The sequence below is a fragment of the Pseudofrankia asymbiotica genome, assembly GCF_001983105.1.
GTDB classification, from domain to species: Bacteria; Actinomycetota; Actinomycetes; order Frankiales; family Frankiaceae; genus Pseudofrankia; species Pseudofrankia asymbiotica.
Genome location: NZ_MOMC01000084.1, coordinates 1 through 40929, shown reverse-complemented (window position 1 = coordinate 40929; position 40929 = coordinate 1). Strand labels below are relative to the sequence as shown.

43 protein-coding genes and 3 tRNA genes are annotated in these 40929 nt (G+C 69.5%); 29 read left to right on the top strand and 17 right to left on the bottom strand.

From position 1 onward, the window contains the following. From BL253_RS41985 to BL253_RS41975, 4 genes are all read right to left on the bottom strand, one after another. Nucleotides 1–884: DUF5677 domain-containing protein (locus tag BL253_RS41985; protein ID WP_131831639.1), on the bottom strand; the 884-nt coding region annotated here is incomplete at its 3' end. A 293-nt stretch (nt 885–1177) separates the two neighbouring features. Further along, on the bottom strand, nt 1178–2044 hold the full coding sequence (locus BL253_RS33355; protein ID WP_241835365.1) for a DDE-type integrase/transposase/recombinase: 867 nt from the start codon (nt 2042–2044) through the stop codon (nt 1178–1180). A 164-nt stretch (nt 2045–2208) separates the two neighbouring features. Continuing rightward, nucleotides 2209–2640 carry a transposase gene (locus BL253_RS41980; RefSeq protein WP_076821493.1) on the bottom strand — a complete coding sequence of 144 codons (432 nt, stop codon included), beginning with the start codon at nt 2638–2640 and terminating at the stop codon, nt 2209–2211. Between the two features lie 367 nt (nt 2641–3007). Beyond that, entirely contained in the window at nt 3008–3820 is an 813-nt protein-coding gene (locus tag BL253_RS41975; RefSeq protein ID WP_131831638.1) for a hypothetical protein, read from the bottom strand. Between the two features lie 368 nt (nt 3821–4188). Here BL253_RS41975 and BL253_RS33340 point away from each other — a divergent pair, with 368 nt between their 5' ends. The 12 genes from BL253_RS33340 to BL253_RS33285 all read left to right on the top strand — a co-directional run bounded on the left by BL253_RS33340 (nt 4189) and on the right by BL253_RS33285 (nt 14675). Next, nucleotides 4189–4662: a hypothetical protein gene (locus BL253_RS33340; protein WP_131831637.1), complete on the top strand. Its 474-nt coding sequence runs from the start codon at nt 4189–4191 to the stop codon at nt 4660–4662. Further along, a complete protein-coding gene (locus BL253_RS33335) occupies nt 4659–4925 on the top strand; it encodes a hypothetical protein (RefSeq protein ID WP_076821487.1) in 267 nt (88 codons plus the stop codon). Before BL253_RS33340 ends, BL253_RS33335 begins: the two co-directional genes overlap by 4 nt. Before the next feature lie 111 nt (nt 4926–5036). After that, nucleotides 5037–5354 carry a putative quinol monooxygenase gene (locus tag BL253_RS33330; RefSeq protein ID WP_076821485.1) on the top strand — a complete coding sequence of 106 codons (318 nt, stop codon included), beginning with the start codon at nt 5037–5039 and terminating at the stop codon, nt 5352–5354. Then, nucleotides 5351–6565, top strand: coding sequence for a helix-turn-helix domain-containing protein (locus tag BL253_RS33325; protein ID WP_076821483.1), 1215 nt, complete (start codon nt 5351–5353; stop codon nt 6563–6565). The genes BL253_RS33330 and BL253_RS33325 overlap by 4 nt, the downstream gene beginning before the upstream one ends. Before the next feature lie 298 nt (nt 6566–6863). Beyond that, on the top strand, nt 6864–7172 hold the full coding sequence (locus tag BL253_RS39815; protein ID WP_131831636.1) for a DUF6284 family protein: 309 nt from the start codon (nt 6864–6866) through the stop codon (nt 7170–7172). Between the two features lie 69 nt (nt 7173–7241). Next, complete coding sequence (locus BL253_RS33315) at nt 7242–8009, top strand: hypothetical protein (protein WP_131831635.1); 768 nt, start codon at nt 7242–7244, stop codon at nt 8007–8009. A 99-nt stretch (nt 8010–8108) separates the two neighbouring features. Then, a complete protein-coding gene (locus tag BL253_RS33310) occupies nt 8109–10352 on the top strand; it encodes an FtsK/SpoIIIE domain-containing protein (protein WP_076821481.1) in 2244 nt (747 codons plus the stop codon). A gap of 144 nt (nt 10353–10496) precedes the next feature. Further along, nucleotides 10497–10733 (top strand): hypothetical protein, encoded by a 237-nt coding sequence (locus tag BL253_RS33305; protein ID WP_076821479.1) that lies wholly within the window; start codon nt 10497–10499, stop codon nt 10731–10733. A gap of 68 nt (nt 10734–10801) precedes the next feature. Beyond that, complete coding sequence (locus BL253_RS33300) at nt 10802–11764, top strand: bifunctional DNA primase/polymerase (RefSeq protein ID WP_081438945.1); 963 nt, start codon at nt 10802–10804, stop codon at nt 11762–11764. A 103-nt stretch (nt 11765–11867) separates the two neighbouring features. Beyond that, on the top strand, nt 11868–13157 hold the full coding sequence (locus BL253_RS33295; RefSeq protein WP_198946502.1) for a DUF3631 domain-containing protein: 1290 nt from the start codon (nt 11868–11870) through the stop codon (nt 13155–13157). Between the two features lie 26 nt (nt 13158–13183). After that, complete coding sequence (locus tag BL253_RS33290) at nt 13184–13381, top strand: helix-turn-helix domain-containing protein (RefSeq protein WP_076821477.1); 198 nt, start codon at nt 13184–13186, stop codon at nt 13379–13381. A gap of 106 nt (nt 13382–13487) precedes the next feature. Continuing rightward, entirely contained in the window at nt 13488–14675 is a 1188-nt protein-coding gene (locus BL253_RS33285) for a tyrosine-type recombinase/integrase (RefSeq protein ID WP_241835364.1), read from the top strand. Nucleotides 14676–14756: 81 nt separating this feature from the next. On the opposite strand, the gene BL253_RS33280 is transcribed toward BL253_RS33285, so the two are convergent. The 3 genes from BL253_RS33280 to xylA all read right to left on the bottom strand — a co-directional run bounded on the left by BL253_RS33280 (nt 14757) and on the right by xylA (nt 16498). After that, nucleotides 14757–14830 (bottom strand) — tRNA-Phe (locus BL253_RS33280). Nucleotides 14831–14880: 50 nt separating this feature from the next. Then, nucleotides 14881–14955 (bottom strand) — tRNA-Asp (locus BL253_RS33275). Between the two features lie 367 nt (nt 14956–15322). Then, nucleotides 15323–16498, bottom strand: a complete 1176-nt coding sequence (gene xylA / locus BL253_RS33270; RefSeq protein WP_076821475.1) for a xylose isomerase — start codon at nt 16496–16498, stop codon at nt 15323–15325. 244 nt (nt 16499–16742) lie between these two features. Here xylA and BL253_RS33265 point away from each other — a divergent pair, with 244 nt between their 5' ends. After that, complete coding sequence (locus BL253_RS33265; protein ID WP_076821474.1) at nt 16743–18224, top strand: xylulokinase; 1482 nt, start codon at nt 16743–16745, stop codon at nt 18222–18224. Nucleotides 18225–18280: 56 nt separating this feature from the next. On the opposite strand, the gene BL253_RS33260 is transcribed toward BL253_RS33265, so the two are convergent. Continuing rightward, the gene (locus BL253_RS33260; protein WP_076821472.1) at nt 18281–19537 is read right to left on the bottom strand and encodes an ROK family protein; all 1257 of its coding nucleotides are present in this window, start codon (nt 19535–19537) and stop codon (nt 18281–18283) included. A 94-nt stretch (nt 19538–19631) separates the two neighbouring features. Here BL253_RS33260 and BL253_RS33255 point away from each other — a divergent pair, with 94 nt between their 5' ends. From BL253_RS33255 to BL253_RS33235, 5 genes are all read left to right on the top strand, one after another. After that, entirely contained in the window at nt 19632–20834 is a 1203-nt protein-coding gene (locus tag BL253_RS33255) for a sugar ABC transporter substrate-binding protein (RefSeq protein ID WP_241835363.1), read from the top strand. A 446-nt stretch (nt 20835–21280) separates the two neighbouring features. After that, on the top strand, nt 21281–22132 hold the full coding sequence (locus BL253_RS33250) for an ATP-binding cassette domain-containing protein (RefSeq protein WP_076821469.1): 852 nt from the start codon (nt 21281–21283) through the stop codon (nt 22130–22132). Continuing rightward, nucleotides 22129–23433: a sugar ABC transporter permease gene (locus tag BL253_RS33245; RefSeq protein ID WP_076821467.1), complete on the top strand. Its 1305-nt coding sequence runs from the start codon at nt 22129–22131 to the stop codon at nt 23431–23433. The genes BL253_RS33250 and BL253_RS33245 overlap by 4 nt, the downstream gene beginning before the upstream one ends. A gap of 185 nt (nt 23434–23618) precedes the next feature. Continuing rightward, nucleotides 23619–24173 carry a Uma2 family endonuclease gene (locus BL253_RS33240; protein ID WP_076821465.1) on the top strand — a complete coding sequence of 185 codons (555 nt, stop codon included), beginning with the start codon at nt 23619–23621 and terminating at the stop codon, nt 24171–24173. A gap of 143 nt (nt 24174–24316) precedes the next feature. Further along, nucleotides 24317–24389: transfer RNA gene (locus BL253_RS33235), tRNA-Glu, on the top strand. A 207-nt stretch (nt 24390–24596) separates the two neighbouring features. On the opposite strand, the gene BL253_RS44930 is transcribed toward BL253_RS33235, so the two are convergent. Both BL253_RS44930 and BL253_RS33225 read right to left on the bottom strand, forming a co-directional pair. After that, the gene (locus BL253_RS44930; protein ID WP_274535287.1) at nt 24597–24722 is read right to left on the bottom strand and encodes a hypothetical protein; all 126 of its coding nucleotides are present in this window, start codon (nt 24720–24722) and stop codon (nt 24597–24599) included. A gap of 30 nt (nt 24723–24752) precedes the next feature. Further along, the gene (locus tag BL253_RS33225; RefSeq protein WP_241835362.1) at nt 24753–24953 is read right to left on the bottom strand and encodes a hypothetical protein; all 201 of its coding nucleotides are present in this window, start codon (nt 24951–24953) and stop codon (nt 24753–24755) included. Between BL253_RS33225 and BL253_RS33220 the strand changes: the two genes are divergently transcribed. From BL253_RS33220 to BL253_RS33205, 4 genes are all read left to right on the top strand, one after another. Next, nucleotides 24914–25159: a TetR/AcrR family transcriptional regulator C-terminal ligand-binding domain-containing protein gene (locus tag BL253_RS33220; protein WP_081438944.1), complete on the top strand. Its 246-nt coding sequence runs from the start codon at nt 24914–24916 to the stop codon at nt 25157–25159. The genes BL253_RS33225 and BL253_RS33220 overlap by 40 nt on opposite strands. A 451-nt stretch (nt 25160–25610) precedes the next feature. Further along, on the top strand, nt 25611–26075 hold the full coding sequence (locus tag BL253_RS33215) for a hypothetical protein (protein ID WP_131831634.1): 465 nt from the start codon (nt 25611–25613) through the stop codon (nt 26073–26075). A 455-nt stretch (nt 26076–26530) separates the two neighbouring features. Continuing rightward, the gene (locus tag BL253_RS33210) at nt 26531–27214 is read left to right on the top strand and encodes a SigE family RNA polymerase sigma factor (protein ID WP_076821462.1); all 684 of its coding nucleotides are present in this window, start codon (nt 26531–26533) and stop codon (nt 27212–27214) included. Next, entirely contained in the window at nt 27211–28458 is a 1248-nt protein-coding gene (locus BL253_RS33205) for an MTB12 C-terminal domain-containing protein (RefSeq protein WP_076821460.1), read from the top strand. The genes BL253_RS33210 and BL253_RS33205 overlap by 4 nt, the downstream gene beginning before the upstream one ends. 79 nt (nt 28459–28537) lie before the next feature. Here the strand turns inward: BL253_RS33205 and BL253_RS33200 are convergent, their stop codons facing one another. Then, on the bottom strand, nt 28538–29035 hold the full coding sequence (locus BL253_RS33200; protein WP_076821458.1) for a YncE family protein: 498 nt from the start codon (nt 29033–29035) through the stop codon (nt 28538–28540). 45 nt (nt 29036–29080) lie between these two features. Further along, on the bottom strand, nt 29081–29863 hold the full coding sequence (locus BL253_RS33195) for a hypothetical protein (RefSeq protein ID WP_076821456.1): 783 nt from the start codon (nt 29861–29863) through the stop codon (nt 29081–29083). Between the two features lie 482 nt (nt 29864–30345). Between BL253_RS33195 and BL253_RS33190 the strand changes: the two genes are divergently transcribed. From BL253_RS33190 to BL253_RS33180, 4 genes are read left to right on the top strand one after another with little or no spacing between them, the layout of a single operon-like run. After that, on the top strand, nt 30346–31218 hold the full coding sequence (locus tag BL253_RS33190; protein WP_076821454.1) for an SDR family oxidoreductase: 873 nt from the start codon (nt 30346–30348) through the stop codon (nt 31216–31218). Nucleotides 31219–31246: 28 nt separating this feature from the next. Beyond that, on the top strand, nt 31247–31723 hold the full coding sequence (locus tag BL253_RS33185; RefSeq protein WP_241835360.1) for a MerR family transcriptional regulator: 477 nt from the start codon (nt 31247–31249) through the stop codon (nt 31721–31723). Continuing rightward, nucleotides 31720–31995, top strand: a complete 276-nt coding sequence (locus tag BL253_RS44255) for an MDR/zinc-dependent alcohol dehydrogenase-like family protein (protein WP_241835359.1) — start codon at nt 31720–31722, stop codon at nt 31993–31995. The genes BL253_RS33185 and BL253_RS44255 overlap by 4 nt, the downstream gene beginning before the upstream one ends. Before the next feature lie 9 nt (nt 31996–32004). Next, complete coding sequence (locus BL253_RS33180; protein WP_241835358.1) at nt 32005–32640, top strand: zinc-binding dehydrogenase; 636 nt, start codon at nt 32005–32007, stop codon at nt 32638–32640. A gap of 323 nt (nt 32641–32963) precedes the next feature. Here the strand turns inward: BL253_RS33180 and BL253_RS33175 are convergent, their stop codons facing one another. The 3 genes from BL253_RS33175 to BL253_RS33165 form a co-directional block, all read right to left on the bottom strand. After that, a complete protein-coding gene (locus BL253_RS33175; RefSeq protein WP_076821450.1) occupies nt 32964–33653 on the bottom strand; it encodes a nuclear transport factor 2 family protein in 690 nt (229 codons plus the stop codon). A gap of 594 nt (nt 33654–34247) precedes the next feature. Further along, nucleotides 34248–34994 carry a hypothetical protein gene (locus BL253_RS33170; RefSeq protein WP_076821449.1) on the bottom strand — a complete coding sequence of 249 codons (747 nt, stop codon included), beginning with the start codon at nt 34992–34994 and terminating at the stop codon, nt 34248–34250. A gap of 174 nt (nt 34995–35168) precedes the next feature. Further along, complete coding sequence (locus BL253_RS33165) at nt 35169–36626, bottom strand: carboxylesterase/lipase family protein (protein ID WP_241835357.1); 1458 nt, start codon at nt 36624–36626, stop codon at nt 35169–35171. 13 nt (nt 36627–36639) lie between these two features. Between BL253_RS33165 and BL253_RS44250 the strand changes: the two genes are divergently transcribed. Beyond that, nucleotides 36640–36993, top strand: a complete 354-nt coding sequence (locus BL253_RS44250; RefSeq protein ID WP_241835356.1) for a hypothetical protein — start codon at nt 36640–36642, stop codon at nt 36991–36993. A 583-nt stretch (nt 36994–37576) separates the two neighbouring features. Then, the gene (locus BL253_RS33160; RefSeq protein WP_076821447.1) at nt 37577–37762 is read left to right on the top strand and encodes a hypothetical protein; all 186 of its coding nucleotides are present in this window, start codon (nt 37577–37579) and stop codon (nt 37760–37762) included. Between the two features lie 27 nt (nt 37763–37789). On the opposite strand, the gene BL253_RS33155 is transcribed toward BL253_RS33160, so the two are convergent. Together BL253_RS33155 and BL253_RS33150 are read right to left on the bottom strand one after the other, a co-directional pair. Continuing rightward, nucleotides 37790–39082: a PP2C family protein-serine/threonine phosphatase gene (locus tag BL253_RS33155; protein WP_076821445.1), complete on the bottom strand. Its 1293-nt coding sequence runs from the start codon at nt 39080–39082 to the stop codon at nt 37790–37792. 247 nt (nt 39083–39329) lie between these two features. Continuing rightward, nucleotides 39330–40139: a ribonuclease E domain-containing protein gene (locus BL253_RS33150; RefSeq protein WP_076821443.1), complete on the bottom strand. Its 810-nt coding sequence runs from the start codon at nt 40137–40139 to the stop codon at nt 39330–39332. Between the two features lie 426 nt (nt 40140–40565). Here BL253_RS33150 and BL253_RS33145 point away from each other — a divergent pair. Beyond that, on the top strand, nt 40566–40929 hold a 364-nt coding region (locus tag BL253_RS33145; protein WP_241835355.1), incomplete at its 3' end, for an IS110 family transposase.

Below are 40929 nucleotides of genomic sequence, written 5' to 3'. Positions count from 1 at the left end.
TGATTCTCTCGCAGATTAAATTCTTCCGGAATAACCATCGGAATTCTACCGATTTTGCCGAATCGACCTATAGTCTCCATGACGGACTCTTCGCTCACGGCACTGTATAGTGGTAGCTCAAAAATTGCGTATGCGGTTTCGTATGTCTCAATAATCATACGGATGAGGCAGTCTAGTGCGAATACATACTGATGCGTACGTCGTATATCTCCTAGGTGCAGGGGTATGTCATCGTCAAACCAGGAGTTGCGGAATATCTCGCCGACGGAGAAATGGACCGCGCGACTCGATGCGCTAAAGAGATACCTGTAAGTTTTGTAGTCGTCGACTTCCTTAGCGATCCAGTCGGTAGATGGCAGCACTTTATTTCCTTTGGGCCATCCTAGCTCTCTTGCTAGTTCACCGAGATCTTTCTTGGCGACCTTTAGTGACGACTCACCTTGCAGCAAAAATGAAAGAGGAAATCCGAATCGGATGGTCTCCTTAAGATCGGCGAACTCCACGAAAGCGCGGAGCCCGCGCATCGCATCATAAAGCGCCATGGATTTAAGCAGCTTGTTCACGAGGTTTGCGGGTACGGTCGTCAGGTACTTCAGCCACACCTTTTCTTCGTATATTTGACGAATGAAGGAGGCCGCCAATTGGCCATTTCCACTCTCGCCAAGAATGATAGAGGAGCCGAGCGTTTTTGTCTGTCGATCAAAGACCGATTTTCCGGCGATTTTAAGAAGCGGTGTTTCTGTAGAGTACTCCAACTCGATGAAATTGCACAGAGCTTCGAATAAGCCATGAAACTCGCGAGCAGATTTGTCTATCATTGCGTCCAGGGTTTCGGTGTTCCCTGTGTCGTCGTCATGAGACGAAGAATGGTTCGTCACGGCCATCACTCTCCCCGGTTGGCCGGCAGTGTAGGACATGCCACGCAAGACAGCGACTCGATACCTCACGACGCGCTGGTGAGCACGGCCCCGTCAGGGCGCCGCCGAGTTGTTGGGTGTGACAGATCGGCCATCGCGGAGCGCCACGCCGCGGCGCGGCCCGCGGTCCAGGGGCACCACGCCAAGCCGGCGGCTACCGTGCGCAACAGTGCTCGCCCGTCGCTTGCAGGAGCAGACGAGATAGGACACCCGAGCCTGCCGGCGCTGCAACTGAGACCAGTGAGGCCATCCGGTAGGTGTCAAGTCAAATGAGACAGTTGATCTTCGGTTGGTTGGCTTGGTACTGGCTGGTTGATCCACACGGTCTCGGGTAGCCGGGGCGGCCGTGGCCGGCGGGCGAACCGCTCGGGGTGCGCCGCGTGGGCGCGGTCGAGGGTGGCCTGGCGGTGGTCCTGGACCTGGTGGGCGGTGTCGAAGTGGACCGAGGCGGGGGTGTGGAACCCGATCCCGGAATGACGGTGGTCGTGGTTGTAGGAGGTGAAGAACCCCTCACAGAAAGCGCGGGCATCGGCCAGTGACCCGAACCGGTCCGGGAAGTCGTAGCTGTACTTGAGGGTCTTGAACTGCGCCTCGGAATACGGGTTGTCATTCGACGTGCGGGGTCGGGAATGCGACCGGGCAACGCCCAAGTCGACGAGGAGCTCGGAGACGGGTTTCGAGACCATCGCCCCGCCGCGGTCCGCGTGGATCGCCCGCGGTGCGGCGCCGTTGCGGTGGATGGCGTCGGCGAGGAAGTCCTTGGCGATGACGGCGTCCTCGGCGGCGGCGACGAGCCAGCCAGTCACATAGCGGGAGTAGATATCGAGGATGACGTAGAGCTTGTACCAGACGCCTTTGACGGGTCCTTTCAACGCGGTGATGTCCCACGACCAGATCTCGCCGGGTCCGGTCGCACACAGCTCCGGGCGGACCCGTGGCGGGTGGGTCGCCTGGGCGCGGCGCTCGCGGGTCTGCCCGGCCGTGCGGGCGATCCGGTACATCGTCGACAGTGAGCACCAGTACCGGCCCGCGTCCAGCTCACGGGCCCAGACCTGCGGGATCGACAGATCCGCGTAGTCGGCCTGGGCCAGCAGCGCCAGCACCTGCGCGCGCTCGACGTCGCTCAACGCCGCCGGCGGCGGCCGCCGCGCCAGCCACGGCCCGTGCCGACGGCCACCCGGCGCCGTGTGACGGTAATGCGTCGCCCGCGACCGGCCCGTATACGCGCAGGCCCGCTTCACCGACACCCCCGCGGCACGCAGCTCATCGAAAGCACCGCCCAGAACCTGGTCTACGGCTTCTCGGTGTCCGTGCTCTCGGAGATCTGTTCCAAGAGCACGCGCGCTTTTCCCATGATATCGAGCGCCGTCTCCGTGGTCGCGAGCCGCGTTTTCAGCCGCTCGTTCTCCCGACGCAGCTTCTCCAACTCGACCTGCTCCGCCGACCTCCCCGGCTTCTTCTCCGGATTATCCGTCACGGCACGGGTTCCTCCCAGAGCACCCGCGTCACGAGCCCGTGTCCATTCCACAATATGAGAAGAGAACAATCCCTCCCGACGCAGGATCGCACCCTTCTCCCCATGCGGCGCGTTCTCGTACTCGGCGACGATCCGCAGCTTGTACGCCGTACTGAACACCCGCCGCGACGGACGCGGCGCCGGATCACGCCCCGACGACGGCGAGGACCCGCCCGGCCGCTCCTGCGACTCTGACTCCACGAACACAAGGATCTCCGATCACACCCCCTGTAGCCAACCCGCACTCAGCAGGTGTCTCACCCAAGACTGGCACAGAGGGATCAGCGTCGCCGGTGGCCTCTGTCTTGCCTGCATATGGTGGCGGCGTCGAACCGCCGACCTTCCGCTTTCAGTGCCACGGTGGTCTGTCTACGGAGGTTCCAGGAGTTTCGGCGCCCTGGCTAGGGCGCCGATCGTGCCCGTCGTGACCGGGGCTGAACGACTGTGAACGAGACCAGGACTTGAGACCGGCTTCTCCCGATAGTCCCTCAGAACCGCCAGCAGACTCGGGCGCTGTTCGAAGCCAGCTCGCCGATCCGGCGCTCCATGGATTGCGCTATGTAGCTCTGGCAGACTAGCTCTCAATTGTAGGAGTCAGGGGTGAAATAACTTGCCAACCGTCTTTAGCGCTTAGGTATAGTGACACCACGCCCGGATAGTTGCACACAATCCAGCAGTGCGTGACTTCCGACGGCAAACGCGGAATCGTTGCGGGCGGCTCACGTCTTCCCATCCCTATTGCCATCAGCGCCCAAAAGGTGTCGCGCGCTGACGCTGGAGTGAACGGGATTACTACTGCGAGATGACGCTCCGAAAATCCGCTTGCCGCAAGCTTCGCCCGCTCCCCAGCACACCGTGCGGAGGCGACGAAATCTTCGAGCCACTTGCTTGGGTAGTTCCGATCTTTCGACTCGGACCACCAGCCAAACTCAAGAAAAGCTTCTCCGCTTGGAACAATGTTTTGAGTAACCTGGGCGGAAACGAATCCGAGATCGCGAAGCGACGGTGGAATCTTCACCCACACTGGAGAGCTTGGGTAGATAGTCGTCTTTGCGATGTTCCTCTTCTCTAGCTCAAGAAGGAAGGGTTCAAGTTCTTTCTTCGCCCATTTTCTAGGCTTTTCTGGCGGATGATCCATTTCTACTCGCCAACCATGGTGGCATTGCGTTACTGGAACGCGGGGAGTATTTTGACTGGCCCATTGGGCAAAGGCGTTGTCGAGGTCTTCTGTGACTTCCACCGCCGCATATGGACCATCGTGAGCATCGATTTCAATGTCGTGTTTTGCCTGGCCAGAATTAAGGTCTACATGCCTGACGTTGACTGGCTGTAGATGTGCAAAGATTGCTTGCTTTACAAGCGCTTCGCTGGGTTTCGGGTMTTTCATACTTGCAACCTAGCAAATCCCACGTTGGAGAATATGGCTGCGCGGCTCACTCCTGGCGGTGTCGGTGCAGCCGGCGCGCCCGCGGCCGTGCCGGCGGCCACTCCTCTGACGGGACAATGGAGTCGCACAAATAGTACTAGATAGTCAAATATATGCGATCGGTACTACCGTGACGGTGGGTTGCGGAGCGATAGGGCCCGCCGAGCAGGTGGGCGCGGGCGGGCCGCCGTGGACCCCTGGATGACATGGGAGGGGATCGTTCGATGGATGAGGGTTCCGCAGGGAGTCCGGCACACGCCTCTCGATTGGTGATCCCGGTGGCGATCCACGCATCGGGTCAAGAGGAGACAGGCKGTGGTGGACAGGTGGTGACAGTCGAGTTGGACGGCAACGGGTTGGGACCCGTACCGGTGGACTGGCAGCCGCAGCAGCTCCCCGCACGCGCGGGAGTGCTCGTGGACGCGTCACCGGTGCCGACCTTCGTCGCAGCCAAGCGGTTCTGGCCGGACAGCGTGGCGCGGTCGCTGGCGGCCCGGGGCGAAGGGCGCGCATTGACGGTTTGCCCGACGTTGGTCTCTCCCGTCGGGTGCGCGCTGGCGCTGGAAGTCGCGCGACTCCTCGTCGACGAGCGCGGACTGTGGGACGGCCCGGGAGCCGTGATCACGTGCGCGGTGCGGCCTCCGTGCGCGCGGGACGCCGGTGTGGTGATCGTCCCGCATCCCGTGATCGTCACCGTGGACGGGACATCGCGGTCCTGGGTGGTCTGGGAGATCACCGACCGGCTTCGGGTCCCCGCACTGCTCGCGGGTCTGAGTCGGGTCCGGCCGGCGGTGGCCGCGTGAGCGCCCACGGCCCGGTTGCCACCGTCACGGTGGCTCCCGGATCCACGGCCGCCGAACTCGCCGCGCAGGTCGTCGCGCTTCCCGAGGGGGCGATGCTCGTCGGCATCTTCGGCGACACCACGATCATCCTTGCCTACGGACCGGCAGACGACGTCGCGTCGGACCGAGACGTGCTCGCGGCGGTGGTCGCCGCTCTCGTACCAGACACCTGGAACGGACGGAGGGGCACACCCGCGCCCCCTGACACCGTCGCGCCCCGTTGATCTACCAACTCGGCGTGGCCGGGCCGTACCAAAAGTGCGGGATAGTCGAGGGAATGCGACCTGTGAAAGGATCGTTGGACTCGGGACGTCCATCCACAGGGAAGAGGATCTATGTTCGGCTTGGTGGTCCGGTTCAGTCTGCGGCCCGGTGCGGCGGAAGGGTTCGACGGGCTGGTGGCTCGGACGCTGCCGCTCATCGTGTCATCCGAGCCGGGAACGTTGCTGTACCTCACGCACACCGTGGACGGCGATCCTGACGCCCGGATTTTCTACGAGGTGTACCGGGACCGAGCAGCGTTCGACGAGCACGAGCGCCAGGACCACGTTCGGGCCTTCCTCTCGGCACGTGGGGAGTTCCTTTCCGGCCCGCCGCGGGTTGAGTTCGTGACTGTTGCCGATGGCAAGGGCACGCCGGCCGGTGCGCCATGACAGATCCTCTCCCTTCGCTCGGCGAAAGGGTTGCTTTCTACCGCAAACGGCGCGGATTGTCCCRAGTCGAGCTGGGTCGGCTGATCGGCCGATCGGAGAGCTGGGTTTCGCAGGTCGAGCGGAACACTCGCAAGGTCGACCGACTGTCGGTGCTCGCTCAGGTCGCCGATGTGCTCGGCGTTCCCGTGCCGGATCTCGCGCCAGACGCGCCGGCTCAGCCAATCGAGCCTGACGCCGAGTCGTGGCGAACCTCGCTTCGCCTTGCGCTCACCGGTCATCCAGCGTTGCCGCTTCTGTTCGCGGAGACGGCCACCGAGGTCCCCTCTGCCCAGGACGCCCAGGACCGAGCAGATGACGCCTGGTMGCTGGTTCATGCGTCCCGTTACGCGGACGCCGGTCCGGCGCTCGTGCCGCTGATCAGTGAGCTGGAGTCCGCGGTTCGCTCTGCGGCGCCTGATCAGCGCCAGGCGGTCGCTAGGGCCTTGGCCGGCGTCTACCAGGCCGTCACGGAACTGTTCGTCAAGGTCGGTGACATCGAAGTCGCGTGGCTTGCCGCGGATCGTGCGTTGTTCGCGGCCGAGCGCGCCGGGAACTTGGGGCTGGTGGCCGCCGGCCACCACCGCCTCGCGCACACGTTCCTTAGTGCCGGCCGCTACCAGCAGGCCCGGCATGCCGCGACGGTGGCCGCGGACGCGCTGCGCTCCGGCCCGCCGGGGCTGGGGGTCGAGGCGCAGTCGGCGCTAGGTGCGCTGTGCCTGGTTCAGTCGATCATCTCTGCCCGCTCCGGTGACCGGCGCGCGGCCTGGCAGGCGATCGGGGAGGCTGAAACACTTGCCGAGGCCGTTGGCGCGGGTCGGAACGACTTCAATCTTGAGTTCGGCCCGGCGAACGTCGCGCTGCACGCGGTCGCGGTCGCCGTGGAGCTGGGTGACGCTGGCGATGCGCTCGACCGCGCTGGCCGTGTGGACACTGCCGAACTGTCGGCCGAGCGGCGTTCGCGCTTCCTGGTGGACGTGGCACGCGCGCACGCTCAGCGCCGCGACCGCGGGGACGCCATCGCCGCGCTTCTGGAGGCCGAGCGCATCGCGCCCGAGCAGATCCGAGACCACCCAAAAGTCGGCGTCCTGGTCCGAGACCTACTCCAGGACCCTGGATGGCGCTCTGACCAGGACCTACGTGGCTTGGCCGACCGATGCGGGGTAGTCGCGTAGAAGACCCGCACAGAAAGTACTAGACAGCACTTGCAGTGCGACCCATACTAAAGGTGCGGGTTGGCGGCGCCACCGGCGCCGCCTTCTCCGTTTCTGGGGCGACTCCACCGCCCCGGAACGAGCGGACCCCGACGCGGTGACTCCACCACCGGCCGGGGTCCTTGATCCGACCTGCTTGGAGGTCAGACCCGGTATGAAGCATGCCCTCAACCGGACTGGTACGGCCGTCGACCCCGTGATCGAGTCCGTGTCTGTCGAGCAGACGGACGGACTTCGGCCCGGCGCTGGGCCGCGTCGAATGGCCAACAGGCGTGCCGGCGTCCGTTCTCGGTTCCCGGACGACGCGGAGCAGGCCGACACGTTCGACCGGGAGCCCACCGACCGCGATCTGGCCGCGATCGATGCGGAATGGCCGTTGATCGCGGCCGAAATCGCCGTTGTCGATGCTGAAGCCGCGGTCGCCCTCGACCTCACCGACGGGCTGGCCGCCCGTCGACTCTCGGTTGCCCGCCACCGGCTGTCCGCCGTGGGCGCGGCGTTCGAGGCCGCCGACGCGGGCTCGACCCGCCCGGCTCCTGCTCCGTCGATCCGTCGCCGTTCGGCCTGAAGGGAGCGGACTTCGATGACTACGACGAGCGGGCCGCGGCGGCGGTGGGCAGGCCGGTTTGAGCCTGCGGTGTCCACGTGCCTGCCAGTGGCGCTGGGCGCGGGAGTGTTCGCGGTCGCGTTCGCCCACGTGCATGACGTCGCGCACTGGGCGCACCAACCGGACTGGGCGGCCTGGCTGATCGCCTCGACCGGCGAGTTGATGGCGATCGTGTCCATCCTGGAGATCCGCCACCGTTCCCGCCACGTCCCGGCGACCGGTCGCCGCTGGTGGACGATGCTCCCGCCGGTCCTGACGCTGATCGCGGCCATCGGGATATCCGGCGCGGCGAACCTGGCCGCCGCGACCGGGCTGGCGGCCAACCCTGGTCCGTGGGTGCAGATCATGGCCGTGTGGCCGGTGGTCGCGTTCGCGCTGGTCGCGTTCACCAAGGCCACCCGACCCCACGCCCCGGCAGCCAACGAACCCGCCGCTGGGACTCCAGCGGATGGTTCGGTGCCGGCCGCCGTGGCGGCATCGGGTGGCCGTGCGTCGCTACCGACCGTTACTGGCGCGGTACCGGTGGCCCGTACCGGTAGGGGTACCGGTCGAGGTGGACAGCTGTCCACCAGTAGAACGGCCAAGCCAGGGACGAAGCGGCGTACCGACGCCGAGTTGATTGCCGCGCTGGCGGGCGTTCCGCGGAACGCGGACGGGACGGTGCCCATCGGTCGGATGGTGTCGGCGCTCTCGTGCGGTCCGGACCGCGCTCGCCGGCTACTGGCTGCRCAGGGCCTCTTGCGTACCCCGACCGTCCCGCCGGCTGCGGCTGATGCTGCTGCGCCGGTGGCTGCCTGACCTGCACTCCCCTTTGGTTCCGGGGCGCGGCGGTACAGCCCGCCAAGACTTGCCCGTCGCGCCCCGGCCTGCCCCTCCGGATGGAAGGACGTCCCCATCATGACGACATCGGACCCGTTCGACCCGGGCGCTTCGCCCGAGCCTGACGGGTGGACCCCTGACCTCGAATCGCTCGACGTCCCCCCGACCGAAACCGCCGAGTCGAGCGCGGACGTCGTCGACCTGGGCGCGGCCCGCGCCCGTCGCCCGATCCCTGCCCAGCGTTCGGCCCCCGACGAGGCCGGCGACGGGGACGACGAGACCGACCGTGAGTCGGTCGCGATTGAGCCGGTGGCACTGGGCGTGCCGGTCGACCCGCCGGACGAGATCGACGCACCGGCCGGCGCGGTGCGTTCGGTGCGCGCTCCGATGGTGCCCGGCTGGCTGCGGTCGCGTGCCACGATCCGCGCCGCCGCCCGCCAGACGAGCCGGCACGCCGGCTACGTCGCGGGGTTCCACGCGCTGCGCGCCCCGAAGTACCTCGTGCTCGCCATGTTCTGGGCGACGGTGGGGTTCTTCCGGTTGGTCGGCCGGCTGCTGCGCTGGGCGACCGCGGAGGAGGGGAACTGGGCGCTGCGCCAGGACGCGGCTCGGCGCAACGATGCGCCCGGGTGGTTGCAGCTCGACCGTGCCCGTCAGCGTCAGTCGACCACCCGGTGGCCGATCCTGATCGTCGGCGCGGTGCTTGTGTTGGTGGCGTATGCGGTGCTGTGGTTCGGCCCGTGGCCGTCCCTGCTCCGCCTGGCCGTCTTCGTGGCCACCGTGGTTGGGCTGGCGCGGTTCGGCCGTCCGGCGGACCGGCCGATCGTCGACCGCGTCAGTAAGGGCGCGGCGTACCGCAAGCTCACCGCCGAACTGGTCCGCCGCTCCTTGACCTCGATCGGCCTGGCCGGGATCAACAGCGCGGTCGCGAAGGACCCCGGCGCCATCTCGTTCCCGATGGAGATCCACCGCGACGGCCCCGGCCACCTGGCCGTCATCGACCTGCCTTACGGCGTGGAGGCCGCCGAAGTCGTCGCCCGGCGCGGTCGTCTGGCGTCAGGGCTTCGGCTGCCGCTAGACCAGGTCTGGCCCGAGCCCGCGGCCGGTCACACGGGCCGGTTGGCGCTGTGGGTGGGGCATGAGCCCGCGTCGAAGATGCGCCAGCCCGCCTGGCCGCTGATCCGGTCCGGCAAGGTCGACGTGTTCGAGCCGTTCGCGTTCGCGACCACGCCGCGGATGACCACGGTCTGCGTGTCGTTGATGTTCCGCAACTGGCTGTTCGGCGGCCAGCCCGGCAGTGGGAAGACGTTCGCGTTGAGACTGCTGGTCCTGGCCGCGGCGCTCGACCCGCGCGTCGAGATCCGTGGCTACGAACTCAAGGGCGTTGGGGACTTCGCTGACCTTGAGCCGGTGCTGGCGGAGTACGGCAACGGGTTCGATGACGACACGATCGAGCGCGCCGCCGGCATGGTCGATTGGGTCTACGCAGAGTGCCAGCGCCGGTCCGAGCGCATCGACTACTACCGCGCCCGGGGCATGGCGCCGGAGGGCAAGGTAACGCCGAAGCTGGCGTCGCTGAAGGGCTCGGGTCTGCACCCGTTGGTGGTGTTCATCGACGAGGCACAGGAGCTGTTCACGTCCCGGTGGGGCAAGACCGCCGGCGAGACGCTGGAACGAGCGATCAAGCTCGGTCGGGCGCTCGGCGTGGTGATCCTGCTGGGCACGCAGATCCCGGACAAGGACTCCCTGCCCACCGGGATCACCCGCAACGTCAACAGCCGGTTCTGCCTGTCGGTCGCAGACCAGACCGCGAACGACATGATCCTGGGCACGTCGGCCTATAAGAACGGCTACCGGGCCACCGTGTTCGAGCCGGTCACCGAAGCCGGCTGGGGCATCCTCGCCGGGTTCGGCAAGGCGGGCGCCCGCCGGACCTTCGAGGTCTTCGGACCCGCCGTCGCCCGCGTCGTCGCCCGCGCGGTCGAGCTGCGCACCGGCGCTGGCACCCTGCCCACCCCCACCGAGCGCGCCCGCGCCGTCGAGGTCCTCGACGTCCTGGCCGATGTCGCCGCGGTCTGGCCGCTCGGGGAGGACAAGGTCTGGAACGAGACCCTGTGTGCCCGCCTGGTCGAGCACCGGCCGGACGCCTACGCGGGGTGGAAGCCGGCCCAGCTCACCGCCGCGCTGTCCCCACACCGGATCAGCGTCGGGCAGATCTGGGGCACCGACCCGACCACCGGCAAGGGCGGCAACCGCCGTGGCGTGATCCACGCGGACATCCTCAACGCGATCACCGAGCGTGATCGGAAGCGGAACGGGTAGCCGGCTCATCCGGCCCGCTAGGTCTAGCGGACACCCCCGCTAGACCTAGCACCCCCGCTAGCACCCCTCACAACCCCCGGCCAGCGCGCTAGCGCCTAGCGGCCCGTGGTCGAGCGCGCCCAAAACCCGCTCAGGAGGCCCCTCGTGACCCACATCCTCCCCCTGCTCGGACCCCTGACCGTTCCTCTCTTTGTCGTCACTGTTGGTTACGGACTCCTGTGCTGGGTCCGACCGTTCCGGCCGTGCCGGCACTGCGACGGCACCGGCCGCACGACCGGCCGCGTCACGCGCCGCCCGCGGCCGTGCCGGCACTGCGACTACACGGGCCTCACCCTGCGCGCCGGCCGCCGGCTCGCCAACGCCCTGCGCCGCCTCCGCTGATCGCCCCGCCCCTGGCCCGTCCACAGCGGTCAGGGGATCGCCCCCGAGCCCCGGCGAGAGGAGTCCCCGTGTCCCCGCTCCACCCGCACCGCCGGCAAGTCGCCACCGGCAACCTGGCCGCGGCGCTGAACGCCGCGTTCCGCGGCTGGTACGTCCTGCCACTGCGCCCCGGCGAGAAACGCCCCCTGGCGCACGGCCCGGACCACTGCCCCCGCGTAGGCGTCTGCGCCGACCAACATCGTGGCTGGGAAGCACATGCCACCCGTGACCTGGCCACCGTTGAGGCCCACTGGTCGGCCCATCCGGATCACGGGGTGGGGATCGCAACCGGCCCATCGGGTCTGGTCGTCGTCGACCTCGACACCCCGAAGCCAGGCGACCGGCCACCGGCCGACCCATGGGCGACCACCGGCGCCCGGTGCGGCACGGACGTGCTGCGCATCCTCGCCGAACGCGCCGGAGCGGCCGTGCCCCCGACCTACCTCGTCCGCACCGGCCGCGGCGGCTGGCACCTCTACTACACCACCCCGCCCGACATCCGACTGACGAACACCGGCCGCACCCTCGGCCCCTGGATCGACACCCGAGCGTGGGGCGGCCAGGTCGTCGCCGCCGGCACCGCCGTTGCCGGACGGCCGTACACGCTCACCCGCGACCTTCCCCCGGCCCCACTTCCCGCCTGGCTGTTTCAGCCCCTCCGGCCACGCACCCCGCCGCCCGCACCCGCCCGCGCCACCCGAGTGCCCGCCGACCGGCGCGGCGCCTACCTGGCCGCCGCCCTCCGCAGCCAAGTCGGCTTCGTCACCGCCGCGGTCGACGGGGACCGCAACAACGCACTCTTTCGGGCCGYGGTCGCGCTCGGGCAACTGGTCGCCGGTGGCGCACTTTCCGCCGACGACGTCACGGCAGAGCTGAAACAGGGGGCAGCCGGACACATCGCGGCCGGCGCGTTCTCCGACCGCCAAGCCCTGACCACCATCGCTTCCGGACTGCGCGCCGGAGCGAAACGCCCCCGAACGGTTCCCGCATGACCCTAGCCACCCGAGCCCATCACCCCAGCCCGCCTGAAAACGGCGCTCTGCGGCCTTCTCAGTGTCTCGCCTATGACCCCCAAAAGCGACGAGGAGCAACGCAATGACTGCCCGGACCGATCCCCCTGCCCCGTCCGGTAAGGCCGTCTTGGACGACCTGCGCGCCGCGCTCGCCCGCTACGTCATCCTCCCGTCCGAGGAAGCCGCCATCGCCGTAGTGCTGTGGATCGCGGCCACGCACGCCCAGCCCGCATGGGCGCACGCTCCCCGCTTCGTCATCCGTGCGCCGGAAAAGCGCTGCGGGAAATCTCGCCTGCTGGACGTCGTCGAAGCAACCTGTTTCCGGCCGCTGATCACCGTAAATGCCTCCACCGCGGCGATCTACCGCAGCATTGACGACGACCCGCCGACATTGCTCGTCGACGAGGCCGACACCATCTTCGGCTCCACGAAATCCGCCGACGCCAACGAAGACCTACGCGGACTCCTCAACGCCGGCCACCAACGCAACCGGCCCGCCATCCGCTGGGACCACGTCAACCGCCAGTTGGAACGATGCCCGACGTTCGCCATGGCCGCGCTCGCCGGAATCGGCGCCATGCCCGACACGATCGAGGACCGGGCCGTCGTCATTCACATGCGCCGCCGTGCTCCCGGCGAAACCGTCGCGCCCTACCGCCACCGTCGCGACCGGCCCACGCTGCGCGCCGTCGCCGAAGACCTGGCCGCCTGGCTGCGCCCTGCCCTCCCCGCACTCGAAGCGGCCGAGCCCGCCATGCCGGTCGAGGACCGCGCCGCCGACACCTGGGAACCCCTCGTCACCGTCGCCGACCACGCAGGCGGCGCGTGGCCCGACCTCGCCCGCGGCGCCGTCGTCGCCCTCACCGCCAACCCCGACGACGCCGACACCGCATCGCTGSGCACCCGCCTGCTACTCGACTGTCGGACCGCGTTCGCGGGCCAGGACGCCATCCCCACCGCGCACCTGTTGCAGCTACTCAACACCGATCCCGAAGCGCCCTGGTCCGAGCACGGCCCCGTCGGACTCACCGGTCGCCGCCTGGCCGTCATGCTGCGCGACTACGGCATTCACAGCGCCAACATCCGATTCCCGGACGGCGCCCAATCCAAGGGCTACACCCGCGCCGAATTCGCCGACGCCTGGCGCCGCTACTGCCCACCCGAGCCCGCCGCGCGAGAGCTGGCGTGCGACCCGTCCCAAACGTCCCCGCCCAGCTCAGCGCTGGGACGGATTCACCCCTTGGGACGGATCGACCCGTCCCAGCGCACCCAGCCGTCCCGCCCTGACCAGCACCGACGGGCTTGGGACGGATGGGACGCCACCCCCGCCGAGCCTCTCCGCGGCCCGCGCCGCCCCGCCGCCTCCGCATGACCCCCGCGACGACGAGGAGCCCAGCCATGACCCCCGCGCCGAAAGTCCTGCTCACCGTCGAGGAAGCCGCGGAACGACTCGGCATCGGACGCACCACGGCATTCGCCCTCATCCGCACCGGCGCCCTGCGCTCCGTCCGCATCGGACGCCTACGCCGCATCCGCACGACGGACCTCGACTCCTACGCCGCCAGCCTGACGCCGGCCGGCGCAACCGCCGCCTGAGAAGGGAACTCCGATGCCCCGGAAGCGACAGGACGGCACTCGCGCGCCGAACGGCGCAGCGTCGATCTACTACGGGAACGACGGGCGTTGGCACGGTCGCGTCACCATGGGCGCCCACGACGACGGCACCCCAGATCGCCGGCACGTCAGCGCGAAGACCGAAGCGGAGGTCATCCGCAAAGTCCGCAAGCTCGAAGCGGACCGCGACGCCGGCCGGGCCAAGCAGCCGGGTCGCGCGATGACCCTTGACGCCTGGTTGTCACATTGGCTGGAGAACATCGCCGCGCCGAGTGTCCGGCCAAAGACGTACGCCGGTTATCAGACCGCGGTCCGGCGCCACCTGATTCCCGGGCTCGGCGCGCACCGGATCGACCGGCTGGAGGCCGACCACATCGAGAAGTTCTACGTGAAAGCGAGTCGGAAGAACCTGAAGCCCGCGACCGTCCACCAGATTCACCGGACCCTGCGCACCGCCCTGAACGAGGCCGAGCGGCGCGGGCGGATCGTGAAGAACCCTGCAACCATCGCCAAGCCGCCGCGGCTGGTCGAAGAGGAAATCGAGCCGTTCACGGTCGACGAGGCGAAGCGCATCCTTGCCGCCGCGGGCGGACGGCGCAACGGGGTCCGGTTCGCTCTGGCGCTCGCGCTGGGCATCCGCCAGGGGGAAGCGCTCGGCCTCCAGTGGCGTGACCTCGATTTGGATGCGGGAACCCTCACGATCCGGCGCGCGATCCAGCGCCAGACCTGGCGGCACGGATGCAAGAAGCCGTGCGGCGGCAAACGCGGCGCCGACTGCCCGGACCGCCACAGCGGCGRCCTGGTCGTTGTCGAAACCAAGTCCCGAGCCGGCCGCCGCGCGATCGGACTACCGGCACCGTTGCGGGCCTGGCTCAAGCTGCACAGATACGCCCAGGACCAGGAACGGACGGACGCGGCGGACCTCTGGACCGAAGGTGCCTGGATCTTCGCTCAGCCGACCGGGCGGCCCATCGACCCGCGGGCGGACTACGAGGAACGGCGCGGCCTGCTCACCGAGGCCGGTGTACGCCCGGCGCGGCTGCACGACGCGCGGCACACCGCAGCGACGATGCTTCTGGTTCTGAAGGTCCCGACTCGCGCGGTCATGGACGTGATGGGCTGGTCTCAGGCGAGCATGGCCACCCGCTATCAGCATGTGCCTACGGAGGTCTTGACCGGCATCGCCGATCTGGTCGGCGGGCTGCTCTGGCAGACGTCGAGCCCGGACGACGAGGGGGACGACGGCGCGGCCGGCGCCCTGGCCCCGACAGGGTAGCCGGGGGCAACTGAGACCAGGACTGAGACCAAGGAAGCCACCGGCGCCGCCGGTGGCTTCTGTCTTGCCTGCTTGTGACGGTGGGCAGGGGCGGGGTCGAACCGCCGACCTTCCGCTTTTCAGGCGGACGCTCGTACCGACTGAGCTACCTGCCCCCAGACGACACGTCCGTAGCGCTTAGGTACTCGACTACGGACGTTGTGCGCGGTCCCGACGGGATTCGAACCCGCGACCTCCGCCTTGACAGGGCGGCGTGAACTCCAGACTTCACCACGGGACCATGCTACGATCTTCAGTTTTCGATCTTACTGTCACGACCGAGGTTCCGAGCGCCGTGCATCGCTTCGAGCAGAAGCATACAGGACGGCGAGAGGGTCGATGAGGGGTGCTCGCCCATCCGTCGAACCACGCCAGGCCGATGGCCGGCGGTGGCGCGGACGCGGCCGTCACGGCTTGCGGGTCGCACGCCGTCGGCGGACTTGATCGCTGGGACTTGATCGCTGTCTGTGCCCTCCGGTGGTCGTCCACAGGGACCCTGTGGACGACCACCGGAGGGCACAAGTCGCGATCATCGACCGACGCGCCGGTTGGCGCGCCGCGCAGGACCCCCGCACGGCGCGAGGCAAGGAGGCCAGGAACCCAGAACGTCAGGCGACGCCGAGGAGGTGCTCGAGGGCGAGCTGGTCGAGGTGCTCGATGTTGACGGCGCGGGCGCCGGCGGCGTCGGCGTCGTAGTCCTCGTAGGAGCCGCGGTCGGCCAGAAAGTCGGTGAGGGTCTCGCCGGGGGCGACGGTCGGGGTGGAGAGGGCGCCCACGCCGGCCGCCTCCAGGGCCTCGAGCACGCGCGGGTCCTGGCGGAACGCGGCCGCCTTCTCCTTGAGGATCAGATAAGTGCGCATGCAGGCGGCGGCCGAGACCCAGGCGCCGTCGACGTTCTCGGCGCGCGGCGGCTTGAAGTCGAAGTGCCGCGGGCCGTCGTAGCCGGCGCTCTCCAGCAGGTCGACGAGGAAGAACGCGCTCTTCACGTCGGCGGCGCCGAAGCGCAGGTCCTGGTCGTACTTGAGGCCGTGCTGGCCGTTGAGGTCGATGTGGAACAGCTTGCCGGACCACAGTGCCTGTGCGTAGCCGTGCACCACGTTGAGCCCGGCCATCGTCTCGTGGCCGACCTCCGGGTTCAGGCCGACCATGTCCGGATACTCGAGCTCGTTGATGAACGCCAGCGCGTGGCCGATCGTCGGCAGCAGGATGTCGCCGCGCGGCTCGTTCGGCTTCGGCTCCAGGGCGAACCGGATGTCGTAGCCGCGCTCCCGGACGTACTGGCACAGGACGTCGATGGCCTCCTTCATCCGGTCGAGCGCCGCGCGCGGGTCCTTGGCGGCATCGCTTTCCGCGCCTTCCCGGCCACCCCAGGCGACATAGGTCTTCGCGCCGAACTCGGCGGCGAGGTCGATGTTGCGCATTGTCTTGCGCAGCGCGAACCGACGTACGCCTCGGTCGTTCGCGGTGAACGCGCCTTCCTTGAACGCCGGGTGGAAGAACAGGTTCGTGGTCATCATCGGGACGACCAGACCGGTCTCGTCCAGCGCGGCCCGGAACCGCTTGATGTGCCGGTCCCGCTCGGTGTCGTCCACCCCGAACGGGATCAGGTCGTCGTCGTGGAAGGTCACGCCGTAGGCGCCCAGGTCCGCGAGGCGGTGGACGGTGTCCACCGGGTCCAACGCCGGGCGGGTCACCTCGCCGAAGGGGTCGCGCCCCTGCCAGCCGACGGTCCACAAGCCGAAGCTGAACCGGTCGGCCCGGGTCGGAGTCAGATCGCTGGCCATGGCGTCACCTCAAGGTTAGTTTGGTGGTGGCTACAACAAATAGGCCAGGTGGAGCCGTCATGCAACCCCTTGTCTCTGCTTGTGAACATCCAGTAGCAATCAGAAACCGTAGCGAAACGGGTACAATGTCGACACTTTCCGGGGCGTCGCCCTTGCTGCCCAAGCCAGCCCGATCACGATTCCCATCGGCCGCTCAACTGAAGCGGCGCAGGGCTTTGCGGGTCGGGATCGGCGGCGGTCGCTCGTGACGCTGGTCGCCGGAATCGACTCCTCGACCCAGTCGACGAAGATCGTGGTGTGTGAGGCGGCCGGCGGCACGGTCGTCCGGTCGGCGGCGGCTCCCCATCCCGAGGGCACCGAGGTCGATCCCGAGGCCTGGTGGTCCGCGCTGCGCGTCGCGGCGGGAAGCGGGTTGCTCGACGGCGTCACGGCGCTGTCGGTCGCCGGCCAGCAGCACGGCATGGTCGCGCTCGACGACGCGGGCCGCACAGTGCGCCCGGCGCTGCTGTGGAACGATGTGCGCTCCGCCGACGACGCCGACGACCTGGTCGCGGAGCTCGGCGCCGAGAAGTGGGCGGCGGCCACCGGAAGCGTGCCGACGGCGAGCTTCACCGTCACCAAGCTGCGCTGGCTCGCCCGCCGCGAGCCGGCGAACGCGGCCAGGACCAGCTCGGTCCTGCTCCCGCACGACTGGCTCACCTGGCGCCTCGCCGGCGGCGGAGGCGGAGGAGGAAACGGCGACGACGACGGAGACGGCGACGGCCGGGAGACCGGTCCGGCGAACGCGCCGAGGACCACCGACCGCGGCGACGCCTCCGGCACCGGCTACTGGTCGCCGTCGACCGGCGGCTACCTCCCCGAACTCGTCGACCGCGCCCTCGGACACCCGCTGGAACTCCCCAGGGTCGCCGCCCCCCACGAGGTCGTCGCCCAGGCCGTCCGGGTCGCCACCCCGGGCACGCTGCTCGCCCCGGGCACCGGCGACAACATGGCCGCCGCCCTCGGCATCTGCCCACTGCCCGGCGACGTGATCGTCTCCGTCGGCACCAGCGGCACGATCTTCGCGACGTCGGAGACGCCCACGAGGGACGCGGAGGGGCTCGTCGCCGGCTTCGCGGACGCGACGGGGCGCTTCCTGCCACTGGTCTGCACGCTCAACGCCGCCCGAGTGCTCACCACGGTCGCGGACCTGCTCGGCGTGAGCTTCGAGGGGTTCGACGCGCTGGCGTTGGCCGCTGAGCCGGGGGCCGGCGGGCTCACGCTGCTGCCGTTCCTCGACGGCGAGCGGACGCCGAACCTGCCGCGCTCGCGCGGCCTGCTGGCCGGGCTCTCCCGCGGGAACCTCTCCCGGGAGAACCTCGCCAGGTCGGCCGTGGAAGGGGTGCTGTGCGGCCTGGCCGTCGGTGTCGACGCGCTGCGCCGGCACGGCGTGCCCGTGCGCCGGGCGGTGCTGGTCGGTGGCGGGGCCCGGTCGCGCGCCGTGCGCCAGCTCGCGCCGGCGGTGCTGGGGATCCCCGTCGCGCTGCCCGACCCCGGCACCGAATGGGTCGCCAGGGGCGCGGCCAGGCAGGCGGCCTGGGCGCTGTCGGGTGCCTCGGAGCCGCCCGACTGGGCGGTCGCGGCGGACCTGGTCGCCGCCGAGCCGGACCCGCTGACCAGGTCCGCCTTCGCCGGCGTCCTCGATGGGGTCCTGCCGCTGCTGAGCCGCGAGCACCCAGCGAGTTGACGGCCGCCAGGCGGCCGCCAGACGTCACCGGACGGCCGCCAGACGGCCGCGGGCGGTCAGCCGCCCGTGGCGGCCAGGCTCATGGCGACGCCGAGGGGGTCGTCGAGGAGGCGGGCGAAGGCGAGCTCGGCCGCGCCGAACAACGCGGAGTCGCCGCCGAGCGCGGACGGGACCAGCTCGACGTGCTCGCGGGACACGGTCAGGCCGCCGACGCCCATCCGGCTGACGATGTCGTGCTCCATCACCGCGAGCAGGTCCCGCAGCTCACCGCCGAAGATCACCAGCTCGGGGTTGAACAGGTTGACGAGGTTGCCGACGCCGACGGCGAGCCAGCGGCTGACCTCGTCGAGCGCCCAGCGGGCACGCGGGCTGCCGGTCCTCGCCTCGGCGACGACGTCCTGCACGGTGGTGCCGTCGCCGGGCTCGTGCCCGGCGGCGCGCAGGACGGCGTCCGTCCCGACCTCGGTCTCCCAGCAGCCGCGCGCGCCGCAGCGGCACCGCTGGCCGGCGGGGTTGACGACCATGTGCCCGGCCTCGCCGGCGTAACCACCGTGGCCGCGCAGCGGCCGGCCGCCACAGATGATCCCGGCGCCCACGCCGACGTTGCCGGACAGGTAGATGATGTCGTCGTGGCCACGGGCGACGCCTCTGGCCTGCTCGGCGAGGGCGCCCAGATCGGCGTCGTTGGCGACGAGGACACCCGCGTCGTCGACCATGCCGCCAGGCAGCGCGTCGGCGAACGCGGTTTCGAGCGCCTCACCGAACGGCTGCTCCTCCCAGCCGAGGTTGGGCGCGAACCGGACGAACCCATCCGAACCGCGCACCACCGCCGGGGTGGCGACCCCGACCCCCACGCAGCGGGCCTCTGGGCCCAGCGCGTCCACCAGCCGGCGCGCGGTGGCCGCTGTGAGCTTCACGACCTCCTCGAAGTCCCGGCAGTCAGGCAGCAGCGGGACGACGTCCCTGGAGAGCACCGTGCCGCCGAGGCCGACCCTGGCGCCGACGATCCGGTCCACCCTCAGGTCGAACGCGAGCACCTGGTAGCGCTCGGTTTCCGGCACGACGAGGAACGAGGGCCGGCCCGCGCCCGAGCGCACCTCGGGCGACTCCTCCCGGACGAGCCCGGCGGTGCTCGCGAGTTCCGCGGCCAGCRCGCCGATCGTGCTGCGGTTGAGCCCGGTCTGCGCGGTCAGGGTGGCGCGCCGTGTCGGACCGGCCAGATGGACGTAGCGCAGCAGCAGGCTCAGGTTGTGGCGGCGTAGCTCCTCCTGCTTGATCCCCGAGATGTTTGGGTGTGGTCGCGAAAAGCGCATCACGTACCCAGTCTGGCGGAGCGGACAGATACCGATAAGTGGTGGAGCGTGTGCACAGGGTCACCATTTCCGGTTGATGGCGACTTTCGCTTGCGTGAGGCTGATCACACGAATATGTTCCGCCGCACAACTTAGCATCCGCATCCTGGGCAGTTTCGCCCAAGGGAAGGGGCCTACGCAGATGCGCACGAAGCTCTTAAGAGTCGCGACAGCGGGAGCCTGTCTCGTGCTCGGCATCGCTGCCTGTGGCGGCGGCGGGGACGACAACGGCGGCGGCACACCCGCCAGCGCCTCCAGCGGCGCCAAGGTCAAGGGCAAGATCGGAGTGATCCTGCCCGACACGAAGTCGTCCGATCGCTGGGCGACGGCCGATGAGCCGCTGCTGAAGGCTGCCTTCCAGGCAGCCGGCATCGATTACGACATCCAGAACGCTCAGGGTGACGCGACGCAGATGCAGACCATCGCCGACCAGATGATCACCAACGGTGTCACCGTACTGATGATCACCAACCTCGACTCCGGCTCCGGCAAGGCGATCGAGGACAAGGCGAAGGGCCAGGGCGTCGCGACGATCGACTACGACCGGCTGACGCTGGGTGGTTCCGCTCAGTACTACGTCAGCTTCGACAACGTCGCGGTCGGCAAGCTGCAGGGCGAAGGCCTGGTCAAGTGCCTGACCGACGCCAAGGCGCAGAAGCCGATCATCGCCGAGCTGAACGGCTCGCCGACCGACAACAACGCCACGCTGTTCAAGCAGGGCTACGACTCGGTCCTCAAGCCGAAGTACGACGACGGCTCGTTCGTCAAGGGCCCGGACCAGTCGGTGCCCAAGTGGGACAACCAGCAGGCCGGCACGATCTTCGAGCAGATGCTGACCCAGCAGCCGAACATCGGTGGCGTGCTCGCCGCCAATGACGGCCTGGGCCAGGCTGCGCTCGCGATCCTCGCCAAGAACGGCCTCAACGGGAAGGTCCCGGTCACCGGCCAGGACGCCACCACCCCCGCGCTGCAGAACATCCTCGCCGGCGACCAGTGCATGTCCGTGTACAAGGCCGTCAAGAAGGAGGCGGACGCGGCCGCCGCGCTCGCCATCAGCCTGGCGAAGGGCGACAAGGGCGACGCTCCGCAGACGATCCACGACCCCGAGGGGAACCGGGACGTCCCGTCCGTGCTGCTGCAGCCGGTGGCGATCTACAAGGACAACGTCAAGGACGTCCTCGCCGACGGTTACGTGACCAAGGCTCAGCTCTGCACCGGCAAGTTCGCGGCGCTCTGCACCACCGCCGGCATCTCCTGACGGCCAAAGGGGACGCGAAATGTTCTGCTTCGCGTCTCCGGCGGTCTCCTCTTCGAGGTGCTAGTGGCGACAGCCTGAGCTAGTTCTCACCGGTCCGCCCGCAGGGGCTGGCCCAACCCCGGCCCGGAGACCCGGTGCCGGGGCGGGCCGTGGGCGGACCGGTGGGGACTATTCCGGCGGCCGGACGCCGTCCGCGGGCGGTGGTGGTCTCGCCGTCCGCGGGTGGTGGCGATCTCGCCGTCCGCGGGACGTCGTCCCGCCTCGGCAGGTCGCGGACGCTGTTTTAGCGGCACAGAGCCACCCATACTGTTATCGATCTGTAATCAAGGACACATCCACCCACCGCCACCATCCGCTTCGTTCGCGCGCCAATACGACCTGCCAGATCCGCTCCACCGATCCGACAGGAACCCAGGCCGCTGATCCGCGCATGGCGAGGAGTGATCATGAGCGACCATCCACCGCCGGGAACGCCCGTCCTCGAACTGCGCGGCGTCCACAAGAGCTTCGGCCCGGTAGAGGTGCTGAACGGCATCGACTTCGCGGCCAACGCGGGAGAGGTGACCGCGCTGGTCGGTGACAACGGCGCGGGCAAGTCGACGCTGGTCAAGTGCATCGGCGGGATCTACTCGATGGACTCCGGCGCCTACCTGTTCAAGGGCCAGCCGGTCTCGGTCCACCTGCCGAAGGACGCGGCCGCGCTCGGTATCGAGATCGTCTACCAGGACCTGGCGCTCGCCGACAACCTGGACATCGTCCAGAACATGTTCCTGGGACGGGAGAAGCGGGGCCGCTTCGTCGCCCTCGACGAGGCCTGGATGGAGAAGGAAGCGGCGAAGACGCTCGCCGGGCTGTCGGTCCGGACGGTGAAGTCGCTGCGCCAGCGGGTGGCCAGCCTGTCCGGTGGACAGCGCCAGACGGTCGCCATCGCCAAGGCGGTGCTGTGGAACAGCTCGGTGGTCATCCTGGACGAGCCGACCGCCGCGCTCGGYGTCGCGCAGACGGAACAGGTGCTTCAGCTGGTCCGCAGGCTCGCGGACAACGGCCTCGCGGTCGTCCTGATCTCGCACAACATGCGTGACGTCATTCAGGTGTCGGACCGGATCTGCGCCCTMTACCTGGGCAGGGTCGCCGCCGACGTCCGCACGGCCGACGTCACCGTCTCCGATGTCATCCAGATGATCACGACCGGCTCGCCGCCGGACAAGACGACGCCCGCGAACGGCGCCGAGGACGGCGCCCACAAGGACGCCGTCGCGGCGTCCGGCACGGTGGCGGCCAGCGGAGGTACGGCATGAGTACCACGGACGTCGCCCCCAACCTGAGCAAGGAGCCCGCCGCGCCTGGCACGCCGGCCTCCACCGACGCCGAGAACGTGCCGTCGGTGGAAAGCCCGAACCTGCTCGACTACGGCCGCGAGTACGTCAGCAAGGTCCGCGGCGGTGACATGGGGGCGCTGCCCGCCATCCTGGGTCTGCTCGTACTGTGCGTCGCGTTCGCGATCCTGCGCTCGCGGTTCGTGTCGGCCATCAACTTCGCCAACCTGTTCACACAGGGCGCGGCCGTCACCGTGATCGCGATGGGCCTGGTCTTCGTCCTGCTGCTGGGCGAGATCGACCTGTCCRCCGGCTTCGCCTCCGGCGTCTGCGCCGCCGTCATGGCCACGTTGACCGCCGAGCATGGCCAGCCCTGGTGGGTCTCGATCCTCGCGGGGCTAGGGACCGGGGTCGCGATTGGGCTGGTGCTCGGGTTCCTGGTCGCGAGAGTCGGTATCCCGTCGTTCGTGGTCACGCTGGCGGCGTTCCTGGCCTTCCAGGGCACCGTCCTGCTGATCATCGGCAACGGCGGGAACATCTCCATCAGAGACAAGACGATCGTCGCGATCTCCAACAAGAACCTGCCGACCTACGGCGGCTGGATCCTGTTCGCGGTCGTGGTCCTCGGGTTCGGCGCGAGCCAGGTGATGCGCAGCGCCACCCGGCGGCGCGGCGGACTGTCGGCCGACCCGATCTCGGTGGTCGCCGTTCGCACCGGCGCACTGGCCGTGCTCACGGGCCTGGCGGTCTACGCGCTCAACCTGGAGCGCTCGCGGACCGCGATCGTCTCGCTCAAGGGCGTGCCGATCGTCATCCCGATCATTCTCGTGCTGGTCGTCGTGGGGACGTACGTCCTCAACCGCACGTCCTACGGGCGGCACATCTACGCCGTCGGCGGCAACGCCGAGGCCGCCCGGCGTGCCGGCATCAACGTCGTGAGCATCCGGATCTCGTGCTTCGTCATCTGTTCGGCGATGGCGGCGGTCGGCGGCATCATCGCCGCGTCCCGGGCGACCTCGGTCGACCCGAACGCCGGCGGCAGCAACACGCTGCTGTACGCGGTCGGCGCGGCGGTCATCGGTGGCACCAGCCTCTTCGGCGGCAAGGGCCGGATCGTCGACGCGGTGCTGGGTGGCGCCGTGGTCGCGGTCATCGACAACGGCATGGGCCTCATGGGATACAGCGCTGGCACCAAGTTCATCGTCACCGGCTGCGTGCTCGCCGTCGCCGCCAGCGTCGACGCCCTGAGCCGCAAGCGCGCCGCCTCCACCGGCCGCATCTAGCGTCCGGGCGTATCCAGCGTTCCACGGCCGCGCCCCCCGGCACCGATCTCCGGTACCGGGGGGCGCGGCCGTCTCGGCGTCTCCCTGTCTCGGCTGGACTGACGAGACAAGCGAGACGGGGGCGCTACGCTGGCTGAGACGGATCAAGCCGGTCAGGCTCAAGGAGGTGCGCCATCACCGCGGAGATGATCGCTCCCGCCTGGATGCACCAGCAGATCACGGCGGAGGAGTACGACTCCTGGTCCGAGGAGCAGTGCGCGGACATCGAGATCGTGGACGGGATGGTCGTTGTGAGTCCCAGCGCGTCCAGGCGTCACAATCGGCTGGCCAAGATTCTCGCGGTTGCGCTGGAGGCCGCTGCCGGGCCGGACTGGAACGCCGATCTCGACTTTGATGTTCGACTGCAGGATGTGCCGCTGACCAACCGTCGCCCTGACGTCGTCGTGTATCGCGCCGACACGCTGGACATCATGCCGGCCCGGCCCGAACACATCCTGCTCGTCGCCGAGGTTGTCTCGCCAGGATCGGAGACGACCGACCGGATCGTCAAGGCGGAGCAGTACGCGAAGGCTGGCATTTCGTACTACTGGCGGATCGAGCAGCCTCCTGCCGGCGTGCCGATCGTCTACACATACGTCTTGGACCCCGCGACCAGGAGCTACCGCGACGGCGACGTCCACACGGGCGTCGTCGAGGCAACCGCGCCGTTCCCGGTAAAGATCGATCTCACCCGCCTGTAAGACGGGGGACGAGGCCCCGGTCCTCGCCGTCTGTTCGCTGGCTGGACCGAGGAAGCCGTTTGGCGGTTGACCTACCCGTCCCCTATGCTTGCCCGGAGTTCCCGACGGTCCAGGCCACGCGCAGCGACCGCTCAGGGCCTTCCGCCCCCATCGTCTAGTGGCCCAGGACGTCGCCCTTTCAAGGCGGTAGCACGGGTTCGAATCCCGTTGGGGGCACGCGCGGAGTAGTTGATCCGTTACGGATTGTGCCTGGCGGGTGAGTTGGGTGGGGTATTTTCTCACCTGTAGATCGCCTCAGCTGCTTCACGTTTCCGACTCGGTCGACGCCGGTCCCACGTGCGACGAACCCGGTCCCGCGCCTCGCACGGGTCCGACGCCTCCTGAGTACGCGGCCGACCGGGGCGGCCTGCTGCTGGGTGGCGGTCAGCAGACGATCGGGGCGACGGTCGGCAGCTCCGACGCGGCGGCCGCGACGGCGACGCTCGCGGCTGCCGGCATCCGGTTGGTGAGCAAGAAGCTCGCTGTCGACATCGCGGGCCTGGTCAGCACGCTCGTCTCGACCGGTATCAGCCGGTGGGGCTACTCGCTCGGGTCGGGAGTGACGCAAAAGGGGCTTTCCTCGTAGCGGATGTCGTATTTCGCGGCGATCGGGTTGATCTTTGCTGGGTCGAGGGCGCCGTTGGTGAGGACGCTCGGGCCGGCCTCGAACAGGTCCTCGAGGTACTTCTCCCAGCCGCCGGGTGAGGAGATCTGCAGCACCCGCGGCGGTGGCGTCGACACCCGGCGCAGGGCGTGCGGGATGCCCTGGGGGAGCAGCCGGGATCGAGCGCGGTGAACTCGACGGCCGGCTCGACCCGGATCAGGCCATCGACCAGCTGGCCGGACCGCTGATCTACCGGCGGCTGCTGGCCGGGCGGACGTTCGGCGCTGACTACGTGCGGGGTCTCGTCGGCGACTTCCTCAGGGCCCATGGCCCTCGCCCATGAGCGTGCGCCGCTTCGCCGCGGGGCGCCGGCTGGCGTGAGGTGATCAGGCGGCGGTTGTCGTCCCGCAGCGGCGGGCCGCCCGTGGCAGCACCCGCCAGAGCCTGCCGACCGGCACGGTTCCCACTACCCAGAGCACGTAGGTGAGCGGAGTCCACATTCACCATGTTTCGTTCGTCGGAGGAGGAGCCTGACTGTGTCCCAGCAGCATCGCCACAAGACGTGACCATCGTCGGACGCGATGATCGAACTGGCTGCACTCCGGCTGGCCTGGACCGACAGCGCGTTGGCGGTGGCACGCTCAGCGAGCGCCAACGCGCACAGACAGCCGGATCTCGGCGCGTGTCTCCAGTCGGGTCCTGCGCCTGCGGCGCCGAGTCGTGGCACGGCGGCGGCCCCACCCGCGGCTCCGGCGCCCGCTCCCGCGGCGTCACCGGCCGCCCCGGTGTTCCCGGTGTCGCAGGCGGAGCGGGTTGCCGCGACGCCGAAGCCCTCGACGTTGCCGGCCGAGGCCGCAGCGGCCAGCTCGTTCGTTGTCCCTCCTGTCAACGCGACTCCGGCCGGGGCGCTGCCGATCGCTGCCCCCGCGCCCGGTACCGACCCGACCAGCGCGCCGTCCGCGCCGTACACCCCGGCTCGGGCCACCGACCCGGTCCGCCCCTACACCGCTATGCCGGTCAGCGACGGCGTGCCGCTTGGCCCGGGGCAGCAACCTCTCGCCACTGCGGGTGCGCCGGACCTGCCGCAGCCCTTCGGGACGAACACGTGCGACGTCCACTGCTGGCTCGCCATGCACAGTGGAGGTGGGGGCTTCGGCGGTGTCGGGGACTTCCTCGGCGGCCCGTTCGGGGACCTGCTGGGCGACGCGGCGCTGACCGCTGCCGGACACGTTCCGGGAGCAGGTTCCCGACGTGCTTGAGCGCTATCAGCGCCGCACGGGACGGCTCGCGCGGGTGATCGGCGAGGTGGTCCGCGAGTTAGCGGGCCGTCCGGTATCCGGTGCCTGTCCGCGTTAACGATGTCCGCCGCGCGCCATCGGACGTCCACGCCGCGCGGCGCCGGCCGCGGCGGGCCGCGTATTGAAGCCGCCGCTGGGGAGCCTTTCGGTCGTTGCTCGGCCGTTTTCGCCGTCCGGCGCCGTGCCGTGACTTCCTGACTGTCAGAGAGCTACTTCGACGCGACACGCGCCGCCGCGGAGGAGTAGGGCATCAGGACGCGATGGCGCTGACGCGCCAGAGGTTCGGACCRCACAGGTCACAGCCTTGACTCGGCCCTTGTGGCCGGCCGCGCCGAATCGCCCGGTTCGGCGCTCATCGTGGGGTGCGCCTGGCTGCGTCTGGTATGGCGTCCGGTCCGGAAGGCGGGAGATGAGGGATGCGTGCCGATGAGGAACAGAGCTTCGAGAAATTCGTCGCCACGGCGGCGAAACGGCTGCTGTTGAGCGCGACGCTGCTGGTCGGCGGTGACTGGGCTGCCGGCGAGGACCTGTTGCAGGGCGCGTTCGAGCGGACCTACCGGCACTGGCCGAAGATCGCCAACCGGCAGCCCGAGGCCTACGTGCGCCGCGCGCTCGTCAACGCGGCGACCAGCCGCTGGCGTGGGCTGCGGGCACGCGCACCGGAAGTGCCCCTCGTCGTCGACGGCTCCTGGACCGCGGACGCGTCCGGCCTCAGCGCCGATCACGCCGACGCCGTGTCCGAGCGTGCGAGCCTCGTACGGGCCCTGCTGTCTCTCCCACCCCGCCAGCGGGCCGTGATCGTGCTGCGCTACCTGGAGGACCTGCCCGAGGCCGAGGTCGCCGCGGCGCTCGGCTGCTCCATCGGCTCGGTGCGCTCCCAGGCCTCCCGGGGCCTCGTCCGGCTGCGTGCCGACGACGAGCTGCGCGGCCTCGCCGGCGAGCCGTCACCACCCGGACCGGCGCCGATTCCCGACGGCCCGGGCCGAACGGACGTCCTGACGAACGAACCGAGCCCATCAGCGCGGCCGTGGCCTTCCGGCCCGCGGCTCTCGGGCTCCCAACCCACCAACGCCCGCACCACCAGGAGGGAGGCGCGATGACCCACTCCGGCCACGACCTCGAATCCCGCCTGCGTGCCCTCGGCCCGGCGCTGCCGCTGCGAGATGTCGCCCAGACCTTCACCGCCGACGTCCGCGCCCAGGCGGGCCGTCGTCGCACGCGCGGCCGGCTCGTCACCGCGCTCGCCATTGTTCTCGGCGGTTTCGGCATCCCCCTCGGCCTTCTCGCCGCGACCGGGACCCTCGATCGCCAGGCCGCGCCAGCCGTGTCCRTCACGCCTCGTGAGGGTCTGAACTCCTATGGCGGGCTCACCGTTACCTGGCTACCTGGCGGGATGACCCATCAGGGCGACTACACGGTCCTGCCGCCGCGCGCTGACAGCCCCTATCCCACGCCGCGGCTCACGGGCACGTCCGAAAACTATCCAACGCTGTCTCAGTACAGCTTGGGCGTACGACGCGTAGGGGTGTTCACCAGCGAGTTCGAGGGATCCATCCCTGCCGACCCGACCAGCGCCACCTCGGGCCAGGCAGCCACGGCTGCGTCCACGCAGCTCTGGGTCAGCGTCTCCTGGGATCCGATCAGGACGGACATGTACTCAATCACGACCGACCTGACCGGCCCTCGCTCGATCCCGGCAAAAATCCTGGGCACCACGCCAGTCGGCGTCCAGCGGACCGTCGGCGGCCGACCGGCGCTCCTCATCACCGCCGACATCGGCCAGGGAGAAGGCACCTCAGGCCCCCAAGGCGCTCGCCGTTACGACACGGCCCTGGTCTGGTTGACCCCGTCCGGGGTCTCGCTCAGCGTCGAAACTCTCGGGACGACCCCCGCCGACCCGGCCACACTCCAGCGGATCGCCGACGGACTCGTCCTCGGCGCGCGGCCGGCGACCCCGGCCAACCTGCCGCCGCCCGACGCCGCCACCGCGGCGGCGGTACGCGCCGCGATCCATGACACGTTCTCCCCCGACGCCAGCGCCGACGAGTTCGCCGCGGCCGTCCAGGACGGCGCGGCCCTCACCGGCGTCCGCGCCCAGCTTGCCACCGACAGCCCACAGCTCGTCGACTCCCTCACCGCCACAGCGACCAGCCTCGACGCCACCAGCCCCAGYACGATCAACGCCGACGTCACCCTCGCCTGGAAGGGCAGCAAACCCGGAGATCCTCCGGCGACCACCACTATTGCCGTAATGCTGATCCATACTGCCGACGGATGGCAGGTGGCCCGATCCAGCTACTGCGGCGTGATCAGCTCGGTGGGCGTGAACTGCCCGCCAGTCTGAGCGAGCGTGGCAGCCCTGGCGTGCCTCCAGACGGCCCCGGAGCCGCGGAGTACGCGGCTCCGGGGGCGAACCTGCAGCGTCAGTTCTGGATCGCCAGGGCGATGGGTCCGGAGCCGACGGGGACGGAGGCGGTGATCTCGGCGGTATCAGGGTCGAGCACCCTCAGCGTGTCCGTACCGCCGCCCACAAGGTAGAGACGCGGGCTGGCGAGGCCTTCGGAGGGGGCGACCGCCGCCACAGGGGGCTGCAGAATGTACTCACCACGGTGTTGGTGTCGCGATCGAGGATCGCGACAGCGGGATGCCCGAAGGTGCGGCTGGCGACGTACACCCGGGGGTCGCGCGTCGGTGTCGATAGCAATGCTTCTGGGGAAGACATCGGCGCCAAGGTCGACGGTGGTGATACCCAGTTTCGCGTCGATGACCGTCACGGTCGTCTCGCCGGCATTGGCGACGTACACCTGCGGGTTGGACAGACTGTCGGTCGCGGCCACGCCCTCCGGAGCAAGGCCGACCGGGATCGTCCCCCAAGGTTGGGCTCCGATGCCTGGATGGTCATCGACGAACGCGTCGGGCATCCACCAGCGTGGCTGTGGGTGCGGGCATCGTCGGTACCTCCTCGATCAATCTTCCTGTGGCTCACCATCGAGGGTTCTGACGCTGTCTCCGATCTGGGTGTGGGTGTCGGTGCGTAGCTGGGCGACGAGTCTGCGTGCAGTGGGGGCGCCGACGTGGAGTCTTTTGCGTAGGGTTTCTGCGGATATGGGGCGTTGGTGGTGTTGCCAGTTGAGGACGTCTTCGGCTCGTGCTCGGTGGAGTAGGTCTTGCTCGCGGGCCTTGCCTGGACCCGGCCGCGGATCCGTCCTTGCCACCTCCGTTTCGGTGACCGGAGGTCGGCTCGTTGGTTTGTCGTGTTCGGGGGCTGGTGGGCCTGGGTGCTCGGTGGACGTGGGCGGGGCGGCTGCGGAGTTGAGGGCTTTCATCGCTTGGAGGAGGCCGGGTCCGACTTCGGACCAGCCGATGAGTAGGAGTGGTCCGACGGCGTCGAAGGCGGCTTTGCCGTAGTTCTGCTCGATGAGTGGTTCGGCGACGTTGAGTGCCAGGGTGACGAAGCCGGCGAAGACGAGTAGTCGCCATGCTGGGCGCATCTGCTGGGTGGTTGCGCCGCCGAGTGCGAGGTGGCGGATGCCGAGGAGGAGGCCGATGACGGACAGGTCGACTGCGGGGGCGACGAGGGGTGCGACGTAGGCCGGGACGCCGAGTTGGACTCCGAGGGCCCAGGRGTTGCCGAAGCCGAACAGGAAGCTGAGTCCCATGACCAGCGCCATGATCACGGTGACGCCTGAGGTGGCGGAGTTCCCCTTCTCGCTGGTGCTGCCCGCACCACGGTCCCCCGGCGCGGTCATCGGGCGCCTCCGCGAACGGGAAGCTCAAAACCGCCCTCGATGACGAGCCGGCCAGACGTGGAACTGCTGATCGTTCCTGCACTGGTCTGCTGCGTATCCCGTTGGGGGCACACTTGGAGTAGTTGATCCCATACCTGGCGTCAGTAGTAAGCGGTTGGCTGCGACGGCCAGCACAAACGGATCAAACCCCGCCGCGGCGGGGCCAAGGCGCGGTCGCGGTCGAGCACTCGATCCTCGTCGCGATCTACCACATGCTGGAGCGCGGCGAGCCCTACCACGCCATCCAGGCCGCCTGACCCGGCGCGGTCACTCCGCCGAAGGTGTCCGTTCCAGCGTGGGCACCCGCCGGAAGGCGCCTGTCCCAGCGCGGTCGTCTCGCCCTGGGCCGCGTTGCGCTCATCGGTCACGTTCTATTTCCCTTTAGATCGGTCCCTTAGATCGGTCTTGCGTTCGAGCGCACTCGAACTCCTATCGTCGGCGACATGGCTGCATCCGATCCGTTCACGTGGATCATCACCGGGGCGACCCGCGGCTTCGGTCGTGCCATCGCCGAGGTCGCGCTGGGCCGCGGGGACTCGATAGTCGCGGCGGTACGGCGGCCGGCGGCGATGCAGGATCTCGTCGACCGCCATCCGCACAGTCTGGAAGTGGTCGAGTTCGACGCACGCGACGTCGGAGGCGTCCCGCGGGTCGTCGATGCCGCCGCGGCACGGTTCGGCCGGGTGGATGTGCTGGTCAACAACGCCGGGCGCGGCTATGTGGGCGCAGCCGAGGAGGTCGGTGAGGACCAGTTGCGCGAATCGCTCGCCCTGCACCTCTTCGTGCCCGCGGCGCTGGTTCGAGCGGTGATGCCCACGATGCGCGCGCAGGGGGCGGGAACCATCGTGCAGATGAGCAGCCAGGGCGGCCGCTTCGCCTTCCCCGGCGTGGGCGCGTACTGCGCCGGCAAGTTCGCCCTCGAGGGCTGGAGCGAGGCGCTGGCCGGCGAGGTCGCGCCGTTCGGCATCCGCGTCATGCTGGTGGAGCCGTCGCGGTTCCGAACGGCGTTCAACCGGAAAGACGTGCTTGCCATAGCCGACGTCGACGACACCTACCGCGACGCGCTGGCTGCGGTGCGGGCCGGCCTCGTCGGCGCGGACGGCGCCCAGGAAGGCGACCCGGAGAAGGCGGCAGCCATCATCGTGAAGCTCGCCCACGGCGACGAGGTCCCGCTCCGGCTACCGCTCGGCGCCGAGGCGGTACAGCGGATCGGCGCCTCGTACCGCGCCGGTCTCACCTCGCTCGCGCAATGGGCGGACGTGGCCCGCGGTTCCGACTTCGCCGAGGCGGTCGTCCCAGTCGACCGGCCGATCTGAGAGGCCCAGCGTGACCACGGACGATCTCATGAGCAAGGCTCTGGCCAGCCTGAACGAGATGGACGGCCCGATACCGGTTGAGGCGATCCACCGGCTGGCCGACCTCAACGACCTCGACGATCCGCTGACGATCGCCCAGGCCGCCGATCTTCTCGACGTCTCGCCGCATACTCTGCGGTACTACGAGCGGGCCGGACTGATCGTCGTGGACCGTGCCCCGGGCGGCCACCGCAGCTACGACGCGGCGGCCATGCGACGTCTCGTGTTCCTGACCCGGATGCGACTGTCCGGCATGCCGATGCGCGACCTGCAGCACTACGTCCGGCTGGTCGACGAGGGCGAGGCGACCGTGCCCGAACGCCTCGACATGCTGCTGGAGCACCGCGACACGATCTGCCGTCAACTCCGCGAGCTCACCCTGTCGCTGGCCGCCACCGAATACAAGATCGCCACGTACGGCGGCCGCACCGGCGACGACGCCGACTTCGCCGAGGCCGGATCATGAAGGCCCTGGTCGTCCAGCACGATCACCCCTTGGGCCTGCGACTCGTCGAGTGCCCGGATCCCATGCCCGAATCCGATCAGGCGCTCGTACGGCTTACCGCCACCACCCTGAACTTCGGCGAGGTCGTCTACCGGATCGCCGCGGCACCCGACGGCGCGGTGCTCGGATGGGATGCCGCCGGAGTGATCGTCCAGCCCGCCGCCGACGGATCCGGACCGCCGGCAGGCACCGCGGTGGTCACCACGGGTGAGCACGGCGGTGGCTGGGCATAGCTGCGTGCCGTGCGCAGCGATCTGCTCGCTCCCCTTCCCGAGGGCGCCGACCACGGACTCGCGGCGACGATTCCGGTCGCCGCGGGATCAGCCCTGCGGGCGCTGCGGAGGCTCGGATTCCTGCTCGGACAGCGAATCATGATCACCGGTGCGAGCGGCGGTGTGGGGCGGTTCGCGGTCCAGCTCGCCAGCCAGGCGGGCGCCGAGGTCATCGCCGTCGCCGCCAGAGCCTTCGCCGACGACCTCGCCCGCCTGGGCGCCGCTCAGACCGTCGACCGACCGGACCAGCTCGCCACCACCATCGACGCCGCCATCGACCTGGTCGGTGGCGACACTCTCGTGCAGGCGTATCAACGACTTCGCGATCCCGGCGGCGTCCTCGTCAGCGTGGGCCGCGCGTCGCGCCAGGACATCCGCTTCCCGCCTGACGCCATCTCCGGAGACCGCAGAACGATCCAGTCCTTCTACCTCTATGCCGACACGCACCGGCTGGCCGAGGACATGAGCTGGCTGGCCGGCCAGATCCATCACGGTCGCCTCGAGGTGGGCGTCGGGTGGCGCGGGCCGTGGCAGYAGGCCGACGAAGCCATCACCGCCCTCACTCGGCGCCGGCTCCACGGCAAGGCCATCCTCGACCTCGTGTGACACTCCCAAAACCGAACCTCGATCCGCCGACGATTCTCCATGACCTCCGAGTGATCAACTCGGGCGATGTGTGGATCTTCGTGGGGGTTTGAGTTCTCGCGGCGGTTGCAACACCACCCTCGAAAGGTGTTGTAGTGACCGGATCCCGACGCAACGGAAGGTGGGGCCGGAGGAATCCGGAGGAGCCACCCGTCGTACCACCCGTCGTCCGTGACATGGCGGATCGCGACGAATTCACCGACCGGCGCAGACCGATCCGGCCGGGCCGCCACGGTGAACCCACGGCGACCCGGCCGCCTTACTTGTGCGGGAGGCCGTCCTGATCAGCCGCGGCCGGTACCGGCCGGCTCTCCGGGGATGTTGTCCGGGAACCCGATGTTTCCGCTGCCGTCACTGCGGCCCATCGGGTATTCGACGGAGGTGTGGGCGAACTCGTCGGCGTTGATCTGAAAACTGGTGATCAGCCAGCGGTTGTGGACGCGGCGGACCTCTCCCCGGTAGTTGCCGGTGATCCAATCCACTCCGGGCGACCCGGCCAATTTTCCTGCGCCGATGAAGTGCGGTGTCGTCCCGGAACTGTACACGATCGCGCTGTCGGGTCCGGTAAATACTACTTCGACGTTTCCGATAAGATGACGGGTGCTGAGATAGCCGTGGTCCTGACCGAACTGTCGGACGAAGTCGACCCACTCCCCGATGTTTTTCGCGCTTTCGAAGGGTGCCTGGCCGAGCAGGCCGATGGAGATATGGGCGTCAGGCGTAAAACAGGCGCCAAAGGCGGCTCGGCCTTCGCTCGCTGCTTTGCTCGCGTCGGCATAGTTGCGATATACGGTGTCCTGGGCGCGGCCGTAGCAGGCCTGCGTGGTCTGGATGGCGACGGTGTCGGCGGCCCGGTCTGGGCCGTGCTCGGACGCGCTTACACCTGCGCCGGTAGCCACGATCGCCGCTACCGCGGCCGCTCCCGTGGCGGCGATTGTCGCCGCCGCTCGCCGAACGATTCCGATCTTGTTCACGGTTACCTTTCTGGTAATGCTCGCACGGCGCCGGAGGCGATGGACACGGAATTTCCGGTCGCCGGCCCGCCGCGGCCGCCTGGGTTGATTCGCTCTCTCGAAAGGTAGCTGGCGGCTCGCGTGTAGAAAATGCTCATCAAGCGCAGTATCTTGTCCGAACTACTCAAGGACGTTCTGCGGGGAACGGCGGCGCGCCGGTCGCCCGAGAAGGGTGGGCATCGGTCCGCCTGCGTTGGCACGGCATGGGCGCGGCCGCTCGGTGCTTCTGTTGCCTGTCGGCGCTGCTGGCGGGTGGGTTGTCGGGTGTGGCCATCGAGCGCCCATCACCGCGCAGTGCGGAGACGCGGCGCGAGGCCTCCTCGGCCCGCCGTTCGCGACATCGGCGACGGAGCGGATCGGCTACCTGGAGATCCTCGCGGAGAGTTGGGAAGCGGGAGCCGGTCGTTCACCTGCATGGTCGGCTACACGACCAGGGACGGCAGCCCCCGTGCCGTGACGGGCGACCTCCAGCACCCCGTCACCGTGGCCGGAGCCTGATCACACGGTCGACGCCCTGACCGACGTACTGCGCTGGTGGACATACCCAGAACGGTCCTACGCGGATGCCGCCAGCGCCGGGGCCGGGTCGGACCAGCGGTAGGTGGTGTGGAAGAAGCCTCGGACGGGGCGGCCGGAGATGGCCAGGTTGTGGCTGACGAGGACGGGGCCGGCGGGGTTGGCGGTGTCGAAGGAGAGGACGACGTCGTCKGCGCGGTCCAGCGGGGTGTTCGGGTCGTAGACGCGCAGGGTGACGGCCGTGCCGGACTGCTCGTAGGCGTAGGCGAGGACCTGGTGGTTGAAGCCCAGCTTCATCGGGTCGGCGGAATGCGCGGTGATGATCCCGAGGGCGGAAAGACGACCGGAGTCCAGGCCGAGCCGGATCTTCGGCCACTCGTCGACGACCGTGACGCGGCCGATGCCCGCGCGGCGGCCGAGCGCCCAGACGACGTCCGCGTCGGCCGTTCGCTGCAGGCGGTAGTAGGTCAGCCCGCCGCGGGGAAGATTCCAGCTCGCGAGCAGGCGGCGGACGATGTACCTGTACAGCGGTGACGCCGGGAGTGGCGGCGTGACATCCGCCGGCGGCTCCCGGCCCGCCTCGAACAGATCGCGCACCGCGAATATCATGCCGCCGCAGAGGCCACGGCTCGCGTCGCCGATCGGGATGCCCCTGCCCACGCCGGGCACTCGCACGGCGATGACGGGCTGGTGCGGGAAGCGGTTGGTGAAACGAAACGCGGACTCGCTGGGCAGGAAACCCTTTGCCTCGCCCGTCATCGTCGCCGTTGCGATCGCATCGGTCATGCCGCCCCCACCCCGCCGCCGCCAGGGCCGCCGAACCAGTGGGCCCGGCGGTGCGTTCCGGTCAATCAGGCGCTCGGCGGAGCCGACAGACCCCGCTCGCCGCCCCTCACGGTGAACCGATCGCCCGCGTGCGCGCAAGAGGGCTCAGCGAAAGCCGGCGTGCGCCGGCCCGCGTCAGCTCCAGACGTCGCAGTGATGGGCCGACCAGGTGCCGGCGGCCGGGGCGGTCCTGCCGGGGGTGAGCAGCAGGCGGTCGTCGCCGGAACGGACCGCCGGGACGTCGAAACGTGGCCAGGCGACCGCGGAGCCGGTGGCCGTACCGGAGCCGTTCGGGTTCCCGGTCGCCGCGAAGCGGGTCCAGTAGCCGATCATCGTCTTCGACAGCGAGTGCTGCTCAGGCGTCGTCAGTTTGCCGGTGAGGCCGGGCAGCAGGAAGTCGAGCTCCGCGCCGTGGGTCGCGCCGGCGCCGAACTCGGCATTCACGGCCGGCCGCTCCGGGACGTCGAACTCGTACAGGTACGTGGGTACCCGGGCGATCGCGGTGGTGAGCTGCGCGAAGGTGGTCGCCTGGCACGTGAACATCGAGTCGGTGATGATCCGCGACAGCCGCTCGCGGGCGGGCACCCGACCGGGCGGGTAGGCGGCGAGCACCCGCTCGGCACGGTCCGGGAACTGAGTGCGGACGACGCCGTCCACTCCGAGGTCGGTGACCGGACCCTGGTTGGCCCAGTAGGTCGTGAACGGCCGTCCTTCGTCCTGGACCGTGCCCATCAGCATGGGGACGTTCGCCAGTTTCCCATTCCATAATGCCTGGGACGGGGTGAGTGGCAGGGTCTTGCCGCCGACGGCCGGTGAAAACGGAAACGGGTTGAAAATCGAGACGTCAACGGCCGACGCCGCCATGATCTCGGCCGCCGAGTGGAAACGCAGGCAGAACGCCGCYGTCGCCGCGTCGACACAGCCGAGCCGGTTCGCCAGGGCGGTGCCGGTCTGCGAGGCGACCGCCATGGTCGGGAGCTTCCAGCCGCACGGCCCACTCTCCATGACCGCCCGCTGGAACAGCCCGTTCGCGGCGGGAGCGGCCAGCAGCGCGCAGACATTGATCGCCCCCGCGGACTCTCCCATGATCGTGACGCTCTTCGGGTCGCCGCCGAACGAGGCCGCGTTGCTCCGGACCCAGCGCAGCGCGGCGGTCAGATCCTGGATGGCGTAGTCGCCGGCGTCCCCGCCGCTCTCCTGGGCCAGGGAGGGCAGGGCGAGATACCCGAGCGCCCCGAGGCGGTAGTTCGTGGTGACGACAATCGCCGGGCCACCGGTGGTCAGCGCAGTCGGGTCGGCCTGCTCGCCGGTACCGCCGACGAACGCGCCGCCATGGATCCAGAAGATCACGGGCAGGTGGCCGTCCGTCGGAGCTCCCGCCGGCCGGGAGACCGTCAGGTACAGGCAGTCCTCACTGGACAGCATGCTCAGCGTGCCGGTCTGCGCGCAGGCCGGTGCGCCGCGGCTCCCGTCGCGAATTCCCTGCCACGGCTTCGGCGGCGCCGGCGCGGCCCAGCGCAGCGTCCCGACGGGCGGCGCGGCGAACGGAATCGCGTGGTAGCGATCCATCTGACCGGCGCGGATACCACTCACCAGGCCGCCGGCGGTGGCGACGACGGGTGGCTGTCCCTTCGGATCCGCGCTGAACGTCGGCGCGGCTCCGCTCGAGGACGAGGCCGCCGACGGCGACGACCCGCCGGCCGCGTCGGGACCGCTGCCCTCGAGCTGGCAGGCGCTCGTCCCGGCGGCGACCACAGCCAGCATCACCGCGGTGGCGAGGGCGTTGGCGAGCCACCCGTTCCGGCGCCCGTGGGACGAGACCCGGCGCGCGGGCCGGCCGGTCCGGTCCGCGGACGCCGGTCGCGCGTGCGAGGAACGTGAGGAGGCGGCCACCCGCCGCCAGGCCATCATGCCGGCCGGCGTCAGCCGACACCGGCCGGCGAGGACGCCGGCGGCCTGAACGCGCGCATATCGGCCCCTCTCCCCGGCCAGGGCTGTGTGTCCACCGCGCTCACGGTTCGTTCCCGCCATCCAAAGACGTACGGGATTCGCGAGTGCCGCGTGGCGCGAGGACAGATGTCGGTCTTTGACAGTAGTGGGAGCCAGACGGCATCCGCCGGGGACGCCTGGCTGTGGCGCCGGGGGCTCGCTGTGGACGGCCGGGCCGTGGCCGCCCGGAGTTCATCAGGTGTTCGTGTCCAACGGGCGCCAAATTACGGGTCGCGACCGGGCCGCGACCACGAGTACGACCCGGGGCCTGGCGGGAGGCCGGCACGCCGGTGCCGCCCGGTCATCTCATGGTTGAGGTGGCCACCGCGCATGACGCCTTGGCGCGATACGGACACCGCACACGGAGCACCTGGATCACGGAGTCGGTGTGTTTGCCGCCGGCCAGTCGCCTACCGGTCATTTCCACCGGCTGTCCATCACGTCGGGCTAGCCTCACTCCCAGTCGCCGTCCGTGCGGAAACCGCCGGCTGGCAGGGATTCCCGACCGCAATCGCCTGGGCCCCGTCGCGGGCCCCGTTTTCAGGAGCGCAGCTATGGGTCTGTTCTATCGGGGCTGGAGTTCGTTCGGCCCTTTCAAGTTCAGCGGCGACGGCGCCGGCGTCAAGCAGGTCAGGTTCACGCTCGGCCGCGTCGACTGGTGCCTCTGGGCGAAGGACGGCTGGGGTCGTGACTCCAGGATCGACCTGCCCGGCGCGGTCGACTACCGCAACGGCAACTAGCCCGCGGCGGGCAGCGCTGTGCCGTCGTCAGGCCGAACGGTGCGATCGGCCGGCGCGGAGACGGCGCCACCCGGACGCCCCCAGCCCGATGGCGCGGACGTACACGGGGCCGCCCGAGGCGGCTGGAGTGGCCGTGGCTGGCGGTTCGGCGTCCGGATCGGTGACACGAGACCCGGTGCGCGGCCCGTTGTTGTCCGCCGCGGACAGCTGCCGCGGCACCGTGGGCTCGGACGCGAGCGGGCGTCGTTCGATGAGCAGCATCGCGAGGTCGTCGCGCAGGTGGCCGCCCGCGTGCAGGGTGACGCGTTCGGTCAGCCGATCGAGTGCCTCCTCGAGCGTGCCGTCGAACAGCACGTCGAGGTGGTCCTGGAGCGGGAAGAACTCGCCACCTGGCGAGCGGGCTTCGATCAGCCCGTCGGTGAAGAGCAGCAGGCGGTCCCCAACGGCCCACTGCCCGGCGGTCGGCGTGAACCGTTCGGCGAGCCCCAGCGGAGGGCTCGGCGACTTCAACCGCATCTCCTGGCCCGCCCTCTCCTGTCCGCCGCCCGTCACCTCGGCTCCGTCGGAGGGCCTCCTGGACAGATGCATCGGCGGGTGGTGACCGGCCGAGCAGAGGCTGAGCCGTCCGTCGGGGTGAATGTCGAGCAGCAGAGCGGTGACGAAGTCCTCCGCTTCCGCCTGCCGGTTGACGGCCTGGGCGCAGGCCGCGGCCACCTGCTCCGGCTCGAGCCAGGTCACCGCCGCCTCGCGGAACGCGCCGAGGACGACCGAGGCGAGCCGAACCGCGGGCAGGCCCTTGCCGCGGACATCTCCGATGATCACACGAATGGTGTGCTTGGTGGCGACGACCTCGTACAGGTCACCGCCGATGGAGGCCTCTTCCGCCGCCGACAGGTAACGGGCCGCCAGCGCGGCGCCTTCGATCGTGGTGGGTACGTCTGGCAGCAGCGCGCGCTGGGCGACGTCGGCCACCGCCCGGACCTGGCGCAGCTCGGACTCACGGTGKCGTAGTTCCGCCTCTCGCAGGCTCCTGTGCACCGCGATCCAGACGGCCACGGCGGACTGCGCGATGACGAGCCCGACCGCGGCCAGGTGCTGGGGCTTGCCGAACCGGTCGTCCCAGATCCCGGAGATGACAGCCATGACCACCGCCAGACCGCCGATCGCGGCGGTACGCCGTGGTCCACGGGCGCCAGAGACGAGCAACGCTGACAGTCCGAAGTACCCGGCAAGGGCAACATTCGCGAACAGACCGATGCCTACGGCGCAGGCCAGCACGGCGAGCCCGAGCATCAGCGCACGGTCCGGCTTCCAGGGCATGAGGCATTCTCGCCGTCCGGTCACCCGCCCGTCGCAGGTACCACCGGATTCGCCCCGTCGATCTACGTAACGGCGCGATCGGGACACCCGCGGAACGCCTGGCGGAACCGTGCCAGCACCTGGCGCAACGCCGATGGCCGACGGCTGTCAGCTGACAGCCGTCGGCCCACCGCTTCCCCGCTGATCCCCTCCCCACCGACCTCTGGATCTTGGTCGCGCGGTTCGCGGATCAGCGGGGAGGCTGGGCCTAGCCGCGACGAGCGGCGCGACGACGGCGCAGCCAGACGGCGGCGGCGACGGCGGCCAGGCCGGCCCCGGCACGCCGGGCGGCCACCGGGTGGTGACGTGCCTGCTGGCTGACCGCGCGGGCGGTCTTACCGCTGGTCGCGGCCGTGCGCTCGGCGCTCGCGGCGATCCACGGGTGCTCGCCGGCCTGCCGCCGCGCGTTCTCGACGGCCCGGTCCCGCGCGGCGACGGTCCGCTCGGCCGCGGCGGCCAACCGGGGGTTCTGCGCCGCCTTCTCCTTGGCGGTCGCGACGGCCGGGGCGACCTTCTCCTTGGCGGTCGCGACGGCCGGGGCGACCTTCTCCTTCGCCGTGGTGACGGCCGGGGTGACCTTCTCCTTCGCCGTCGTGACGACCGGGGTGACCTTGTCACGCACGGTGGTCACGACCGGGGTGACCTTGTCACGCACGGTGGTCACGGCGGGCGTGACAGCGGGGACGACCTTGTCGCGCACGGTGGTCACGGCCGGGGTGACCGCGGGGACGACCTTGTCGCGCACGGTCGCCACCGCTGGTGCGACGCGGTCCCTGGCGCCGGCCAGCACGCTGGCGGCGGTGTCGTGATGCCCGTTGGGATGTTCGTCGTGGTGCTCGTTCGGGCCGGCCTCGGCGCTGGCGGCGCTGGCGGCGCTGGCGGCGGTGGACTCGGTCCCTCCGAGTTGGGGGTCTGTGGGTTCGGTGACGCCGCCGACCTTCTGGGCCGGCTCATCCGGTCCAGAAGGGACCCCAAACCGGGCCCCGGCGAGGTCAGGCGAACTGTTCTGTTCGGTCACCAGATCCTCCTTGGTGCTTGATGCCACGCCACCGCCACAACCTCGCGGACTGTGCGAGACGGATCGTGACCGGCAAAGTACACATTCGGTGGGTTACCCATGTCGCTACGGAGATAGTCCGCTGTTGTTTGTGAGATGGACACCCATGTGGCAGTGAGACGACAGGAGGAACGCTCCGGTTGGACCCGCGGTCTCCCTCTCCGTCGGCCGCGGTGGCCGTGTCACAGCGGCACGGATCCCCGCCACAGCGGCATGCGTCCCTGATGCGATGAAGGAGCGGGGCCTCCGCTCCTTGGTGACGRCCCCCGGGTAGGCCGGGGGTTGTTGCCATCGTCACTGGACGAGGAGGCCCCTGTGACTCAAGGGTACGAGGGTTCGCAGGTAGTCGGTATTGATCTGCATCGTCGCCGGAGTGTGGTGGTGCGGATGACGCCGGAAGGTGTTCCGCTCTCGACGGTCCGGATCGCCAACGATCCGGAGACGTTGGCGGCGGAGGTCGCGAAGGCGGGTGCGCACGCCGAGGTGGTGTTGGAGGCGACCTACGGCTGGTACTGGGCGGTCGACGCGCTGGGCGACCTCGATGCCCGGGTGCATCTGGCCCATCCGCTGGGGGTGAAGGCGTATTCCTATCGGCGGGTGAAGAACGACATCCGCGACGCCACGGATCTGGCGGATCTGCTGCGGATGGGCCGGCTGCCCGAGGCATGGATCGCCCCGCCCGCCCTGCGCGAGCTACGGGAGATGGTCCGTCACCGCGCCGGCCTGGTCGCGGTCCGCTCCGGGTTGAAGG

Bases quoted from the DNA above. Each gene is read 5' to 3' on its own strand.
- BL253_RS33330 (WP_076821485.1), top strand. From the start codon at position 5,037: ATGTTCGGCTTGGTGGTCCGGTTCAGTCTGCGGCCCGGTGCGGCGGAA.
- BL253_RS39815 (WP_131831636.1), top strand. From the start codon at position 6,864: ATGGCCAACAGGCGTGCCGGCGTCCGTTCTCGGTTCCCGGACGACGCG.
- BL253_RS33310 (WP_076821481.1), top strand. From the start codon at position 8,109: ATGACGACATCGGACCCGTTCGACCCGGGCGCTTCGCCCGAGCCTGAC.
- BL253_RS33290 (WP_076821477.1), top strand. From the start codon at position 13,184: ATGACCCCCGCGCCGAAAGTCCTGCTCACCGTCGAGGAAGCCGCGGAA.
- xylA (WP_076821475.1), bottom strand. From the start codon at position 16,498: ATGGCCAGCGATCTGACTCCGACCCGGGCCGACCGGTTCAGCTTCGGC.
- BL253_RS33240 (WP_076821465.1), top strand. From the start codon at position 23,619: ATGATCGCTCCCGCCTGGATGCACCAGCAGATCACGGCGGAGGAGTAC.
- BL253_RS33210 (WP_076821462.1), top strand. From the start codon at position 26,531: ATGCGTGCCGATGAGGAACAGAGCTTCGAGAAATTCGTCGCCACGGCG.
- BL253_RS33200 (WP_076821458.1), bottom strand. From the start codon at position 29,035: ATGCCCGACGCGTTCGTCGATGACCATCCAGGCATCGGAGCCCAACCT.
- BL253_RS33190 (WP_076821454.1), top strand. From the start codon at position 30,346: ATGGCTGCATCCGATCCGTTCACGTGGATCATCACCGGGGCGACCCGC.
- BL253_RS33185 (WP_241835360.1), top strand. From the start codon at position 31,247: ATGAGCAAGGCTCTGGCCAGCCTGAACGAGATGGACGGCCCGATACCG.
- BL253_RS44255 (WP_241835359.1), top strand. From the start codon at position 31,720: ATGAAGGCCCTGGTCGTCCAGCACGATCACCCCTTGGGCCTGCGACTC.
- BL253_RS33160 (WP_076821447.1), top strand. From the start codon at position 37,577: ATGGGTCTGTTCTATCGGGGCTGGAGTTCGTTCGGCCCTTTCAAGTTC.